Source organism: Acidovorax sp. sif0632, assembly GCF_019218805.1.
GTDB classification, from domain to species: domain Bacteria; phylum Pseudomonadota; class Gammaproteobacteria; order Burkholderiales; family Burkholderiaceae_C; genus Acidovorax; species Acidovorax facilis.
In genome coordinates, this window is sequence record NZ_JAHUWW010000002.1 from 618,239 (window position 1) to 674,148 (window position 55,910).

A 55,910-nucleotide genomic window follows, 5' to 3' on the forward strand; every position below is an offset into this window, starting at 1 on the left:
CGGTCTAGCAGGGGTTCCAGCAGGCCGTGGGCCAGTTCACGGCTGATCACGAGCAGCGCCTCGCTGCCTGCGGGCTCGTCGCCGTGCTGCTGGCCGACGAGCACTACGGTGGGCCGCCCGCTGGTGTCCAGGTTGACGGGTTCCGTGCCCGCAGCGCGGGTCACCAGCAGGCCCAGGATGGGTTCACCGCGCTGCGACATGCCCAGGTTGAGCAGCTTGGTGCGCGTGGGCCCACGGGGAGCCGGATCGGCCAGGGAATGCAGCCACTGGCCCAGCTCGGCATTGGTGGTGAAAGCTCTGCGGTCCGGTCCCAGGCCGGGTGTGCTGTAGGCCATGGGTGGATCAGGGAACCGGGCCGCCACGGCCGCACCGTAGGGGGGCGCCATCGGGCCTTCGTTTTGCACGACCAGCGGCGCGGGTGGTGGCAGCGGGCTGGCGATCGCCCCTTGGCGCGGGGCCTGAGCCTGTGGTGCCTGGCCCAAGGGCGCTGGCACCACCGTACCTGGCTGAGCGCGGGGCAAGGGGGCCGGTGCGCTGGTTCGCGTGGCTGGCGCTGATGGCCAGGGTGGCAGCGGGGTGCTGGAGCACGCCGTCAGCAGCACGGCTGCCAGCAACGCCGAGACCTTCCAGGGCATGCGCTGTGGGCGAGCCGGTGGCGGCAGGGCCGAGGAGGCTTCTGGTGGGGTGCGGTGAAGGTCGGGGTACATGTTCATGGTGGTATCTGCCTTTTGGGGCCTGGCCGGGCGGCTTTGTTACGGTGATGTTACCTGCCCGTCACCGCCATGCCGTGTCAGCGTACATCCCGTTGCAAACCCGGGGTTGACGCGCCAAAGCCCTGTGGGATGTCACAGTTTTGGGGCCGATGGGACTGGATTCGAAGCCAGCGAGGTGCCGGCGGATGTGGACGGTGCAGGTGAGGGCTCCGTCTGCTGTGCCATCTTCAGCCGCAGCAGTGCGCGCACAAAACCGTGGTCCGATCGGGTCCTGTCACGTCCTTCGTGCAGGTGGTCGTTGAAGTAGTCCACGCGCCGCACGTCGCCCATGCTGTTCCTGCCGTTGTGCACGAACTCCTCGCTCACCAGAATCTGGTCCAGCACGCTGGGCGAGCCTTGGTGGATGTGTGAGTACGCGACATCCTTCTTCAGCGCCGCATCGCCCTGCAGGTCGTAGGCATTGAACAGCGCGACATCGCGTGCCGAGCGGTCGTAGGCGATCTCATTGGTGGCGCAGATGAGCTGTGTGGTGACGCTGTCCGGGGTGTCATTGAAATCGCCCAAGACCACCAGCGGCACGCTGGTGCGGTGCAGCAGGTCGATGACCAGGCAGCGCAGCGCCATGGCTTCGGCGCCCCGCATGATCAGCGAGCGCAACGATGCCAGCGCCATCACCTTGCGGTCGTCCCGGTCTTCCGTGGGGTTGCCCTGTGCATCCTGCAGGAACTTGGGCCGCTTGGATTTGAGGTGGGCCGTCAGTATGTTCAGGCTCTGTCCGTGTTTCATGCGCAGTGTTGCAACCAGAGGCGGCCGTTCAAAGCGCGTGTGCAGGCCCAGGCCCGGTATTTCTACCTGGAAGCCCGGAGGAAATTCCGCAAACGACTGCAAGGCATCCACCTTGAGCCGTGTCGCAATTCCTACCCGGGGCGTGCCTTGTGCTCCAGTGTGCGTCGCATCGTTCTCCGCCCCGGGCACCGCCACGAAGTCGTAGCGCAGGCCGCTGCGGCCGAGGGCGCCCTTGAATGCTGCGTCGTCCCACACCTCCTGTACTGCCAGCACGTCGGCATTGAGCATGCGAAACCGGTCGCCCAGCCAGGTGAGCTTGCGATCAAACTCCGTCTGGCTGTAGGGGTCTTGGTTCTCGTAGAACAGGCGGCCAGGATTGGCCAGGTTGAGCACATTGCAGGTGGCCACCATCAAAGTGGCCAGGGGCTGGGGGAAGTCGTTGGGGCGCATAGGCCACAGCATCGCACAGGCAACTGCAGTGGACTGGGGAAGAGGTCAGAAGACCTGCAGCGCGTTGCCTGACAGGACGTGCAGCCCCGAAGGCCGCGTTTGCACGGCATGGACAAGCGCTCGCGCCACATCGGCACCGGGGCGGGCGCGGTAGCTGGCGGGGATGAGCGGGTCCAGCAACTTGAAGGCCTTGATGGACAGGGACTCGGCGGGGCGCGCGGCCTGGCCCAGAGCCCGGCGTTCACCCAGCAGCAAGGATGGGCGTGCGATCACGAGCGTGTCAAAGCCCAGGCTTTTGAGCGCCTGCTCGACCTCGCCTTTGATACGGTTGTAGAAGATGCGGGAATTTGCGTCTGCGCCCATGGCGGTCACTACCCCGCAGCGGGTGGCACCGGCCGCCATCGCTGTGCGCGCGGTGGCAACGACAGCGTCGTGGTCCACCGCGCGAAAAGCCTGCTGGCTGCCGGCCGCTGCGATGGTCGTCCCCAACGTGATGTAGACATCATCTACATGCGGCAGGCCCGGGACCGCGGGCTGTGCGCTCAAGGCCGCAAAATCCACAGCGTGCAGGTGCAGCCGTGGATGCGTGATGTCCGGCATGTGCCGACCAAGGGCATACAGCGCATGCACCTCGGGTGGCAGCGCTTCGCCCGGCGCTATGCCGGTATGGGCTGTGTTTTTGCCTACCGACGGATCAGCGGCCAAAAGAGCCGCGAGAACCGCCCGGCCCACGAGACCCGTTGCCCCGGCCACCAGAACCACCCGTGCCTCCGCCATAGCCGCCACCTCCACCGTTGTTGCCACGATAGCCACCACCGCCACGGCGACCGCCGCCGCCCAAGCTGTCCACGCTGGTGCGCATGGGATCTGGCTGGCCGCCAGCGCCGCCGCCTGCATGGCTGGAGTTGCGATGGCCTGGGTTGGCATGGCCCATGTGCGTGCCCAGGTGGGCATTCGCGCGTGGGGGTTGCGAGTCGTCGTAGCGATTGCCGCCTTCGTAGCCGCCGCCTCCGCCACCGGCGCTGCCGCCGGAGCGGCCGCGTGCAGGTGCCTGGCCGCCAGCGCGTGCGCCGCCGCCCTGGGCGCCACCGCCACCACCGGCACGGCCACCGCGCGGACCATTGCCGCCACCGCCCGCTGCAGCAGGGGCACCACCGGCGCGGCCACCACGGGCACCACCGCCGCCGCCACTGCGGGGGCCGCGGTCACCGCCACCGCCGCCGCCAGCACCCTGGCCGGCCTTGTTGGTGCGGATGCGGTCCATCATTTCGCTGCGGGCTGCCTTGGCGGCTGCCTGCATCACGTCACGGCTCGGGGGCTTGCCTGCACCGCCCCAGATGGTCTGGCGGCCCATGGCGATGGGCTCTGCCTTCTCGCCCGCGTCGGGGCCGAAGCCTTCGATGATCTGGACCGGGATCTGCTGCTTGGTGAAGCGCTCGATGTCCATCATGAAGCCTTCTTCGTCCATGCAGACCAGGCTCACGGCTTCGCCGGTTGCGCCAGCGCGGCCCGTGCGGCCAATCCGGTGCACGTAGTCTTCAGAGACGTTCGGGATTTCGTAGTTGACGACGTGCGGCAGGTCGTCGATGTCAATGCCGCGCGCTGCAATGTCGGTGGCCACCAGAGCGCGGATTTCGCCGCTTTTGAAGCCTGCCAGTGCCTGGGTGCGCGCGCTCTGGCTCTTGTTGCCGTGCAGGGCCATGGCCTGCACGCCGTTCTTGGTCAGGAACTCGGCCACATTGTTGGCGCCAAACTTGGTGCGGGTGAACACCAGCACCTGGCTCCAGTTGTGCTGCTGGATGATATGCAGCAGCACCTGCTTCTTCTTGCCACGGCCCACGGGGTGAATCACCTGCGAGATGCGCTGCACGGTGGTGTTGCTGGGGGTGACCTGGATGCTCTGAGGGTTCTTGAGCAGGGTGTTGGCCAGGTCGCGGATTTCATCGCTGAAGGTGGCCGAGAACAGCAGGCTTTGCTTGTCCTTGGGCACCAGGGCCAGCACCTTCTTCACGTCGTGGATGAAACCCATGTCCAGCATGCGGTCGGCCTCGTCGAGCACCAGCACCTGCACGGTCGACAGGTCCAGGAAGCCCTGCTGCTGCAAGTCCAGCAGGCGGCCGGGCGTGGCCACCAGAATGTCCACCCCGCGCTTGACGCGGTCGATCTGCGGGTTCATGCCCACACCGCCGAAGACGACGGTGGAGTTGATATCCAGGTATTTGCCGTATTCGCGCACGGATTCTTCCACCTGGGCGGCGAGTTCGCGGGTGGGCGTCAGCACCAGGGCACGGATGCCCTTGCCACCGAACTTGTTCTTGGGGGCAGCGCTTTGCGAAAGGCGGTGCAGCATGGGCAGGGTAAACGCGGCGGTCTTGCCGGTGCCAGTCTGCGCGCCAGCCAGCAGGTCGTGACCTGCGAGCACGGCGGGAATGGCCTGGGCCTGAATGGGCGTGGGGGTTTCGTAGCCCGTTTCGTGCACGGCCTTCAGGATGGCAGGAGCCAGGTTCAGTTCGTCAAATGTCATGTCTTTGGATGCGCCCGTCCGGGGCGCTGGGTATCGGCCTGTCGTGCAACCGGGAGGTTGTCGAGCCAGTCTCAAGCCGATGAGGTTCAAGAGTGGGAGCCTGGAAGTTGATGCTTCCTTCGTCCCCAGCAGTGTGCTGATGTGGCGGGCAACTGGAGCCCGCTACGGTGGGTATTGTCGCATGGCCCGATAATCTCGGTTTGCACGCAGAATTTCTGCTCATTTTTGCAGGTTTGACACTCAATGGCCCAATACGTTTTTTCCATGAATCGCGTCGGCAAGATCGTGCCGCCCAAGCGGCAGATCTTGAAAGACATCTCCCTGAGCTTCTTCCCGGGCGCCAAGATTGGCGTATTGGGGACTAACGGTTCGGGTAAGTCCACCCTCCTGAAGATCATGGCGGGCCTTGACAAGGAAATCGAAGGCGAGGCCATCCCCATGGCCGGTCTGAACATCGGCTATCTGCCCCAGGAACCCCAGCTGGACCCGACACAAACCGTGCGGGAGAGCGTGGAAGCCGGCATGGGCAAGGTTTTTGCCGCCAAGGCCCGTCTGGAAGAGGTCTACACCGCCTATGGCGCTGAAGATGCCGACTTTGACGCGCTGGCCGCCGAGCAGGCCGAGCTGGAAGCCATTATTGCAACGGCGGGTACCGACTCCGAGCACCAATTGGAAATCGCAGCCGATGCGCTGCGCCTGCCACCTTGGGATGCCAACATTGGTGTGCTCTCCGGCGGTGAAAAGCGCCGCGTGGCCCTGTGCCGCCTGCTGCTGTCCAAGCCCGACATGCTGCTGCTTGACGAGCCTACCAACCACTTGGACGCCGAATCGGTGGACTGGCTGGAGCAGTTCCTGCAGCGCTACTCCGGCACCGTGGTGGCCATCACCCACGATCGCTACTTCCTGGACAACGCCGCCGAATGGATTCTGGAACTGGACCGTGGGTCCGGCATCCCGTACAAGGGCAATTACTCCGACTGGCTGACCCAGAAGGGCGCCCGTCTGGAAGCCGAACAAAAGGGTGAGGAAGCCCGCGCCAAGGCCCTGAAGAAGGAACTTGAATGGTCGCGCCAGAACCCCAAGGCCCGCCAGGCCAAGAGCAAGGCCCGTCTGGCCCGCTTTGAGGAACTGAGCGATTACGAATACCAGAAGCGCAACGAAACGAACGAAATCTTCATCCCCGTGGCGGACCGTCTGGGCAGCCAGGTGATCGAGTTCAAGAACGTCACCAAGTCGTTTGGCGACCGCGTGCTGATCGACAACCTGAGCTTCAACATTCCTGCAGGCGCCATCGTCGGCATCATCGGGCCCAACGGCGCCGGTAAGTCCACGCTGTTCAAGCTGATTGCGGGCAAGGAAAAGCCGGACGCGGGGGAGGTCGTTATCGGCTCCACCGTCAAGATGGCCTTTGTGGACCAGCACCGCGATGACTTGTCGAATGACAAGACCGTCTGGGAAGACGTATCGGGCGGGCTCGACATCCTGAACGTGGGCAAATTCCAGATGGCCAGCCGCGCCTACTGTGGCCGGTTCAACTTCAATGGCGGCGACCAGCAAAAGAAGGTTGGCATGCTCTCAGGGGGGGAGCGCGGTCGTTTGCACCTGGCCAAGACCCTGATTGCGGGCGGCAACGTGCTGATGCTGGACGAGCCGTCCAACGATCTGGACGTGGAAACCTTGCGGGCTCTCGAAGACGCGCTTCTGGAATTTGCCGGCACGATGTTGGTAATCAGCCACGATCGCTGGTTCCTGGACCGGATCGCCACCCACATCCTGGCGGCTGAAGGTGACAGCCAGTGGACGTTCTTTGACGGCAATTACCAGGAGTACGAGGCCGACAAGAAGAAGCGCCTGGGTGAAGAAGGGGCAAAACCCAAACGAATGAGGTTCAAAGCCCTCAAATAAGGCGTCAGGTCAAGTAGCATTGCATCTGGAAACCTGCTGTCCGATCGATTCCTCCCCACCATGTCCCAGACTGCTTCTCGTTCGAGAACTGTTTTCCGCGCCTGTGTCGTCAACGCCGTGCGCGGCGGCGAGGCGTTGATGCAGGAATTGGTCAAGGTCACGCAAGGGGCCCTGACGGGTGAGGAGTCTGTCGTCCGCAATATCCAGCAGCGCAATCTGGTCAGTGACAGCCTGCGCTTGCTGAACCAGCATGAAGCTGCGCTGGTCAAGGGTTATCCCATGGCCCTGCTGGAGATTTTTGCCGAAGGTCCCGCTGCCAAAGGCCGCAGTTCTGCCGAGGACACCGGCATGGACTTCGGTGAACTCTCGCTCATGGATGAGAACGAGATGCAGGCGCAGGTGGAGCTGTCCAAGGCGCAGCAATCGGCATTGCATGCCACTGATGCGGTGCTGGCCGAACTCAACACCCTCGTCAGTTCCGCACAGGGCTTGCGCAGTGTGCAACCCGAACGCAACCCACTGCGCCCCGAAAGCTATATCCGCGCTCTCCAGCAAGTGGTGGGAGACACTGGCGTATCGCCCGAGGTGCGCCAGCTGTGGATGCAGCACATGCGCGACCTGTTGGGTAAGCTGCTGGTGGATGAATACAAAAAAACGGCTGCCAGCCTGCGCGAACATGGTGTTCAGCCCGTGGGCTACGCGGTGCTCGGCACGCCCGGCGGCAACGCGGGTCGTGGCGGTGGTTACGGCGGCCCCGGCATCAATACCGGCATGGGTACCGGATATGGTGGGGGTTACTCCGGCTATGGCAATTCGATGGGCGCGCCCATGGGGGACTATGGCAACACCGGCTATGGCCGTGGCATGGGGCCCTCCACTGGCTGGAGTGGCGATTCCCTGCAGTCGCCGATGGCGCCAGCCGCAGAAGAAGCATTGTTGACGGTGGGCATCCTGCGCCAGATGTTGGCTGGCGGAGATCCTTTTGATCCACGCGCATATGGCGCCATGCCTTCGCAGCCGGTGGCTTTGCAGCCTGCGTGGGGTGTGCCTCCTGTCGGCGGGGTTGTGGCGGGTGCCCAACCCATGCCGCAAGGCGGTGGTTACTACCCTGTGGGTGCAGCGGCCGAGGCCATCGAGGACATGGCCCAGCTCGAACGCTTGGTGGGAAGGCTCGCCAGCGGCAGCCAGGCAGCTTCGCTGTCGGCGCCTTTGACGGGGTGGCGGGGCCCGGGTGTGGCTCCTGTGGTGTACGCGGCCATGCCGATGGAGGCGGCCACCCAATCCCCGGCCATGGCCATTGAGGTGGTTGGCCGCATGATGGAGAACATTGCCCAGGATGCTCGCCTTCTGCCGCCCGTGCAGAAGGCTGTGAAGAGTTTGGAGCCCGCACTCAAACAACTGGTGACACACGATGGGCGTTTTTTCACCGATGGCACCCATCCCGCGCGCCGTTTGCTGGATGAGCTGACGCAACGCAGCCTGGCGTTCACCGCAGAAGCAACGCCGGGGTTCAGCAGTTTCATGCGCTTGGTGCAAGGGGCGGTGGAGCACCTGACTGCCAACGAAATCAAAGATGCAGGGCCTTTTGATACCGTGCTCAAGGCCCTGCAGTCTGCCTGGGAGACTCAGGAGCAGAAGATCAAGGCCCATCAGGAAGCGCAGCAAAAAGCCTTGCTCCAAGCGGAGCAGCGGGAAATGCTGGCCGAAAAGACTGCTGCCGACATCCGCAGGCTGCCTGATCTGGAGAACGTGCCTGCCGACGTGCTCGATTTTGCCGCCGGCCCATGGGCGGACGTGATCGCCTTGGCGCAGGTGCTCAAGGGCGGAGATGGGCAGGATGAGGACCCCGGTGGCTACCTGGCGCTGGTGCCCGTGCTGCTATGGAGCGCCCAACCCGACCTGACCCGCCAGGAACCTGAGCGCCTGAACGAGGCCATACCCGGCCTGCTGGCCAAGCTGCGCAAGGGGCTCAAGACCATCAATTACCCCGCAGTGCAGACCAGCGCCTTCTTGCAGCGTTTGGTGGGGCTGCATCAGTCGGCCTTTGAAAAGCCAGCGCCCGCACCTGTGGCGGCGCCTCAGCCAGAACCCGAGCCGGTGGCCCAAGAAGCAGCCCCTGCTGAAGCGCAAGCCTCCGCTGTGGCCCCCGAGGACAGTGTTCAGGCGCCCGTGGATGCGCCCGATCCCTACGCTGACTTTGTAATTGGCGCATGGGTCGAGCTGGTCACCAACGGCCGGGTCGTCCGCACGCAACTTACCTGGGCCAGCCCACACGGCACTCTGTTCCTTTTCACCGCACCGGATGCAAGCACGCAGTCCATGACCCGGCGGATGCGTGACAAGCTGGCTGCGGACGGATCCCTGCGGGTGGTTCCGGCAGTGTCCTCCACGGTCCGTGTTCTGGACGCTGTCTCAGCGGGCTCGTCCCGGAAGGTGCCCAGTAGCGCCCCTTCCTCCAAAGTTGCCCCGTTGGGCTCCAAGTCTTCCAAGACACGCTAACTCAGTACCACGCGATTCGCCATCGCTTTGAGCCTTGGCCTCGCGTGCTCCATGCAACAAAGGGCGCTCAATTCACAGATGTACCCTGAAGCGCCAGGGACAGCTCAGGCGCGGAGCAACTTTTTGCGCACCAGGTGAATGTGATTGCGCAGCGCGTACAACTCGTCTGCGTAGGACAACGGTACGCTCACTTTTTCAGCCTGTGCCTCCAGCGTATTGAGGGCCTTGAGCAGCTCGGCGGCGTCAATGTTGCCAGCCTCCATGTCGTTTTCAATCTCACGAAGCCGGCCATACCAGCGGAAAACGCGTGAACGCACCCGGAACTGGTACAGCGGCGGCACGACGCGCGACAGCGGGAGCATGATCGCCAGCAAAATGCCCAGTACCAGCCACATGCGCTCAATCAGGTTTGCCATCCAGAACGGCAGGTAGCGTTGCAGCATCGGCACCGGCTCGTTCATGGCCCGGTCGCCTTCCTTGGCAATCGGAAGTTCGCTATTGCGTGAGTTGGGGAACTCGCGGGCCCGGTTGAACCAGCCCGATCCACCGTGCAGTTTCTGCGCGTTCTGCGCAAACAGGGTGAGCAGGGCAGGGTGCGTGGCATCGCGCGCCAGCAGCGAGGTGGTGGATGCCACCAGGCGCACATCCCGCGTGGGCACGTTGGCCGCCAGGTCCACCACGCCGCGCGGCAACGTGACCGGAGTCAGGAACGGAAACCGCCGCGCATAGGCCTCGTGCTGGGCAAAGTCCAGCAACTGCACGCCGGGTGTCTGCAGCAGCATCTGCACCATCAGGGATTCGGGGGCCGAGGCGAACACCAGCGCATCAAGTCTGCCCGCCAGAAATTCCACGGTGGCTGGCGTCTGCTCCAGCCGGGACATCTGCACCGCACCAGGCGCCACCTTGTTGGCGTCGAGCAGGCGCTCCATCAGCTTGGGCACGCCACTACCGTCTGAGCCTACATTGACCCGCCAGCCACGCAACTGCCGCAGGCTGTCGATGCGCGGCGTGTTGTACACACGTTCTGCAGTCTCCGCACGGTAGAACAGCCACACGGGCTCCACAAACAGACTGCCCAGAGACACCAGCTCGTCGGCATCATCGGGTTGCAGTTCGGCCGTGCCACCCTGCACAAACGCCACATCGGCCTTGCCCTCACGCAACAGCTGCAGGTTGTGCGAAGAGCCATCGCTGGGCAGCAACCGGACTTCGATGCCGTCCACCGCCAACGCCTTCTGGTAGCGCTTGCCAAACTCCTCGTAAGCGCTTTGCGCCGGGCCTGTGGCCAGCGTTACGGTTTTGGGTGGGTTGGGGTTGAGCCACCAGTACGCCAGGACCAGCAGTCCCACCGCCAGAAACGCGAGAGGACCGGCCGACACGATCAGATCGCGCAGAGAAAGCAGGGTATTGCGGAAAGCCTGGGACATGGAATAAGTGCTGAACATGGGGTGGAGCAACCACGAGGCCTCTGCGACCATCCGAGGCCCCGTGGTTGTTCATGTGGCTGTGGCGTACGCCCTCCAGGCACATGGGGCCAGGAGCGACAAGGAGTTCCTGAGATCTATGGCTTGCTGCCGCGCCGCTGGCGCTCGTAAGCCACACATTCCGAAAGGGAGAGCTGGTCGTCCTGATCGGTATCCGCCGCGTCGAAATAGGCCATGCGGCTTTCAACGACTTCCTTGAACGACAGCTTGCCGTCGCTGTCCGTGTCAACGGCTGCAAGTCGCTTCAGGCGGCCTTTGCCCATGCGCGGCACCTGGGCCAGGTCGGAGAGCTGGACATGGCCTGTCGCATCGGGCGAGAGGTTGTGCCAGCCTTGCACGATGTCCCGATGAAACTCCTCCAGAGACACCTTGCCGTCGTGGTTCAGGTCAGCAGACGAGCAGATCGCCTGGAGCCGGTTGGCGCGCGATGGTGCTGCTGGCTTCTGGGCCGTGGTAGTCACCTTGGGTGGGGATGTGGGGGAAGACACCGGGGCATCCGCTGCCTGCGCGGCGGATGCACATGCCAGAGCGAAGGTGCCTGCCGCCGCTGCACTGCACAGCAAGCGCATGGTGCGCAGAGCGTGTGGGGATTGGGGTGTGATCATCATTGGGCCCTCCTTACCACCACCAGCGTTGGCTGGGGCTGCGGTTGCAGGGCCAGACCATGGTGTGTGCGCCCTGGCGGACCCGGCCATCCTCCACGTCCAGGCATTTTCCGGTGAGCTGGCTCACGATCTGGCCGCCCCGGGTGGCCCAGCTTTGGCTGCGCGAGCCTGAGCACGACCACAGCACCACCCGTGCGCCATCGCGCGGGTCGCCACGGTCCACGTCCACGCACAGGTCGCGTACCCGGATCTCACCCCCGCGCCCCACAGCAAACCGCTGGGACGCGGTGCCGTTGCATTCATACACCTGCAATGAGGTGCCTGGCTGGAACTTGCCACCCCGCACGTCCAGGCACAGGCGGCCGTCCACGCGGACTTCTCGCCCCCAGTCGCCACCTTGGCCGGGATAGTCCGGGTACTCGGGTCGCCGGTCGTTGTCGTGCCGGTTGTGGTTGGCCAGCAGCGCAAGGCCCGCGATGGCAGCCACCGCGGCCACAGCTGCGCCAGCGTTGGACCCACTGCTGTTGCCAGAGGCGTAGCTGCGGGTAATCTGGAAGCGGCCGCCACACCCCCCGTTGGTCCACAGTTCCCGGTTCGTCAGGTCATAGCCCCAGGTGCGATTGAAACGGCAAGCCCCCTGTGTCTGTGCGCTCAGGTCCACCTGTGTGGTGTCGTCCGGCAGGCGATAGGACGTGTAGCCACCGTTGGATTGCAGGTCCACGAACTGGTCCTGGGCGATGGCGGCTTGGGTATTCAGGAGCAAAGGCAGGCACAACAACCAGCTGTGCCGCAGACGGTTTAGGTCTTTCATGAATTCTCCTTGTCGCGATAGATAGGGTGGCAAGACTGGCGCGTGGGGGCCGCGGTGCGCTCCCGGCGTGTTCTGGCGCTTGAGCCCTGCGCGGTGTGGGCATCATATGGGCTCATGTGCCATGGCCCCATGACCATGGTTTACCCCAACTCACCAGCCCACGGCAAGTACAAACCTTCCGCCGTGGTGATGGACCGCGCCGCGCGTGCCGCGCGTGCCGTGGCAATGGCCGTGGCCTCGGCCGCCATGGCGGCCAGCACCATCATGCCCAGGCTTTTGCCTGCGCGGCCAGTGCCCAGGCTGAAGAGCGTGTCGCCGTCGGACATGGTGTGCACCGGGTTGATGCTGCGCGCCAGGCCGTCGTGGGCGGCCACGGCCAGGCGGTGGGCCTGCACCTTGGTGATGACGGCGTCGGTGGCCACCACGCCGATGGTGGTGTTGGTGCCCGCCAGCAGGGGCTGGGGCGGGTCGCCGCGCAGCAGGGCTCGGCGTGTGTCGCGCAGGCGCAGGCCGTCGTCGGTGCGGGCGCCTGCAATCACTTGTGCGGTGTCGGGGTCGATCACGTCGCCCAGGGCATTGCAGGCGATGAGTGCGCCCACCGTCACGCCATCCACCGTGACAGAGGCGGTGCCAATGCCGCCCTTCATCGCGCGCTGGATGCCGAAGATCTTGCCCAGTGCCGCACCCGTGCCCGCACCTACATTGCCCTCGGCCGGGTCGGCGGTGGATGCCGCATCGCACGCCGCGTAGCCCGCCGCAGCGTCGGGGCGAATGTGCATGTCGCCCACCAGCAGGTCAAACAACACGGCAGCAGGCACGATGGGCAGGCGGCCCACGGCCACATCGAAGCCGATATTGCGCTCTTCGAGCCAGCGCACGGCGCCAGTGGCGGCATCCAGCCCCCAGGCGCTGCCCCCGGCCAGCATGATGGCGTGCACCTTGTCCACCAGGTTGGAGGGGTGGAGCAGATCGGTCTCACGGGTGCCGGGTGCTGCGCCCCGTACATCCACACCGGCCACGGCGCCTTCGCGGGTGATGATGACGGTGCAGCCCGTGGGGCGGCGGGTTTCGGTGAAGTGACCGACCTCGATGCCCGCCACGCGGGTGATGCTGCCAGCGCTGCCGGCCAGAACGTGTTGAGAACTCATGGCCGTCGATTATGGTGCCCGGGCGCACGAGCTGGTTTGTGCGACGTCAGTCAGCCGGCAGGGGGATCACGGGGCCTTTTCGATCTGCTTGACGTGGTAAGCGCCATTGACCTGCTCTGCCCGAAAGCGCACCTTGTCACCCGGTTTCATGTCACCCACCACGCTGGCGTCCGCCACGCGGAAGACCATGGTCATGGGCGGCATTTCCAGATTCTTGATCTCGCCATGCTTCAAGGTGAGGCGCAGTGTGCGCGGGTCCCAGCGGGTGATTTCGCCTTCGCTCAGTTCCGCTTGGGTCGCCGACGGGGCCGGATGGTGGCTGTTGTGGCTATCGGAGGCTGCAGCGGTGGGTGCTTGCGCCAGAGCGGGCCCTGCGCCTAGGAGAAGCAGGCTGGCGACTAGTGGGATGTAAAGGATTTTCATGTCGATGCCTTCTTGTTGTAGCTTTTGAAAACACGGGTGCTGCCGTCGCGCGCCACCAGCAGCACGTCGTACGGGTCACGCCGGTCGCCATACGCAGGGCCGTCCATGCCGGGCGAGCCCACAGGCATGCCAGGCACCGCCAGGCCCAGGGCCTTGGGCTTTTGCTGCAGCAGCGCGCGCACGTCGCTGGCAGGCACATGGCCTTCCACCACATAGCCGCCGACGAGGGCGGTGTGGCACGAGCCCAGCTTTTGCGGCAGGCCCAGCCGTGCGCGCACGGCGTTGTTGCCGGTGGCGTGCACCTTCACGGCAAAACCGTTGGCTTGCATGTGGTCCACCCAGTCCTGGCAGCAGCCGCAGTTCGGGTCTTTCCACACCTCCAGCGGTGTTGGGGTGTTGGTGGCTGCTCGGGACAGGCCGGGCAGCAGGGCGACGGCCACACCCGCACCCAGCAAAGGCAGTGCGGTGGTGAGCCATTGGCGTCGTGCAGGGTGGGCTGCGGTGGATGAGGAGCGTGGATTGCGTGAGTTGGTCATGGCGTGTCTCTCCTGGCGTTATGGGTTGCGCGGCAGCACAGTGATGGTGCCGGTCATGCCGGCCTGGTAGTGGCCGGGGATCAGGCAGGCAAAGTCAAAACTCCCGGCGCGGTTGAAGTGCCACACGATGTCACCGGTCTTGGCCGCCGCCACGTGGGCCATGTAGGGCTCGTCATGTTCCATGCCGGGGTGCTTTTTCATCATCTCGGCGTGCTGGTTCAGCTCGGCCTTGGTGCCGATCACGATCTCGTGCAACACCTTGCCTTTGTTCTCGGCACGTAGCCGCACGGTGTCGCCCTCACGCACTTCGATGTGATTCGGCGCAAAGCGCATGTCGTCGGTCATGCGGACGGTGATGGTGCGGCGCACGGCCTTGGCGTCGCCTGCGATGCCCCAGTCCTTTTGCTCCTTGACCACCGGGCTGTTCGATGCGGTGTGATGGGCGTTTTCATGGCCAAAAGAGATGCTAGCGCTTATCCATAAAGCGCAAGCAGCTATCAATTTAATAGTGTTCATGGTGTGTGCTGATGGTGAGGTTCAGTGCTGGTGGCCGCTGGCAGCGGGCTTGCGTGCGCTCGCTGCGCCGGGCGCGGTGCCTGGGGTGTCTGCGCGGGCGGGGCGTGGTGTGCTGGCGGGGGCACCCTGCCATTCGTAGGCCACCGTGCCCGCAGGTTGCTTGAAGTCTCCAGGGTCGCGGTAATCGCCCGCAGGCTGGTCGGCGCGCACCTTGAGGGTGGTGAACATACCGCCCATCTCCAACGGGCCAAAGGGGCCGGTGCCGGTCATCATCGGAAAGGTGTTGTCGGGCAGTGGCATCTCCATGGCACCCATGTCGGCCATGCCGCGCTCGCCCATCACCATGTAGTCGGGCACGATCTTCTGGATCTTGCCGACCAGCCCCCGGTGGTCCACCCCGATCATGGTGGGCACGTCGTGCCCCATGGCGCCCATGGTGTGGTGGCTCTTGTGGCAGTGCAGGGCCCAGTCGCCTGGCTCGTCGGCGATGAACTCGACCTGCCGCATCTGGCCCACGGCTACGTCGGTGGTCACCTCGGGCCAGCGCGCACTTTTGGGTACGGGGCCGCCGTCGGTGCCGGTCACTTCGAATTCGTGGCCGTGGATGTGAATCGGGTGGTTCGTCATGGTGAGGTTGCCGATGCGCATGCGCACGCGCTCACCCTGCCGCGCCACCAGCGGGCTGATGGCGGGGAACACGCGGCTGTTCCAGCACCAGATGTTGTGGTCCAGCATGGTGTTGACCTTGGGGGTCATGCTGCCGGGCTCCACGTCAAAAGCGTTGAGCAAAAACGCGTAGTCGCGCTGCACCTTGGCGATGTGCGGGTGCGCAGCCTTCGGGTGGGTGATCCACAGGCCCATCATGCCCATGGCCATCTGCACCATCTCGTCGGCATGCGGGTGGTACATGAAGGTGCCGGGGCGGCGCGCCACAAACTCGTACACAAAGGTTTTGCCCGGCTGGATGGCGGGCTGGGTGAGGCCGCCGACGCCGTCCATGCCGTTGGGCAGGCGCTGGCCGTGCCAGTGGATGGTGGTGTGCTCGGGCAGGCGGTTGGTGACAAAGATGCGCACGCGGTCGCCTTCAACCACCTCGATGGTGGGGCCGGGGCTCTGGCCGTTGTAGCCCCACATGTTGACCATGAAGCCGGGCGCCACCTCGCGCACCACGGGCTCGGCCACCAGGTGGAACTCCTTGACGCCTGCGTTCATGCGCCAGGGGGCGGTCCAGCCGTTCAAAGTGACCACCGGGTTGTAGGGGCGGCCCGTGGGCGGGTGCAGCGGCGGCGCGGTGTCGGCGCTGGTCTGCATGGCGGGCTCGGGCAGCGCGGCCAGGGCCACGCGGCTGACGGAGGCTGCGGCCACTGCCGTGGCGGCGCCGGAGAAGAAATTGCGGCGGTTCATGTCAGTGGCCTTGTGGGGTGGTGGAGGCTGCGGCGCCCGATGCGAGGCCCTGCAGGGCGCCTGGCGATGTGCCGGTGAGTGCGAGCTGCAGATCGGTCTCGGCCAGCCAGAAGTCGCGCTGTGCTTCGATGGCGTTGGCCACGGCCTGGGTGCTGTTGCGCGCTTCGGCCAGCATGTCCCACACGCTGGCCAGCATGCCGTTGTAGCGCAGGGTGGTCTCGTCGCTGATGAGCTGGCGCAGGGGTACCACCTCAGCCTGCTGCTGGCGTGCCAGGTCGAGCGCGGTGCGGTAGGTGAGCCAGGCGGCGCGCACCTCGCTGCGGGCGCGCACGGCGGTGTCCTGCAGCTGGGCGGCACTTTGCTCCACCTCGGCCTGGGCGCGGGTACGGGCTGCGCCGCCCCAGTCGAACAGGGGCAGGGGCAACTCCAGCTCCCAACCCCGCGTGATCTCGCGGTGACCGCCATCCCGCTCGGTGGTGGTGTTGCGGCTATAGGCCAGGCCGATATCGCCAAACACGGCGCCTGCGCGGCTCCAGCCCTGCCGGGTGGCTTGGGTGTCGAGCTGGCGGCGGGCCGCTTGCACATCGAGCCGTTCGCGCAGCGCGGTGGCTTCGATGCCTTCCGCGGGCAAGGCGCTGGCGGGCAAGGGCGGCAGCTGGTTGGCCAGCTGGTACTGCGTCTGCAGCCCCCACACGCCCATGCGGCGATTGAGCTGCTCGCGCTCGGTGGCTGCGGCAAGGCGGGCGCGGGCGCGCTGGCGGGTGGCCTCTTGCAGCACGGCCTGCTCGCGGGCCTGCTGCAGACGGCTCCAGTTGCCCACCTGCACCATGCGGCGGGCCAGCTCGGCCCCGGCCTCGGCCGCCTCGACCATGCGGTCGTGGGTGGCGGCTATTTGCTCCGCGGCCACGGCACGCAGCCAGGCGCGGCGGGTGTCGGCGGCAAGCGTCACCACGTCCTGCGCGGCTTGCAGCGTCGCGATCTGCAGGCGCTCGGCCTGGCGCGCGGTGCGCCAGGGCAGGGTGATGAGGTCAATCAGGCTGAAGGCCAGGGTGCGCTCGATTTCGCGCTCGTGGCTGTTGGTGAATCTCCCCAGTGCAAGGTGCGGGTTGGGCAGGGTGATGGCCTGCACGCGCTCAGCGTCGGCCACGCCCAGTGCGGCCAGGCGGGCTTGCAGGCCAGGGTTGTGGAGCAGGGCAATGCGCACGGCAGCGTCTTGTGTCAAGGGCTGTGCCAGCCAGCCTTCGACGGATTTTTCTGCAGAGGCGCGGGCGGCAGGGTCCGCTGCAGGCAGGCTCGCTTGCACGCCCCCGGTGCGGCCCGCAGCGAGATTGGCGACGTCACCGCGCAGGCCATCGGGCGAGACACTGGCGCAACCGGCCAGTACGGCTGCAGCGGCCAACAGGCAAAGGCGTGGGGAAAGGTGTGGAGAAATGTGCGGCATTTGGGCTGGGAGGTTCATGGCTTGCCTCCCGGTGCGTGGTGGCGTTGATGCATCGGCGTGGGTGAAGCGGACTGGCCGTTGCTGCTGCTGCCGTGGTGCCCGTGGTGATGACGGTGGGGGCTTTTTTGCCCTTCGACGGTGGACGGGGGTGTGGCGGGCTGGGCGCTCTGCCGAGCCTCCCAGGCGACGATGTCGACATGCCCCCTGGGAAAGGCAGCCACCGCCTCGTGCGCCTCGCGCCATGGCTGGGGCGATGGGGTCGCGCCGGGCAATGGGGGTTGTGGGACGAGGGCGGGGTGGGCCAGTGGAGCCGTCGGGGCCGCAACATGGGCAGCGTCGGCAGCCGGTGCCAGAGGATGGCTGGGGGTGGGAGCAATGCCCTGGGCCAGCGAAAGCAGCGGTGCCAGCAGCACAAGGCAGACGGTTCGCGGGGGCGATGAAGCGGGATACGGAAATGAAGCAGGCGCGCGCATGGCGATCTCCAGACAACGGACGAAAAAGGTATTGCGCTACCGCCCGGGCCACCCTGTTTCAGGGGCGCTCAGGCTGTGGCGGACGCACTTCGGGCGTTGGAGATCAGGCGATGGGTGGTTTGATGGTCAGTGCGGGAGGCGCACTGTCAAACCGTGCAGACGCCGTGGACAGCGCGGTGCCCAGGCGGCGGAGAGCGCAGGACGCTGCCGGGGCGGCGTCGAGCATTGCCGAATGGCAGATTTCGCAGGCGGAGCATGCGGCAGAGTGGTGATCGTGTGCAGCACACCCCACCAGTTCACCATCACACGCGGATGCCGCAGCAGCATGCACGGCATGGTCATCGTGATGGGCGATGGCGTGATCGCCTTCCTGCATTTCTGCAGCCATGGCCTGTGCGGCCTGGTCAGTCGTGTGCTCTTGTGAAGTCGCGTATGCCGCTTCGGCTGCCACCAGGTGGCTGTGCTCCTGCGCATGCGGCGCGCTAGCAGGAAGCAGGGGCGGCAAGACCCCGGCGGCCATGGCGGTGCCGGTAAGTCCCCGCAGGACCAGCACCACCATCAACACGAAATAGAGGCCGCGACGCATGTCCCAATGATACGGCGGCACGCCTCAAGGTTCCCAAAAGGTTACATCTCCGGCACCCGGCCCTTGGGGCGGCAACCAGGCACTGCGGGCAAATGGGGGTGCAGATGTAGGGCGGTTCGGCTTACGATGTAACAATGCGTTCGGTGCATCTCCTGGCCCTGCGGTGCCTGGAATGACTGTGCAAGACGAAAGGTCGGTATGCCTTCCTGGCTGGTGGGAACCTGGAGTACGTTGTCTGCGCGAATCCGCTGGCTGGTTCTGGTGGCGACCCTGCCCGCCGTGCTGCTGGCGGTTTACCAGGCACGGTCGCACCGCATGGACGCCATCGCCGCCGCAGAGAACCAGGCTTTGGGCACGCTGCGGGCCGTGGCAGCCAGCCAGCAGCGCCTGATTCAGAACACCCGCGATTTTCTGCAGAAGCTTGCTGCCATGCCCTCGGTGCACCGGCCGGCGGAACCCGAGTGTGGAAGGTACCTGGCCGAGGTGCTGTCGCTCAACGCCACTTACGTCAACATTGGTGTGCCACAGGCCAGTGGCGATCTGCTGTGCAATGCCCGCCCGTTGAAGGCGCCCGTGAACGTGGCGAACCGGCCCTATTTCCAGCACGCCATCACCGCCCGGGAGTTCTCGGTGGGGGCTTTTCAGATCGACCGGGCTGCCCAGGTTGCGAGCGTCAACTTTGCGGTGCCTGTGGTCCCGCCGGGCAGCCAGGAGGTGGTGGGCGCTGCAGTGGCAGTGGTGTCGCTGGAATGGTGGAGCCTACGGCTTGCCGATTTGGGCCTGCCACCCGGGGCTGTGGCGCGTGTGACCGACGCCGATGGGCGCGTGGTGGCGCGTTTCCCGCCCGATGGGGCCGAACTCGGAACCCAGTTGGCCGACGCAGATTTCAGCGCGGCGCTGCAGCGCTCTGCCGAAGGGGTATTGCAGCGCAGCAATGCGGCCGGATCACACCAGTTGATGGTGTTTCAGCCGCTCATAGAGTCGGGTGGAAAAACGGTTGCCACCATGAGTCTGGCTGTGCCACTGGACCAGCTCTACGCCACTGCCAACCGCAACATGTGGACCGAGGTGGCCTTCTTGCTGGCTGGCCTTGCGCTGTCTTTCCTGCTGGCCCAGCAGGGCGTGCGGCGGGGCGTGATGAAACCATTGCGGCGCCTGTTGGACGCCACCGACGAACTGGCCCAGGGCCGTTATGCCCCCCAGCCCCTCGCCACCGACCTGGCAGAGTTGACCGAGTTGGGTCAGCGTTTTGACCGCATGGCGCTTACGCGCCAGAGCGCCGAGGCCCAGTTGCGCCAGAGTGAGGAAAACCTGTCCATCACGCTGCATTCCATTGGTGATGGGGTGGTGGCCACGGATGCGCAGGGCCATATCACACGCATGAATGCAGTGGCCGAACGCCTGACAGGCTGGCCGTTGCCCGAGGCACTGGGCAAGCCGCTGACGGACGTGTTTCGCATCGTCAATGCCAGCACGCGGGAGCCGGTGGTCGATCCGGTTCGGATGGTGGTGGCCAAGGGCGAGGTGGTGGGGCTGAGCAACCACACGACCTTGCTCGCGCGGGACGGTGCCGAATATCAGATTGCGGACAGCGCGGCGCCCATTCGCAATGCGCAGGGGCAGATTGTCGGTGTCGTGCTGGTGTTCAGCGACGTGACCGAGGCCTACCGCGTGCGCAAGCAACTGGAAGACAACGAAGCGCGCTTTCGCACCCTGACCATCTTGTCGTCTGACTGGTACTGGGAGCAGGATGCCCAGTTCCGCCTGACCCATGTGGACGGAAGCGACAAAGACCGTCTGCTGCAGGAGGCGGCTGCGTACATGGGCAAGACGCGCTGGGAGTTGGCAGGCCCTGGGGTGAGCGAAGCCCGCTGGCAGGAGCACCGCGAGCTGCTGGAACGCCATCAGGAGTTCCGCGATTTCGAGTTCCAGCGCAAAGACCTTTCGGGCCAGCTGCACTGGCTTTCGGTGAGCGGCACCCCCATTTTTGACGTGAACGGAACATTTTGCGGCTACCGGGGCGTGGGCAAGGACATCACGGCGCGCAAGCGCGATGAAAACGAACTGCGCATTGCGGCCATTGCGTTTGAGTCGCAGGAGGGCATGATCGTCACCGACCGAGAGACCGTCATCCTGCGCACGAACAGGGCCTTCACCAAAATTACGGGCTACAGCTCGGAAGATGCGGTGGGCAAGCGTTCCAGCCTTCTCGCGTCGGGCCACCATGACAAGGCCTTTTTCGACGCCATGTGGGGCAGCCTCTCGGACACCGGTGAATGGAAAGGCGAAATCTGGAACCGCTGCAAAAGCGGGGCGGTCAACCTCCACTTCATGGGCATCACCGCCGTCACGGACGGTGGGGGCGAAGTCACCCACTATGTCGGCACGCTCAGCGACATCACCCAGCGTGCCCAGGCCGCGCGCGAGATCGAGCATCTGGCCTTTTATGACCCGCTGACACACCTGCCCAATCGCCGCCTCATGCTGGACCGTCTGCAGCAGGCGTTTGCCACCAGCGCGCGCACCGGCCTGCATGGGGCGGTGTTGTGCCTCGATCTGGACCACTTCAAGACCCTGAACGACACACTGGGCCATGACATGGGCGATGTCTTGCTGCAGCAGGTTGCGCAGCGCCTGTCGGGATGCGTGCGTGAAGGTGACACCGTGGCCCGCCTGGGCGGCGATGAGTTTCTGGTGCTGCTGGAAGACCTGGATGCGCTTGCCACCGACGCGGCTGAGCAGGCACAGAATGTGTCCGAGAAAATACTTGCCGCCCTGAACCAGCCTTACCAGCTTGCCTTGCACCATGTGCACAGCACGACCAGTGTGGGAACCGTGCTGTTCAGCGGCCAAAGCCAAACGGTGGAAGACGTCGTCAAACACGCCGACCTGGCCATGTACGCCGCAAAAACAGCGGGGCGCAACGCGATCCGGTTCTTTGATCCGATGATGCAGGCGGCGGTCTCTGCCCGCGCTGCACTGGAAAACGACCTGCGCACTGCGTTGGCTGCCGGGCAGTTTTTGCTGCACTACCAGATCCAGGTGGGCTGTGGTGTACGCCCTGTCGGGGCCGAGGCGCTGATCCGCTGGCAACACCCGGAGCGCGGCATGGTCCCCCCTTATGAGTTCATTCCTTTGGCCGAAGAAACGGGGCTCATACTGCCCATAGGCCTGTGGGTGTTGCAGACCGCGTGTGCTCAGTTGCGCCGCTGGCAGGGCAACCCCGCCATGGAACAGCTGCAGTTGTCCGTGAACGTGAGCGCGCGGCAGTTCCGGCAGCCCGATTTCATGGAGCAGATTCGCACCGTGTTGCTGCAAACCGGTGCGCGGCCCGACCGTTTGAAGCTGGAACTGACGGAAAGCCTGGCGCTGGACAACGTGGACGACACCATCGCGAAGATGAACGCATTGCGCGCCCTGGGTCTGCGGTTTTCTCTGGACGACTTTGGCACGGGGCAGTCATCGCTGTCCTACCTCACGCGCCTGCCGCTGGACCAGCTCAAGATCGACCAGAGCTTTGTGCGCAACATTGGCATTCAGCACACCGATGCGCTGATCGTGCAGACCATCATCGGCATGGCGCAGAGCCTGGGAATCGACGTGATCGCCGAAGGCGTGGAGACGGACGCGCAGCGGGCGTTTCTGGAAAAGCACGGCTGCACCCTCTTTCAGGGTTACCTGTTCAGCCGCCCGGTGCCGATCGGGGTGCTGGAGCAGTACCTGCAGGCACGGGCAGCCTCTGTTTGAGTTCTGGTCCGTGTGTTCTGGACCGACTTACACCGCCATGTAACGCCCTGGCCGATGGTTCATCGCCAGGACCAGGTTGAGCGCCACGGCCCCTGCAATGGACCAGGCAACGCGCAGGGGTTCCACCGTCCACAGCGCCAGCAGCACGATGCAGCAGTCCACTACCATCTGGACCTTGCCGGCGCGCCATCCGTACCGGTCTTGCAGGTACAGCGCGGCAATGCCCACGCCCCCCAGGCTGCAACGGTGGCGAAAGAGCACCAGAAACCCCGTGCCCGTGATCAACCCGCCTGCCACGGCCGCATACAGCGGCTGCAACTGCGCAAATTCCAGAAATTGAGTCTGCAGTTCGGTCAGCAGCGACAACAACAGCACGGCAATAAACGTCTTGACCGTGAATGCGCGCCCCAGCTTGCGCAGGGCGAGCCAGTAAAAGGGCAGGTTCAGCACAAAGAAAATCTTGCCAAAGCCGATACCCGTGGCGTAGTGCAACAGGAACGCAAGGCCTGCGGTTCCCCCGGTCAGCAGGCCTGCGCTGGTGAAAAAAGCAACCCCTACGGAAATGAGCAGCACGCCGGTGAAGATGGCCACAGCATCTTCCGTGAGCGTGTGTGGCACCACCACAGGAGCGGCCACTTGCGCAGGGTTCGGCAGGGAAGGGGCGTGGGGTGCAGGCGGGTTGGACATGGTGAGCGCAGGCGGGCAGGGCGGCGGGTGCCGGTCAGGGGAAAGAGTCTCAGATTGGAGCATGCAAGCCCTGTGCCGGACTTGTCCGCCGTCAAGAAGCGGCGTGTCTGTGGGGGCTTCGGTCCTGGAAAAACTGGCCGCTCCTTGGCGGTTTTTTGGCCGATTCTTGCATTCTGCTTTAGATGTAACACCTGCAACGCACAGCCATGTGGGGCTGGGGCGGCAGCGTTCCTGCGAAAATAGCGGGCTTTGCCCATTGCAGGGACTTGCTCCCTGACGCCCGCCACCCTTCGGGGGGCCGGTGCCATGGACGCCTCAGATTGATGTACCAGCCCCACCGACTCAACAGCTCCAGACTTGTGCTTTTGCTCCAGCAATGGACGCAGCCACAAGGTGGATCGGCGCGCCAGGATGTGGCGGAGCAACTCAGCCAGTGGCTCAGTACCGTGGATGCGGTCAAGCTCAGTCGGGCGCTGCATGCTCTGGAGTCCAGCCAAACCCCGGCTGTCACTACGCTGGGGCGGGGGACGGTGGATGTGCGCGCATTGCAGGCCAGCCTTCAGTCCACCCGGGCCGAGTTGACGGACTTGGTCACGGCCAAGGCCGCGCCTGCCAAACCCGTGCGCGAGCGTGCCGACAACACCCCTGTCGACGGCCCGGACCCCGAGGCCGGGGCAGATTTTGCAGTCCACGCGGCGCGTTATCTGGCGCTACAAAAGCAGATGGATGCCAGACTGGCTGCCTTGCGCGCGCTGATTCGGCAGAGCTTGTCGATGGGCCCCGAGGGCCTGCGTCGGCTGGCCCTGCTGGATGCGGTGATGGACCAGATGCTGGATGCGCGTGAGCAAAGGCTGTGGGCGTCGCTACCCGGCCATCTGGAGCGGCGGATGGCGCATTTGCGCGCAGCCCACCAGCAGCAGCTGGAGGCTGCAGGGCGAGATGATGAGCCGCAGCGCTGGGCGCTGCCGGGCGGCTGGCTGTTTGCCTTTGAGCAGGACTTGCGGGCGCTGCTGCTGGCCGAGTTGCAGGTGCGGCTGGAGCCCCTTGCTGGTTTGCTGGAAGCGGCGCAGAGCCATGACTCCCATCGCCGCACCACCCACCGTCCCCCCACAACCACGAAGACCCCGGAACCGGTAACAGGAATGATCGAATGAACAAGAGTGTGATGGCCGCCATCTTTGCGGTGGGCCTGGCGGTGGTGGGCTGGGTGGGATGGGGATTTGTCGGGTCGAGCCCTCTGGCGCTGGCCATGACGGTGGTGATTGCTGCCGTCTACGTGGTGGGAGCCTATGAGCTGATGCAGTTCCGGGCCGCGACTTCGTCGCTGTCCATTGCGCTGGCCGGGCTGGGGCAGCAGCCCCTGGTGGACCTGGGTGGTTGGCTGGAGCGCATGCATTCGTCCTTGCGCAACCCGGTTCGCCAGCGGATCGACGGGGAGCGTGTGCCCCTGCCGGGGCCTGCGCTGGCGCCGTACCTGGTGGGGCTCCTGGTCATGCTGGGCATGCTGGGCACCTTTCTGGGCATGGTGGTCACCTTCAATGGCGCGGTTTTCGCACTGGAGGCCTCGTCCAGCCTGGAGTCGATCCGGGCGGCGCTGGCCGCGCCCATCAAGGGGCTGGGTCTGTCGTTTGGTACCTCGGTGGCCGGGGTGGCAGCGTCGGCCATGCTGGGGCTGATGTCCGCCCTGTGCCGCCGCGAACGGCTGGCAGCGTTGCGCATGCTGGATGCCCGCATCGCTAGTGATCTGCGCCCCTTCTCGGCAGCCCACCGGCGCCAGGAAATGTTCGAGGCCCTGCAGGCCCAGGCGCAGGCCATGCCGCTGATTGCAGAGCGCCTGCAAGGCCTGATGGAAGGGCTGGAGCGCCGCCACGAGCAGTTGAACGGCCAATTGCAAGACCAACAGCAGGTGTTTCACCGCGAGGCGGCTGCGGCCTACACCCAGCTGGCCACCACCGTGGGGGCATCCCTGCACGACAGCCTGGGCGCCAGCGCCCGCATGGCGGGTGAGACGATCCGCCCGGTGGTGGAGCAGGCCATGGCAACGCTGGCGCAAGAGGCTGAGCGCTCGCACCAGCGGCTGCGCGAGGCCACTGGCGTGCAGATGCACGCCCTCACGGCCCAATGGGAGGGCACGGCCCGCCAGGTGGCGGACACTTGGACGGAGGCCTTGGACCGTCACACGCAGACGCAGGACCAGCAGGCGGTGCAGTTGGGCAGCGCGCTGCAGTCCATCACGCAGACGCTAGAGCAGCGCACCACGAAGCTGCTAGCCACGTTGCAAGAGACTGTGGCCCAATCACAGGCGGCCCAACTGGCGGCCGACCAGCAGCGCCTTGCGGGCTGGAGCCTGTCCATGGAGGGCATGGCCAGCCGACTGGCGGAGCAATGGCAGCTTGCGGGTGAACAAACGGCGCAGCAGCAGCGCGGCGTCTGCCAGGCGCTCGAAGGCGCTGCCACCCAGCTCGACCAGTCACTGCAGACGGCATCACAGGCCTTTGAGCAGCGCACCACGGCGCTGCTGGCCTCATTGCAAGAGACTGTGGCCCAATCACAGGCGGCCCAGTTGGCGGCCGACCAGCAGCGCCTCGCAGGCTGGAGCCGGTCCATGGAGGGCATGGCCAGCGCACTGGCGGAGCGATGGCAACAGGTGGGCGAGCAAACCGCACAGCACCAGCAGGGCGTGTGCCTGGCGCTGGAAGGCGCTGCCACCCAGCTCGACCAGTCACTGCAGACGGCATCGCAGGCCTTCGAGCTGCGCACCACGGCGCTGCTGGCCTCGCTGGAACAGACGGTGGAGAAAACGCAGGCCGACCAGGCAGTGGCGGATCAGCAGCGCCTTGCGGGCTGGAGCCAGTCCATGGAGGGCATGGCCAGCCGATTGGCGGAGCAATGGCAGCAGGTGGGCGAGCGAACGGCGCAGCAGCAGCGCGGCGTGTGCCAGGCGCTGGAGGGCGCTGCGGCGCAGCTCACCGAGCGCATGACCGAGCAGGTCCACCAGGCCCTGGGCGGTGCCGCCCGGTTGATGGACCAGTCGGACGCGTTGTTGCACACCCGCATTGAGGCCGAAGCCCGATGGGCCGACACCCAGGCCCAGCGCATGGATGCGCTGGCGGGCGTGTGGCGCACGGAATTGGTGGCGCTGCGGGATGCCGAGGCGGCACGTGGCCAGGCCGCAGTGGAGCGGCTCGATGCGCTGCAGGCCGCCGTGGCCGGGCACCTGGCCACGCTGGGTTCTGCGCTGGAAGCCCCGCTCACGCGATTGCTGCAGACGGCGTCGGATGTACCGCAGGCCGCGGCTGAGGTGATCACCCAGTTGCGCCAGGAGATGTCCCACCTGAGCGAACGCGACAACGCGGCCCTGGCAGAGCGCTCGGCCATGATGGAGCAACTGGGTGTGTTGCTCCAATCGGTGAACGAAGCCGCCGGGCAGCAGCGCGCGGCCATTGAATCGCTGGTGGGGTCTGCGGCCTCGGTGCTGGAGCAGGCGGGGCAGGAGTTTTCCCAGGCGCTCGGCGCGCAGGCGGGCAAGGTCGATGAAGTGTCGGCACACGTGGCCGCCAGCGCGGTGGAGCTGTCGAGCCTGGGTGAGTCCTTTGGCCATGGCGTGGAGCTGTTCACGGCCAGTAACGAAAAGCTGATGGGCAGCCTGCAGCGCATCGAAGGCGCCATTGGCCAGTCCATGAGCCGCAGCGATGAGCAGCTTGCCTACTACGTGGCACAGGCCCGCGAGGTGATCGACCTGAGCATTTCTTCGCAGCAGGGCATCGTGGAAGACCTGCGCCGCCTCAACGGGCAGATGGCCGCAGCGGTGCAGGGAGTCGCCGCGTGACCGGCCTGGACGACACGCTGGACGATGCCACCGAACAGACGGCCCCGGTGTGGGCCGTGTTTGGCGACCTCATGGCGGGCTTGCTGGGTGCGTTTGTGCTGATTCTGGTGGGCGTGCTGGTGGTGCAGATCGACCTGGTCGCCAGCCTCAAGCAGGAAGTGGAAAAGCGGCAGATGGAAGAAAAGCGCCGCATGGCGCTGGAAAAAGCACTGGCGATTCCGCTGGCCAGCGGCCGCGTCACGGTCAATGAAGGCCGTATCGGCATCAGCGGCAGCGTGCTGTTTGCGGCAGGCTCTGCCGAGTTGCGCCCTGAAGGCCGGCAACTGCTCCAGAGCCTGGTGCAGCCGCTGCAGGTGTACCTGCGCGAACGTGACGAGATGCTGATGGTGAGTGGCTTTACCGACAACACCACGCTGCTGCAAGGGCGCCACCAGCGTTTTGCCGATAACCTGGAGCTGTCGGCCCAGCGCGCGTTGACCGTGACCCGCGCCCTGATCGAAGAGGACATGCCCTCGTCCCAGGTGTTTGCTGCGGCCTTTGGCGCCGAGCAGCCGGTGGCCGACAACGCCGACGAAAAGGGGCGGGCACAGAACCGCCGCGTGGAGATGGCCCCCGTACCCCGCGCTGCCCAGGCCAAGCCCGCCCGCAATGAGTGAGCCGACCCTGGAGTCCCTGCGGGCAGAAGGCGCGCAGCACCACGACCCGGTGCGCTTTCGGTACCTGGAGGTGCTGGCCACACGCCTGCCTGCGCAGCCCCCCGCCGTACAGCAGGTGCTGGCCCGCAGGCTGCAGGCCGCCTTGGTGGACTACGCCAGGCGCACCCGGACAACTCCCCGCCAGCCACTGGCGGCCACAGCGCCAGCCGATGCACCATCTGCACTGGCGCAACTGAACAGCGATCTCAGTACCCGCGCCCAGGCCGACGCAGACAGCGTGCTGGTGGGCGGTGGCGCCAGTGTGTCGGACATGAAGAGCGTGCGCCGCTTCAGCGAAGTCTGGTCCAAGATTGCTGCGGAACAGCAGGTGGCCCAGGCCTTCACGCGTGGGCCGGAAAACGCGGGGCCGTTGAATGCGCACCGCCTCATGCTGCGCTCCCTGGCCTTGATGCGGTCCCTGTCGCCGGACTACCTGCGGCATTTTTTATCGCAGATGGACAGCCTGCTGTGGCTGGAGCAGGCCGCTGCGAAGCCAGCCAGGGCACCCCTCAAGCCAGGTCGCGTGGCTCGCTCCTCCAAGCACTGAGTGCGCAGGCTGCGACTCGGGAAGCCGGGTGCGCAGTTTTCAGACGCCGTGGTCGCCCGGCTGCACGGGGCGGATCGCCGTTTCTTCCAGCGCCTGGTCCATCAGCACAGTGACTTCTGCCGCTGGCACCATGGGCCGGAAAGCACTCACGTGGGAGCGCCCGATGTTGCCCAACGGCAGCAGTGCCAGCAGGTGCCCCAGGGGCACCAGGGCCAGCCGCAGCAGCTGGCCGGTGGCCTCGCGCGCATCTCCCAGTGCGAGGGCGTAGCGCAGCATGGCGGTGTGTGACCGCCAGTGCAGGGGCAATGAGGTCTGTCCCAGCACGTGGGCGGCCTCCAGCCAACGCCAGCGCTGGGCGGGGGGCGCGTCAGGCTGGCGGGCAAAGCTGGCCAGCAGGTGGTTGAACGCGGCGCACCTGTGTAGCGCGGTGGGGGCGGCGCCCCCGGCGGCATGCTGCGCGGCCAGTTGGCGCCAGCGCCTTTGGCGGTGCCGGTAGAACACCTGGGCAAACAGGGCGCTCAGCGGTGTCATCAGCCAGGGCAGGTGGCGCGCAATCACCTCGATGTCATCGGTGTACAGCGTGCGGCCATCGGACAGGGGCTGCAGGGTGATGCGGTGGTCCCAGCGGCGCATGAGCACGCCTTCTCCGTTGTCGCGCAGCGTGGGCCAGCCGCCCCTTTGTGCAGCCGGCTCGATGGAGATGCGCACGGTTTGCGGGCCCATGGGCAAAACGCCCAGCAACCGCATGTGCAGCGCCAGCTCGCCGGGAGCCCAGTGCGTGGGCCATTCCGTGCCCCGTGCGGGGTGAAACTGGATGAGCGGCGCGGTGATGTGGCGGAACACAGCGGTGCTTTGCAGCTGCGCAGCCACCCATTCAGGCGGGGCGCTCAACGGAGTCGATAGGTGCACGCGCATGGATCAGTGCCCTTGCGGTTGTGGCTGTGCGGTGGTGCTGGCCAGCTCTTGCCGCGCGTGGCGTATCACGCTCCAGCCGCCGCTGATGGCCAAGCCTGCCATGATGGCCGCCACCCCCAGATCGGGCCAGGCGGTGCCGGTGCCCAACACACCCAGGGCAGCGCCCATCACCGCCAGGTTGCCCAGCGCATCGTTGCGGGTGCACAGCCACACGCCGCGCATGTTGGCGTCGCCCTCCCGGTAGGCATAGAGCAGGGCGGCCACGCCCAGGTTGGCCGCCAGCGCCAGCAGGCCCACGCTGCCCATGGTGAAGGGCTCGGGCGGTGTGCCTTGCCACGCACCCCAGGCCACGCGCCCAATCACGAACATGCCAAACGCCAGCATGCTGGCCCCCTTGACCAGGGCGGCGCGGGCGCGCCAAGTGAGGGCCATGGCCAGCACCCACAGCGACAGGCCGTAGTTGGCAGCATCCCCCAGAAAGTCGATGGCATCGGCCAGCAGCGATGCCGAGCCCGACTGGGTACCCGCCCCCAGCTCCACCACAAACATGGTGGCGTTGACGACAAGCGCTATCCACAAGATGCGGCGGTAGCGCGGGTCGGCGGCGGCAGGGCCAGTGGCGCAATGGTCGTCGTGGCAGTGGGCAGACATGGGGGGTTCTCCGTGCAGTTTTGAAAGCGATGGCATGATTGGAAACCTTGAAGTCACTTGAAGGTCAAGCCATGGATCAGAACGCTGTGCAGTTTCGCATTGGCGAGGCCGCCCTGCAGTCCGGGGTGTCTGCCGCCAACATCCGCTACTACGAGAAGGAGGGGCTGTTGCCCCCCGGCGTGCGGGGCGACAACAGCTACCGCCTGTACAGCGGTGCCGACGTGCACCAGCTGCGCTTCATCCGCCTGTGCCGCGCCATGGACATGTCGCTGCATGAAGTGCGCACTCTGCTCGCGCTGGACTGGAGCCGCAAAGAAGACTGCGACGCCGCACGCGACACGCTGGATGACCATCTGCAGCATGTGCGTGCCCGCCTGGCAGAGCTGCAGACGCTGGAGGCCGACCTGCTCGCGCTGCGCAACCGCTGCGATGGGACGGATGCCCACTGTCACATCATCGAAGCCCTGCACGCGCGTGCGGATGCGCAGCCCGCTGTGCCGTTCGCCACCGCTGCGGCAAAGCGGCATGTGTAGCCCGGTCTGCCGTGGGCGCTTGCAAGCACCAGCTTCCGCAAGGATGTGAGTAGCTGTTTCTTCTGCGTTTGAAAATGCTATAAAAATAATAGCTGTTTGCGCTTGTCTATCAAGCGCTAGATGCCAAAAACATCGAAAAATTTCTATGGCAGTCCACCGTCAACGCTCTCTGTGAGTGCCCCGCTATGATCCGACCATGATTTCGCGCTTGCCCGGCCTCTCCCTGCCCGAACGTGTGTGGAACACCGCGCGGCGCTGGGCGGTCGCCTGGTGGCGCATCTTGTATCTGGGGGCGGTGGTGCTGGTGCTGGTGTTGTCGCCGTCCAGCTATGGCAAGGGCACGCGCAGGGCGCTGGCACGCCACCTGTATCTCGACACCGCCCCGGTGCTGCTCGGCTTTACGGTGCTGGCTGCCCTGATCAGCCTGGTGCTCACGCGCATCGTGGTGGTCACGGCGCTCAGCTATGGCCTGTCGCGCTATGCGCTGGAGATGGTGATCCGCGTGCTGGTGCTGGAGCTGATCCCGCTCACGGCGGCGCTGTTCGTCGCCATGCGCTGCACCATCCCCAATGGCTCGCAGATCACGCGGCTGCGGCAAACCGGACGGTTTGACGCGCTGCGCGCCCATGGCTCGGACCCGGTGCGCATCGAGCTTCTGCCGCGCGTGATCGCTGGAGTGTTCGCCTGCATCACGCTCGCCGCGCTCAGCTGTGTGGTGGCCCTGGTGCTGGCGTACCTGGGGGTGTATGGTTTCAATTTGGCGGGGTTGCCCAGCTACACCCGCATGTTTGGCCAGGTGTTCACGCCCAGCGTGACGATGGTGTTCGCGCTCAAGACCGTGTTCTTCAGCCTGGCCGTAGCGCTGATCCCCATGGCGGCAGGCCTGTACGACACGGGCGATCGCACCCAGCCCGATTCAGAGCTGGGCGGCCTGGCCCGCATGTTTGCCGTGCTGCTGATGATCGAGGTGGCCTCGCTCATGGGCAACTACTACTGACCGATGTCTGCTGACACCCGACTACCCCATTCCTTTACGGCGACCCACCTTCCGGCACCATGAACGACGAGAACCACAACGCCCGCCAAACGCCGCCCCCGGGGCCCGCTCCGGCTTCTCCCGCCACCGACGTGCCGCCCGTGGAAACCCTGCGCCCGGTGGCCTACCTGGAGATCAAGGCGGCGGCGTTGCTGCTGTTCACGTTGGCCCTCATCGTCGGGTCGGGCCTGTACCTGCTGTATGCGCGTGGTGCGTTCGAACCCACGCAGACCCTGGTGCTGACGGCCGACGACTCTGAAGGCGTGGTGGTGGGCATGGACATGACGTTCTCGGGTTTCCCCATTGGCCGCGTGCGCCGCATCGAACTGGCCGAAACCGGCAACGCCCGCATCATCGTGGACGTGCCCCGCAAGGACGCGCACTGGCTGCGTGAATCCAGCGTGTTCACACTGGTGCGGGGCATTGTGGGTGGCACCAACATCCGCGCCTACACCGGCATGCTGAACGACAAGCTCCTGCCCGATGGTGCCGTGCGCCCCGTGCTGCGTGGCGACGCCACCGCCGAAATCCCGCAGCTCATGGCCTCGGCGCGCGAACTGCTGTCTAACCTCAATGCGCTCACGGCGCAGGACGCTGCCCTGGGCAGCAGCCTGACCAATGTGCAGGCGCTCACCGAACGCCTCAATGGCCCCGGCGGCATGCTGGGAGTGCTGATGGGCAATGAGGCCGATGGGAAGAAAATTGTTGCCACGCTCGACCGCACCAATGCCCTGCTGGCGCGCCTGGATGGCATGGCGGCGCGGGCTGACAAACAGGTATTTGGCGCCGAAGGCAGCAAGGAAGCGCTGGTACCTGAGGTGCGCGCCACCGTGGCCCAGCTCAATGGCTTGTTGGCCGACACCCGCACCAGCCTGAAAAAGGTGGATGCGGTGCTGGTGGAAGCCCAGGCCATTGGCGCCAATGCCCGCGAAGCCACCACTGACCTGGGGGCCTTGCGCGCCGAGGTGGAAAGCAATCTGCGCAAGGTAGAAAGCCTGGTCAACGAAATCAACCGCAAATGGCCTTTTGCGCGGGATACGGAACTCAAGCTGCCATGAAGCCCTTTTCAGTTTCTGCATTCCCTTCGAAGCCCATGCACCTGGCAAGGCCACTCCGGGTGTCATTGCTGGGAGCTGTGGTGGTTGCGGCGGCCTTGTTGTCCGCATGCTCCAGCAAACCTCCCGTGCCCGACTGGCAGATGAACGCTCAAGGCTCAGCCCAGAAGGCCCTCGAAGCCTATCTGTCGGGCAACCCCCGCGTCGAGCAGCTCGAATGGGACCGCGCCCGGGCTGAAGTGGCCCGCACGGGGCGCCCAGACCTGCTGGCCCGTCTGGAACTGATGCGCTGCGCTGCGCAGGTCGCCAGCTTGGTACCTGGCCCCTGCGAGCGCTTTGAACCGCTGCGCGCCGACGCCGCCGCGCCCGAGCGCGCTTATGCCGACTATCTGGGGGGGCGAGTACAGCCCCAGGACGTGGGCTTGCTGCCCGAAGCGCAGCGCAAGGTGGCTGCATCGGGCGATGCATCTGCGTTGCCCGCTTTGGAAGACCCGCTGTCGCGCCTCGTGGCAGCTGGGGTGCTGTTTCAGTCGGGGCGCGCCAGCCCGGCGGTGATCGTTATCGCTGCTGACACAGCCTCTGCCCAGGGCTGGCGCAGACCGTTGATGGCCTGGCTCAGTGTGCAGGCGCAACGCACTGAAGCTGCGGGCGACCAGCAAGCCACTGCAGCGCTGCGTCGGCGCATTGCCATCGTGGAGCAGGGTGCGCCGCAGCGCTGAGGCGCGAACGGCTAGCGCAGGCGTGCCTGCAATTGCGTTTCGATGTGTTCCCGCTCCATCGCAAACTGCTGGGCGGTGATCTCATTGGCTTCGTATTTGCGGGCGGTGGATAACAACAGCACCGTGTTTTCCAGGCGCGTGTCTTGTTGCAACGAGGGCGGCAGGGCGGTCAGGCGGTCAAAACTCTGCTTGTAGAGTTCGCTCCAGCTCAGCGCCCCGGCCTGGGCCTGGGCGCGCGCACCGTCATGCCAGCGCGCGAATTCTTCAAGGGAGCCATCCCTCGGGCTGGTGCATCCTCCCATCGCCACCAGCAGCGCTGTCGCCGCCACAGGCCGCGCGAAGAAGCGAGCAGAAAAAAGACTTGCAGAGATTCGAAAACGTGTGGTCACGATCGTCCTCCATTCTAGATTGCCACCGAAAATCCCGGTGCGCAGCGCCAGATGGTACTCCGATGCTATGCTTTTTGCTACCCATGGCGAGTAGGCATGCTAAACACTCCACCTCATGCACAAGTTCACTCAAACAGACTGGAGGGAAAGATCTGGTCCAGCCCACTGGGCAAAAGCGGCATCGAATCCACCGACTGCACGGTCACATCGGGCATCAACAACGATGCCGCCGCCAGTACCGCAAGCACAACCGTGCCGGCAAACGCAGCGAGGGCGCGGGTTCCGGGTGTCAAGGGGTGGCGCTTCATGGCGGATCCTTTGTCAAAAAGGTGGGAGTCCCAATGAGCTCCCGGGTCAGCCTCAATGGCTGATGGAGAGGATTTCAGCAAAACGCGCGGTCAGCGTCTGTCAGACAAGTGCGATATCCGCAGATGACCCCGGTTTGTTGCCTTTGGTTGCAAGTCATTCAGAAGCTTGGTTGTGCTCAGATGTTCCGTAGAGCGAGCATGCGCATGACACTAGGAGTCCAGCGTGGTCCTTGTCCCACCGCGCTGCACCTGGCAGGAGTCCAAAGACGGAAGCCAATCGGCCGAAGCCGGCGCTGGCGCAGAGCGCATGGGCGCGAACTTGAATGGGTGACGGGGGTAGGTTGTTGCCAGCGCTGCCCGCCCCTGCGGCGAAATGGCAAGAACCTCTGCTTTTTGCTCCTTGGCACGCACATCGGGAAGCTGCACCTCTACGAGCTGAGCAGCCGCCAGCACCCGAAGCTTGTCAACGTCGCAGGGCTTCTCGATCATCATGGGCAGCTTGCTCTGTGCAAGGACGAACAGTAGCTCCATGGGCATAGGTGCACTCCTTTTGGGTGGAGTCATTTATTGTGAGGAGTGCGCCGCGGCGTGACAACCAATCACACGTTTTGCAACAAATCGGCGGGCTTGGTCCAACCGCTCCCGGCATTTCGCGAGGCGGGAAGGAGGCGCTGAAAGCGCTCCGTGTCACTTGAGAGGCCGAAACGAAAAAAGCGCCCCGAAGGACGCTTTTTTGATTTTTGGCGGAGAGGGCGGGATTCGAACCCGCGGTGGGGATTAGCCCACACACGCTTTCCAGGCGTGCGACTTAAACCGCTCATCCACCTCTCCGAAGCCCTCGATTATAGCCATAGGAAAAGGGATATCTGGGCTGACGGTAGCCGTTGCCTCGAAAAAAGCTTTGCTTGCGCTCAGGCCGCTTTCTGTGAAGCTTGCACCATCTTCATCGCCGACCCGATCAGCGCAGACACCTCCGTCATGTTGCTCGGCACGATAAGTGTGGTGCTGGAGTCTGCTGCCACCTGGCTGTAGGCCTCCACGGCCTTCTCTGCCACCTTGAGCTGTACAGCCTGTTCGCCACCGGGTTGGCGGATGGCCGAGGCCACACGCTCGATGGCCTGGGCGTTGGCTTCGGCCACGGCCTTGATCGATTCTGCCTCGCCTTGGGCCTTGTTGATGACGGCCTGCTTTTCGCCCTCGGATCGGGCGATGAAGGCTTCGCGTTCGCCGGTGGCGATGTTGATCTGTTCCTGGCGGCGGCCTTCAGAGGCGGCGATCAGCGCGCGTTTTTCGCGTTCTGCAGTGATCTGGGCCTGCATGGCGTGCAGGATTTCCTTGGGTGGTGTCAGGTCCTTGATTTCATAGCGCAGCACTTTCACGCCCCAGTTGAGGGCAGCTTCGTCGATGGCCTGCACGACCTGGGCGTTGATGATGTCGCGCTCTTCAAAGGTTTTGTCCAGCTCCAGCTTGCCGATGACCGAGCGCAGCGAGGTCTGCGCCAGCTGCGTCACGGCCATGATGTAGTTGCTGGAGCCGTAGCTGGCGCGCATGGGGTCGGTCACCTGAAAGTACAGGATGCCGTCCACTTGCAGCTGGGTGTTGTCGCGCGTGATGCAAACCTGGCTGGGCACGTCGAGCGGGATTTCCTTGAGGCTGTGTTTGTAGGCGACCTTGTCGACAAAAGGTACCAGGAAGTTCAGTCCCGGTGTGAGCGTGCCCGCGTACTTGCCCAGGCGCTCCTTGACCCAGGCATTTTGCTGGGGCACGACCTTGACGGACCGCGCGATGAAAATGACGGCAATGATGAGAATGACGATGGCAATTTCCATGAGGAGCCTCTTTTTCGTTGTTGATCTGTGAAGGTGAGCGACAGCGGGATTTTTAGAGAGGGTCTACCAGCAGGCGATTGCCCACCAGTTCAGCAACCCGGTGCATGCCCGTGGAGGGGGTGACTCCGGGACGGTGGATGGCTGTCCAGGTGGCACCCCGGTACTTCACGGTGGTGGTGCCATCAGCGTTCCAGCCCTCGATGAGAATGGTTTCGCCCACGTCCATGTTCACACTGCGATCCGCACGGGCCGAGGGGTCTCCTGGCCGCTTTTTCTTGAGGTAGTACCAGCCCACCACTGCGCCACCGCCCACAACAGCCGCTGCCACGATCTGAGCGGTAGTTGGCAACCCCAGATGGGCCGCCAGGGCCGCTGCCACCAGTCCAATGGCCACCATGAGCAGATAGAACGTACCGGTGAGCAGCTCTGCAACGACCACAGCCCCCGCTGCGAGCCACCAGATGGTGGATTCCTCCATAGCCAACTCCTTGTTGTGGTTGTGTTTAGTGCACCACATTCTGGGACAAAAGGGTTGCAGTTCAAAGGCGCGTCAAGGTTATTCCTTACACTTCGCGCCTATTTCGTTTTTTGGCCGGGCAGGGCACGGTTGCACGGAGGCTGCGCATGAAGTTTCGCTTTCCCATCATCATCATCGATGAAGACTATCGTTCCGAGAACACCTCGGGCCTCGGTATCCGCGCGCTGGCGCAGGCTATCGAGTCTGAGGGTTTCGAGGTGGTTGGCGTCACCAGCTATGGTGACCTGTCGCAGTTTGCCCAGCAGCAAAGCCGCGCCAGCGCATTCATCTTGTCCATCGACGATGAGGAGTTTACGGTGGGTGAGGGGCTGGACCCCATCGTGCTGAGCCTGCGCAACTTCATCGGTGAAGTGCGGCGCAAGAACACCGAAGTGCCCATCTATGTGCACGGCGAGACCAAGACCAGCCGCCACCTGCCCAACGACATCCTGCGCGAGCTGCATGGCTTCATCCACATGTTCGAGGACACCCCCGAATTTGTGGCGCGCCACATCATCCGCGAGGCCAAGAGCTACCTGGAGAGCGTGCAGCCTCCATTCTTCAAAGCACTGCTCGACTACGCTGAAGACGGCTCGTACAGCTGGCACTGCCCCGGCCACTCCGGCGGCGTGGCGTTTCTGAAAAGCCCTGTGGGCCAGATGTACCACCAGTTCTACGGCGAGAACATGCTGCGCGCCGACGTGTGCAATGCGGTGGAAGAGCTGGGCCAGCTGCTGGACCACAACGGTGCCATTGGTGAATCGGAGCGCAACGCCGCGCGTATCTTCAACGCCGACCATTGCTTCTTCGTGACCAACGGCACGTCCACATCGAACAAGATGGTGTGGCACCACACGGTGGCGCCGGGCGACGTGGTGGTGGTGGACCGCAACTGCCACAAGTCCATTCTGCACAGCATCATCATGACCGGGGCGATCCCCGTGTTCATGAAGCCCACGCGCAACCATTTCGGCATCATCGGCCCTATCCCGCAAAGCGAGTTCGAGCCTGCCGCCATCCAGGCCAAGATCAAGGCCAACCCGCTGCTCAAGGGCGTGGATGCGAAAAAGGTCAAGCCGCGCGTGCTCACGCTCACACAGTCCACCTACGACGGCGTGCTCTACAACACCGAGACCATCAAGGGCATGCTCGACGGCTACGTGGACAACCTGCACTTTGACGAGGCCTGGCTGCCGCACGCGGCCTTCCACCCGTTTTATGGCAGCTACCACGCCATGGGCAAGAAGCGCACGCGCCCCAAGCATTCCGTGACGTACGCGACGCAGTCCATCCACAAGCTGCTGGCCGGCATCAGCCAGGCCAGCCATGTGCTGGTGCAGGATTCGCAGACCACCAAGCTGGATCGCCACCTCTTCAACGAGGCCTACCTGATGCACACCAGCACCAGCCCGCAGTACAGCATCATCGCCAGCTGCGACGTGGCCGCCGCCATGATGGAGCCTCCCGGCGGTACGGCCCTGGTGGAAGAAAGCCTGCTCGAAGCGCTGGACTTTCGCCGTGCCATGCGCCAGGTGGAGCACGACTTTGGCAAGAACGACTGGTGGTTCAAGGTTTGGGGCCCTGAAAAGCTCGTGGACGAAGGCCTGGGCCGCGCCGAGGACTGGATCATCCGCAGCGATGGCAAGGGCAAGAAGAACGCCAGCAAGTGGCACGGCTTCGGCCAGCTGGCCGACGGCTTCAACATGCTGGACCCGATCAAGTCCACCATCGTGACACCGGGCCTGAACCTGGACGGCAAGTTTGACAAGACCGGCATTCCCGCGTCCATCGTCACCAAGTACCTGGCCGAGCACGGCGTGGTGGTCGAGAAGACCGGCCTGTACAGCTTCTTCATCATGTTCACCATCGGCATCACCAAGGGCCGCTGGAACACGCTGCTGACGGCGCTGCAACAGTTCAAGGACGACTACGAGAAGAACCAGCCCATGTGGCGCATCCTTCCCGAGTTCTGCCAGCAGCACAAACGTTACGAGCGCATGGGCCTGAAGGACCTGTGCCAGCACGTGCATGAGATGTACGCCAAGTACGACATCGCGCGCCTGACGACCGAGATGTACCTGTCGGACCTGACGCCCGCCATGAAGCCCTCGGACGCCTACGCGCACATCGCCCACCGCCAGACCGAGCGCGTGGAGATCGACCACCTGGAAGGCCGCATCACCGTGGGCCTGGTCACGCCGTACCCACCTGGCATTCCGCTGCTGATTCCGGGCGAAGTGTTCAACAAGAAGATCGTGGATTACCTCAAGTTTGCGCGCGAATTCGCCAAGCTGTGCCCCGGTTTCGAGACCGACATCCACGGTCTGGTGGAAGTGGAAGACGAGAACGGCCAGGTGCGCTACTACGCCGACTGCGTGGCAGAGCAAGGCAAGACCGGCAAGAACCCCAAGCCGCTGGCCACCGCCCAGAACCTGGTGCAGGTGGGCGACGACGGCCCGTACGGACGCAACGTTTAAGCACGTCTTCGCGCTGGCGTGTGGGTGCACCAGCGTCTCGAAAATCGCTCCCCCGGCATGGCTGGCGGAGCGATTTTTTTGTGCATTTGAATCCGCTGTTGTGGTGCTGCCGTATTGACTGTCAGCCGCGTGGTTTTCATGCGGTGACGACTGTCTTCACACACCTCTCAGGAGATTCTCATGACCCTTCGATTCAACGCCCGCCTCGCCACCATCGCCTTCACCGCAGCCATGGCCGCTGCCGCAATGCCTGCTATGGCGCAGGTCATGGTGGGCGGTGCGCCCATGCTGGCCAGCAAGGACATCATCGACAACGCCGTGAACTCCAAGGACCACACCACGTTGGTGGCCGCTGTGAAGGCTGCGGGCCTGGTCGAGACGCTCAAGGGCCCCGGTCCCTTCACCGTGTTTGCGCCCACCAATGCGGCATTTGCCGCATTGCCCGCCGGCACGGTGGACACGCTGCTCAAGCCCGAGAGCAAGCCCACCCTGACCAAGGTGCTCACCTACCACGTGGTCGCGGGCAAGTACGACGCTGCTGCGTTGTCCAAGATGATTGCAGACGGCAAAGGCATGGCCAGCCTCAAGACGGTGGCGGGCGGTATGCTCACCGCCAAGGCCAGCGGCAATGCTGTCATGGTGACGGACGAAAAGGGCGGTACGGCAACGGTGACGATTGCCGACGTGTACCAGTCCAACGGCGTGATCCACGTGGTGGACAAGGTCCTGTTGCCTAACTGATTGAGCAACGGATGGGAGGGGCTGCCCGTCCGCTGTGCATGGCCGCCGTGTCGCAGGGCCGGGATCGGCCAGGGGTTGCTGTGGCCCCGTCAGCGGACCGGTGGCATATCGTCCCGCACACGCACAAAACTCGCGAAGCGCGGCAGGCCCCCGTCATGGGTGCCGCGAAACCGGTACGTCACCCAGCTGCCCACAGGTGGTGGGGCAGCCCGCTGCGCATCGCTGAAACCCGCTCCCAGCCGGAAACGCTGGCCAGAAGGCATTTCCACCAGCAGGGCTCCCATGCGACCGGCGTGGCGGCCCTTGCCAGTCAGGTGGGCGACCACGCGCGCTTCCGTGTCTTCGTGGGTCTTGACCTTGACCAGGTCGTCGCTGCGGCCAGACTGGTAGAGCGAGCTGCCCCGGTGCAGCATCAGGCCTTCGCCTCCCGCCCGCACCGTGCGTTGCAACAGGGCCTGCAGGGCAGCATCGTTTTCGATGCGCTTTTGGGGCACCGCCTGGACCCAAGGCTGGTTGATCTGCATCACCAAGGCACTGAGCGACCGCAGCCGTTCGTCAAACATGCCGCCGTGCCGGGGCAGGTCAAACACCATGAAGCGCATCTGGCGCCAGGCCGCCTCATGAGGCTGCTGTTGGCGCGTGGTGGATTGGGCGTGCGCAAAGCGCCCGCGTCCGGCCCACAGCTCTCCGTCCATGGGAGTGGTGGGCCACCCGGCGGTGAACCAGGCGGGGGCCATCACCGTTTCGCCGCCCCGCGTGCGCAGCGTGTGGCCGTCCCAGTAGCCTCGCACACCGTCGTATTTTTCGCTGACCCAATAGTCGGCCAGCGGCATGCCAGGCCGGTACGCATTGGCCAGCAACAGGGCAGGGGCATCTGCTGCGTGCGTGGGCAGCGCAGTGAAACTCAGCCACGCCAGCCAGTGCCTGCGGAGCATTTGCTATTAAATATATAGCTACCGGCGCTTGTTCAATAAGCGCTAGGGCCTGTTTTGATCTGAATTTTTGGCGACAATCAGACCTGGTCTGCGCTCAGGCCCGCCGTCTGGCTGAAGCCGCCGTCCACGTAGGTGATCTCGGCCGTCATGCCCGATGCCAGGTCCGACAGCAGGAAGGCTGCCACATTGCCCACGTCTTCGATCGTCACGTTGCGGCGCAGGGGCGATGCATCGGCCACGCGGCTCAGCAGTTTGCCAAAGTCCTTGATGCCGCTGGCGGCCAAGGTCTTGATGGGGCCGGCGCTGATGCCGTTGGCGCGGATGCTGCGGCCGTCTTCGGTGCGGCCCACGGCCTCGGCCAGGTAGCGCACGCTGGCTTCCAGGCTGGCCTTGGCCAGGCCCATGGTGTTGTAGTTGGGGATGGAGCGCAGCGCGCCCAGGTAGCTCAGCGTCAGCAGCGACGACTTGTCGTTCAGGTAGGGAAGGGCGGCCTTGGCCATGGCGGGAAAGCTGTAGGCGCTGATGTCGTGGGCGATGCGGAAACCCTCGCGCGAAAGGCCTTCGAGGAAATTACCGGCAATCGCCTCGCGGGGGGCGAAGCCGATGCTGTGCACAAACCCGTCGAATTGGGGCCAGGTCTGCGACAGCTCGGCAAACATGCGCTCGATCTGCTCGTCGCTGCCCACGTCACAGTCAAAGATCAGCTTGGAGTTGAACTCGGCCGCAAAGTCGGTGATGCGGTCCTTGAAGCGCTCGCCCACGTAGCTGAACGCCAGTTCGGCGCCCTGTGCGTGGCAGGCCTTGGCAATGCCGTAGGCGATGGAGCGGTTGGACAAAACACCCGTGATGAGCAGCTTCTTGCCGGTCAGAAAACCCATGTTCAATCTCCTTTTGGAATGGCGAAATGTCGGCGGGCGGCCTGGCGCATGTGGGTATGCGCGATCTGCAGCGGGGCCCGGCGAACGTAGTGCAGAATTGTCGCATGCGGTTTTGGCTGACTTTTTTGCTGATGGGGTGTGCGGTTCCTGCATGGGCTGCACATGGGTATGCTCTGTGGGGCGAGCCGCGTTATCCCGCCGGGTTTGCGCATTTTGCGTATGTGAACCCAGATGCGCCGAAAGGCGGCGAGCTGCGGCTGGTCAGCAACCTGCGGGTTTCCACCTTCGACAAATACAACCCGTTCACCATCAAGGGCAACGCGCCAGCATATTTGTCGTCGCTGATGTTCGATTCGCTGCTCGCCGGTTCGATGGACGAAACCGCCACCGGTTATGGTCTGCTGGCCGAAGATGTGGAAGTTGCCCCCGATGGTTTGTCCGCCACCTTCCGCCTGCGGCCGGAGGCGCGTTTTCACAACGGCAAGCCCGTGCTGGCGCAGGATGTGAAGCACAGCTACGACACGCTGGTGGGCCCCTTCACATCCCCTGCCTACAAGACGCTGCTGATCGAGGTGGCGGGCGTGGATGTGATCAACGACCGCACCGTGCGTTACCGCTTCAAGCAGCCCAATCGCGAGCTGCCCCTCACCGTGGGTGGCCTGCCGGTGTTCAGCCGCGACTGGGGCGTCGAGAACGGCAAGGCCAAGCCGTTTGACCAGGTGGTGATGGATATTCCCATTGGCAGTGGCCCCTACAAAATCGGCCCGGTGCGTTTTGGCAAGGACATCACCTATGTGCGCGACCCGCAGTACTGGGCGCGCGACCTGAACGTGCGCAAGGGCACGGCCAATTTCGACAACATCCTTGTCAAGATCTACAAGGACAACACTGCGCGGCTGGAGGCCCTCAAGGCGGGCGAGTTTGACCTCATGCGGTTTTTCAGCGCGGGCGACTGGGCCCGACGTGTTACGGGCAAGAAGTTCGATACGGGTGAACTCGTCAAGGGCGAGTTTGTGCACAAGCTCCCCTCGGGTTTTCAGAGCTATGTGCTCAACACCCGCCGGCCTTTGCTGCAGGATGCGCGCGTGCGCCAGGCCCTGGGCCTGGCCATGGACTACGAGTGGATGAACCGCCAGATGTTCTATGGCGCTTACCAGCGGGTGAACGGCCTGTTTGGCAACACGGCGTGCGAAACCAAGGGCAGTCCCTCGCCCGAGGAGCTTGCGCTGATGGAGCCCTACCGCAAGGACATTCCGGCTGCCGCGTTTGGCCCGATGACGGTGCCCCCGCGCACGGATGGCGATTCCTCACTGCGGGCCAACCTGCGGCGGGCGCAGGCTTTGCTCAAGGAAGCCGGCTGGGAGGTGCGCGACGGTGCCCTGCGCAACGCCAAGGGCGAGGCCATGGTGCTCGAATACATGGACAGCAATGAAGGCGGCGTGCGCACCATCACCCCCTGGATGCGCAATCTCGAAAAGATTGGTGTCACCTTGCGGTTTCGGTCAGTAGACTTCGCGCTGTACCAGCAGCGTCTGCAGAAGTTCGACTTCGACATTACCTCGATTGCCTACCAGGGCACCAACAATCCGGGCCAGGAGTTTGCCGACATGTTTGGCAGCCAGGCGGCCGACGTGGAGGATTCCGGCAACTTTGCGGGCGTCAAGAACCCGGCGGTGGACGCGATGATCAAGGCCATGACCTCTGCCAAGACCGAGGCGCAACTGCTTCCCGCCTGCCACGCCCTGGAGCGCATCATTGCGCACAGCCACTACCTCATTCCGCAGTGGACGGCGGGCACACACCGCATGGCCTACAACGCCTGGCGGCTGGCACGGCCGGCCACGGTGCCGCCTTACGCCAGCGGCGAAGGGTGGGTCATCGACACGTGGTGGGCGCGTATTCCTCCCCAGACCGCGCCAGACAAGAAATAGCCATAAGACCGCCCACCCATGTTTGCCTATATTCTCAAACGTGTCTTGCTCATGCTGCCCACGCTGCTGGGCGTGCTCTTGCTGACCTTTGTGGTGATCCAGTTCGTGCCGGGCGGCCCGGTGGAGCAGTACATGGCCGAGGCCAAGGCCGGTGTGGGCGGTGGCGGCGCCGAGGGGGGCGGCCTGAGCTACCGGGGCGCGCAGGGCGTTGACCCCAAACGGCTAGAGCAGATCAAGGCGCTGTACGGCTTTGACAAACCTGCCCATGAGCGCTTCCTGCAGATGCTGGGACAGTTCGCGCGGTTTGACCTGGGCAAGAGCTTTTTCCAGAACAAGGATGTGTGGCAACTGGTGAAGGAGAAACTGCCGGTTTCCATCAGCCTGGGCCTCTGGACTTTTTTCATCAGCTACCTCGTCGCCGTGCCATTGGGCGTGGCCAAGGCGGTGCGCGCCGGGTCACGCTTTGATCTGGTGACCACGCTGCTCATTCTGGTGGGCTATGCCATTCCCGGCTTTGTGCTGGGCGTGGCGCTGCTGGTCATTTTTGGTGGGCAGTTGCAGTGGTTCCCACTGCGAGGGCTCACGTCGGCCAACTGGGATGAAATGACCTGGGGCGCGCGCATCGTGGACTATCTGTGGCACATCACGCTGCCCGTCACGGCCATGGTGCTGGGCAGTTTTGCGGTGACGGCCCTGCTGACCAAGAACGCGTTCCTCGAAGAAATCCGCAAGCAGTATGTGCTCACCGCCCGCGCCAAGGGCTTGAGCGAGCGGCAGGTGCTGTGGAAGCATGTGTTCCGCAATGCCCTTATTCCCATCGTCACTGGCTTCCCGGCTGCGTTCATCGGTGCTTTTTTTGCGGGCTCGCTGCTCATCGAAACCCTGTTCTCGCTGGATGGGCTGGGCTTGCTCAGCTATGAGAGTGTGATCCGTCGCGACTACCCGGTGGTGCTGGGCACCTTGTATCTGTTCACACTGATCGGGCTGGTCACCAAGCTCGTCAGCGACCTTTGTTATGTGTGGGTGGACCCGCGCGTGAAGTTTGACTAGCCCGAACGAATCCATGGCCCTGATGAGTTCTGCTTCCGCATCGCCTTCGCTCTCGCCCTCCCGCCGTGCCTGGCTGCGCTTCAAGCGCAACCGCTTGGGTTACTGGAGCCTGCTGATCTTCTGCGCCCTGGTGCTGGTGAGCCTGTGTGCCGAGCTGGTCAGCAACGACAAGCCGCTCATCGTGCGCTATGAGGGGCAGACCTACTTTCCCATGCTCAAGGACTACTCCGAAAAGACCTTCGGGGGAGACTTCGAAACCCCCACCGATTACCTCGATCCCTTCATCAAGGAGCGCATCACCGCAGGCAGCAACTGGGCGCTGTACACCTTGAACCCCTACGGCCCCAACACGCTGAACTACTTTGCCAAGGCGCCCAACCCGTCAGCCCCCACGGCCGACAACTGGCTGGGCACGGATGACCGGGGGCGCGACCTGCTGGCGCAGCTGCTGTACGGATTTCGTGTGAGTGTGCTGTTTGGTCTGGCACTCACCATCACTGGCGTACTGCTGGGCATGCTCACCGGGGCCATCCAGGGGTTCTTTGGCGGCAAGACCGACTTGGCGTTTCAGCGCTTCATCGAGATCTGGGGCTCCATGCCCGAGCTGTATCTGCTCATCATCTTCAGCGCCGTGTTCGCGCCCAGCATTGCGCTGCTGCTCATCCTGCTGTCACTGTTTGGCTGGATGGGTTTGTCCGACTATGTGCGTGCCGAGTTCCTGCGCAACCGCCAGCTCGACTATGTGAAGGCTGCCCGGGCCTTGGGGGTGAGCAACAGCCAGATCATCTGGCGCCACATCCTGCCCAACAGCCTGACGCCCGTGGTCACCTTTTTGCCCTTCCGCATGAGTGGCGCCATCCTGGCGCTGACCTCGCTCGACTTCCTGGGCCTGGGGGTGCCGCCGGGCACGCCGTCGCTCGGTGAACTGCTGAACCAGGGCAAGAACAGCATTGACGCGTGGTGGATTTCGCTGTCTACCTTTGCGGTGCTGGTCACCACCCTGTTGCTGCTGACCTTCATGGGCGATGCGCTGCGCGATGCCCTGGACCCCCGAAAGGCCGACCAGTGACCCCTACGGCCATGACCCCTTTGTTGCAGGTTCAGGACCTGCACGTTCGCTTTGGCCCCAAAGAAGTGGTGCGGGGCGTCAACTTCAGCATTGCCGCAGGCGAAAAGCTTGCGTTGGTGGGCGAGTCTGGTTCGGGCAAAACCATCACCGCTTTGAGCCTGCTGCGCCTGGCGGGCAATGCCGCCATCACCGGGCAGGCAACGCTGCAAGGGCGGGGCGACCTGCTGGCGCTGACAGAGCGCGAGATGCGCGGCGTGCGTGGTGGCGACATCGCCATGGTGTTCCAGGAGCCCATGACCGCGCTCAACCCGCTGATGACCATTGGCCTGCAGATTGCCGAAATCCTGCAGCTCAAAAAAGGCCTGACCGGCGCCCAGTGCGCGCAGGCTGCCATCGAGCTGCTGGCCCAGACCGGCATCCCCGAGCCTGCACGCCGGGCCAACAGCTTCCCACACCAACTCTCAGGCGGCCAGCGCCAGCGCGCGATGATTGCCATGGCCCTGGCCAGCAGCCCGAAGCTGCTGCTGGCCGACGAGCCCACTACCGCGCTGGATGTGACCTTGCGTGGCCAGATCCTGGACTTGCTGAGTGATCTGCAGCGCCAGACGGGCATGGCCGTGCTGCTCATCACGCACGACCTGAACCTGGTGCGCCGCTTTGCCGACCGCGTGGCCGTGATGGAGCAGGGCGTGCTGGTAGAGCAGGGCCCCGTCGCCGAGGTGTTTGGTGCACCCCAGCACGCCTACACGCGCCGCCTGATTGCCAGCCAACCCCGCCGCGATGTGGTCGAGTCCGATCCGCCCGCAGGCACTGCCCCGGTGGTGAAGACGCAGGATCTGCGCGTGGTCTACCCCACGCCGCTGCCCGGCATCAAGGGCTGGTTCAAAAAGGGCGAGTTTGTGGCTGTGCAGGGCGCCACGCTGCAATTGCTGCCCGGCCAGACGCTAGGGGTGGTGGGCGAGTCCGGCTCGGGCAAGTCCACGCTGGCGCAGGCCATCCTGGGGCTTTTGCCTTACGCCGGCCAGTTGCAGGTCGGGGGGCAGGCGTGGCAGCAACCAGCCATGCGCAATACCCCCGCCAACCAGCAGCTGCGCCGCCGCGTGCAGGTGGTATTTCAAGACCCGTTTTCGTCGCTGTCCCCGCGCCTCACGGTCGAAGAGATCGTGGGCGAGGGCCTGAAGGTGCACGAGCCCACACTGACCGTGGCCCAGCGCCGCATGCGCGTCGAGGCCGCGCTGGAAGAGGTGGGGCTGGCCGAAGCACAGTACCCCCGTCTGCTGGAGCGTTATCCGCATGAATTTTCAGGCGGCCAGCGCCAGCGCCTGGCCATCGCCCGGGCCCTCATCGTGCAGCCGCAGGTGCTGGTGCTGGACGAGCCCACCAGCGCCTTGGACGTGACCATCCAGCAGCAGGTGTTGGGCTTGTTGCAGCGGCTGCAAAAAGAAAAGGGCCTGAGCTACCTGCTCATCACCCATGACGTGGATGTGATCCGCGCCATGGCGCACGACGTGGTGGTGATGAAGGACGGCGCGGTGTTGGAAGGTGGCAGCGTGAACGACGTGCTGGATGCACCACAACACCCTTACACCCAGCGCCTGGTGGCGGCGGCCACCGAGCCGGGTATCGGCTGATATTTGAATAGAAATGGCATCAAGGGACCCTCTGCACGAATCACCGCGCCGCGTGCATCTGCGGGCTCGTGCGGTCTGCCGCGTTGCAAATACTCGCAATAGCTGCGGCTATTGCTGCGGTTTGCGCCTTGCAGCCCATCCCAATCCGCAGCGCACACTTGCCGCTCGATTCGTGCAGAGGATCCCTGGCGCTTATTAGGTAAGCGTGAATAGCTATCAAAAATATAGCGATTCGCGCTTGCTGGCGTTGAAGCTTTTCAGGTCATCACGGCCCGCTTGGCGTGTTGCTCGCTGGCGGCGGGCATCCACAGAATCTTGCGCACATCCACACCCATCGTCTGTGCCCGCTCCATGAGGTGCTCGCGCACATGCCAGGGCAGGGTGGGCGTGCGTGACAAGATCCACAGGTAATCGGTGCTGGAGCCCACCACCATGGCCCACTGGTAGTTTTCATCGAGCGCCACCACGTTGTAGCCGCCGTAAAACGGTCCAAAAAACGACACCTTGAGCGCAGCGCGCGTGGGCTCATCCACAAAGCGCGCCGTGCCCTCGGCCTGCTTCCACGCCTTGCGCACGGGGTCGTAGCCTCGGTTGACCACCTTGATCGTGTCGTCGGCGTTGCGGCTGTAGGTGGCGCTGGTCTGGGTCAGGCCGCGCTCAAAGGCGTGGTCGATGCGTGCCACCTCGTGCCAGTGGCCTGCGTAGCGGTCTACGTCAAACCCCGTAACGGGCTGAATGCCCTCGGGCGCGCGGGGCGTGGAGCAGGCCGTGAGCGCCAGCAACGCCATCATTGCGGCAGCGCCGATGACCAGCGGCCAGGGCGAATGGGCACGGGGTGGGGTGTGAATGCGCATGGGGCTTGCTCCTGCTGGGGTTGCTGCCGGGGCTGCCGTTGCACCTGACGTCACCTTATGGCACCTGACGGAATGTGCACTGCGCAGCGGCTGTTCGTGCGATCCACTGTAGGCACTGCGAGGGGGTCGGTGTGTAGGCGCGCGCTGGCAGCGGCTGTCGGCAGGATGTGCATCGGTGTGGTGGCGCTGCCGTCGTTCCGTACCTATCCAGGCCACCATTCTGAAGCGCTGTCGGAGATGGAGTTGGTGGCTTTGCCGCCGCGCACTTCTCGCAATGCGTCCCCCTGAGTGGCCGCATTCAGACAAGAGTGTTGATGGCTTCCACCAGGCCAGGGGTACGACGGCCTTCCGGTACCGGCGCTGCTTTCGTGTTTGCATCCCTGCTTGCCAGGGTCTGCTGGTGCAGGGCGGCCTGTTTTTCCTGGCTCTGTCGTGTTATGGCGTCAATCTGTTGCTGCACCATCTGAGCCCGCAAACCAGAGTCCGGCCTGCGCAGGGCGGCGATAGACGCTTTTGACACCGGGACTTATTTGGCGGCAGCCTTGGCAGCCTGCGCCTTCTGCGTCTTGGTGTAGACCTCCATCACCGTCGCGAAGTCGCGCTCGAAATTGATGGGTAAAAAGGTGTCATTACCTGGCAGCAACTGGCGCAGCTTGGGCGAAAAGCTGTAGCTGTACGAGCACTTCTTCACGCGGGCCTGCAGCTCGGGCGATACGTCCTTGCCCAGCGTCCAGGTCTCGGTCATGAAGGGCGGGCTCTCCCACAGCGTGCGGATGCTGGAGCCCTTCACATCGCCCTTGACCACCATGCGTTGGTACAAATCGCTGGCCACGGCTGCGGCGGGGTAGAAGCCGTGCATCACCCCTGTGACCGAGCGCTCGTGGCCGTTGGAGAACACCACCTCGTAGTTCTGGTCCGGCACCAGCCCGATCGCCGGGAACAGCGCGCGCGGCGCCAGGTTGCCGGAGTTGGAGGTGGGTGTGGAGTGGGCAATCTTCTTGCCCACCAGGTCCTGCGGCTTGGTGAAAGGGCTGTCCACGCGCGAGATCAGGATCAGTGTGTAGGAATTGCGTTTGCCGCTGGCCTTGTTGCCGGGCACACCAAACGGGGCAGGCTGGCCAGCGCCCACCAACTGGGGCACCAGGCCGGGGTTGACCTGCGCCAGCTGTGCCTTGCCGCTGAGGAGGCTGTCGATCAGTTCCTTTTCGCCCAGCACATCGATGTTGGTGCTCTTCTCCAGCGATTCGCCTTGCAGATTCTGCAGATCAATGTTGCCGCAGCGCGCAAGGTGGTTGAAGTAGTCCCCCCACAGCAGCATGGTTTCGCTTTTGGCATAGGTCTTGGGCATGGCCACCACCAGTTTCTCGCGTGGGCTGCCTGCAAAGCTCGTGGCGGCCGGGGTGGCTGCGGCGGCGCGGGCAGGCGCGGCCCGGTCGGTCTGCGCAGCTACCGGGCCCAGCATCAGCGCGGTGCCAGACAGCAGTGCAAAAAAGCGGGTATCGAATCGCATCGTTGTTTTCCCTCCAATTGTGGTGAAAGCGCGCTCCGCGCGCGGGTCGGCCAGTATGCATGAACGTTTTGTGACAATCAGCGCCTTGGCGACCCGTGCCGGTGGACGTTTTGTCAACTTCGCGCCGCCCCGGCATGGACAAGCCCGCAGGGGACATGCGCGGGCCTGGTCCACACAATTCCAATCCATCGCAATGCCTACCGCTGTGAACAGCGTTTCCCATGTCGCAAAACACCCTGACCTTGCAACTGTTTTTCGAAGACCCGATCAAGCTGAAGCTCGCACAGCTCACGTACCAATACCTGTGCTCAGACAACACGGAACAGGCCCAACGCTGGGCGGACAAACTAGGGGCCTCCAGTCTGGAGTCCCTGTGGGATGCACAATGGTTCAATGCGTCGGCATCTGCCGCTTCCACGCACCTTCTGCTCCAGTTCGACACGGGTACGAGCGACCCACCACCGCTGCGCCAGCTCGAAGCCCTGTTTGACCAGGGCCTGCGGGCTGCAGTGCTGGAGATCTTCTACGACCAGGTGGGGGAGACCGAGCGCATGCACTTCGACCGGGGCCAGTGGGTGTCGCGCAAGGCATTCATGGACGCCAACCCGCAGTGGCGCGCAGTGGTAGAGCCTGCGCAGCATGGTGGCGAAGGCCAGGGCAACGGCGGCGAGGAGGGTGGTGAGGCCGATGACCCCTATGCCTGCTCCAAAGACCCGGCCAAGCCCCTTGCCGTGGCCAAGCTGCGCCAGCAGGAGGAAAAGCGCATGCGCGAGGCCCGGAAGGCGGCCGAGGCCTTCGTGGAAATGGCGCAGGCCATGGGCAAAAGCGGCAAATCGCCCATGCAGGGCCTCATTGCCGTGCTGCTGCGCGCCGGGCTCAAGGGGCTGGTGCATGCGGTGGCATTCACGGTCGTCACCGTGTTGCTGTTCAAAGGCTTCTGGCTGTGGATGGGCCTGGGGCTGGTTCTGGCCGTGGCGCTGCCGCTGTACTACATGGCAACCGAACACAAGGAGCTGCGCGGGGACGACGGAGACGATGACGCCGACCAGCCTGGCGACGATGGCCCCGCCACGGTGATGGCACCCCAGTAAAAGAATTTCCGGAGAACAACAACATGCTGACGCAAATCGAATGGTGGGGTGGGGTGATCTTTGTGCTGGGGGCGCTGACCTACCGCATGGTCATGGGGGCGCTAGAAAGGCCTGTGGGCGGCATTCCCTGGTACCGGCTCATGATGCACGTGTTCTTTCTGGCCCCGGCCGCGCTGCTGGCGGGCTACTTCTATCCGCTCACGCAGCCCGCGCTGCAATACGGCTACCTGGCGCTGCTGGCCATCTCGCTGCTGGTGGTGGCCGTGATGCTGGTGCAGGAGATGACAGGCGATTCGGGCGAGGGCCAAGAAGAGGGGCGCAGCAAGGAGCCCTTGAAGGAGGGCGCGACAGCCAAGGCCGACGATACCGACGAGTACGAAGAGCCCGGCTGGCTGATGTCGGTGGTCGGCGCCATGGTGCTGTACAGCCCGGTACTCACGGCCTGTGGCCTCGCCAGCTACAAGGCCTGGCCCATGGTGCAGCGCCTGGCGTAGTGCATCCGCAGTGCGCAGTGGGATGGCGGTGGTCTGGCAAGGCTGACAATGCCTGCCCACCATCCCCATGTTTTTCGCTGCCCTTGGTTTTGGCTCGGTGTACCAGCCTTCGTTAGTCCACAACTCCATGTCCCCTGATTCCTTTGCCGATCTTCTGTCGGTCTACATGCGCCGCATCCGCGCCAGCGCCTCCGGCGTGGCCACCGAGATCGGCCTGAGCCGTGAGGCGGTGAACAACTGGCGCAACGGCATCTCGGTGCCCAACCCTCGCTCGCGCGACAAGCTGGTGGCCTGCACCCGCTACCTGCGCCTCACTGAAAGCGAGGCCAACCGCCTGCTCAGCGCAGCAGGGTTTGCGCCAGAATTTCCCCTGCAGGCCGAATCCACCGGTGCGCAGCCGTTTGCCGCGTTCCAGGACAAGGTGTTTGCGCAACTGGCCCAGGCGGTGCCATACCCCATCTCGCTGCTGCTGTCGCCCGCGCACTGGGGCCAGCCGCCGTTCCGGCACGAGCTGCTGCAGCGAGCCCGCGCGCAGTACGGCGAAGGCTCGGTGCTGCACATCCAGCCGCCCTACAGCGTGAGCACCGTGCCCGCCGAATACTTCGCCGCCATCGGCCGCCAATGTGGCCTGGGCGATGTGGCGTCGGACTACGAGTTTGAATCCGCGCTTGAGCGCCGCCTGATGGCGGGTGAGCGCATCTTCTGCCTGGTCAGCCGCTTTGAGCAGGGAACGCCCGCACTGCGCGAAACCCTGGCGGGCATCTTGCGCAGCCTGAGCGAGATGCACAGCGGCCGCCTGCACCTGCTGCTGTGCGGCGGGCAGGCGCTGGCCGACCTCAAATACCGCAGTGGCGATCTCTCGCTGCTCAACATTGCGCAGGTCCACCACTGGCCCGACCCGTCGCTGGACGACCTCACGCAACTGGCCCGCCACCGCTGGCCCGAGCACACCTGGACCGAGCCCGTGGTGGCCGACTTGCAGGCGCTCAGCGGCGGCCATCCCGCGTTGTTTGAAGAAGGGTTGCAGTGGCTGGTAGACCAAGGGGTGGGTGATGGTCATGCATCGTCTGCTGCGTTGCGCACCCACCTGACCAGCAGCCCGCGCCTGTGGCAAACCTTTTTGCCGCTGGCCCAGGCGCCCGCCACGCGCACGCGCTTGCAGCAGCTGCTGCAGGCCGACGATCTGGGCCGCGCGCGGCCCTATCTGCAGGACGACGAACTGCGCAGCCTGTTCTGGGGCAACCTCATCCACGTGCGCGGCACGGGCGATGCGGCGCGGCTGCACTGGCGCTGCGCCACCATCCGCGATGCAGGCTTGATGGTGCTGGACGCATGCTCGAACGCTTGAGCCCCTTTTTCTCCAGGGCCGTGGTGCGTGCCGTGGTCATTGCGGTGGTCACGCTGTTCGTGGCCAGCGCGCTGTTCACGCCGCAGCTCAACCCGGTCACGCGGGGCTCGTTCCTGGCGTCGGTCAATGTAGGCCCGGTGTGGGGCGAGCTGGTGCAGTGGCGCGTCGCCATGATCGAGGCGCGCAACGAGCGGGATGGCTGGCCCAAGGACATCCACCAATACGCACCGCGCATTGCCAACCCGCAGCTGCGCGTAACGTCTCCGCGCCCCAACGTGCTGCAGGCCGACATCGCCCACAACCCCGAGCTGGGCAAGCTGGCGGGCACCCAGGTGGTGGTGGAGCTCAAACCCGGCACCCACACCTGGACGTGCCGCCCCGGCAACCCACCCATTCCACCGGGCTACCTGCCCATCAACTGCCTGGAAGGCAGCTCCGACGACTTCGAGCCCGTCAAACCCGCACCCGACGCAGACCCGTTCGGCTGGCTGCGCTCGCTCATCCTGTGGTGCGGCGTGATCTTTGCCGCAGGCGCCGTGGTATGGGTGGTGCGCCACCCCATGATCGGCGCCGGGCAGCTGCGGCCCGCGCGCCTGCGCCGCACCCCGCTGGCGCGGCTGCCTCAGATCGACCGGCTGCTGCGCTGGCTGCGGCGGCTGGAACCCACGCTGCTGGCTGCCGACATTCGCATGGTGGACTGGCGCCGCGCCGTGGCCTGCGCCCAGGCCACGGGCGGCGAGCGCGCCCCGGCATTGGCCCGCGCGCTGGCCGAGCGCGTGTCGGCCCGCTGCCAGCCCAGCACGGATTGGGCGCTGCCCGGCCAGGTGTTCGAGTGGCAGTTTCCGCCCGACCTGCCCGTGTCGCTGGACCGTTGTTTGGTGTTTGTGCCCACCCCCGGCATCGACGAAGCCACCGTGCTGCGCCAGCTGCGCGCCGTGCAGACCGGCAGCGACGTGCTGCTGATCCTGTGCGAGCACAGCGTGGACACGCCCTGGCCGCTGCTGCAGGCCCACACCCAAGACCGCGCCAACCTGCATGTGATGGTGGACAGCGCCAGCCAGACCGAATGGCTGATCGGTGGCGACGCCCTGCAAGTGCTGCTGCGCCAACTGGCCGCGCAGCTGCGCATCACCCGCATCTCGCCGTACCAGACGCGCGGCGGCGTCACGCGCGAAGGCGCCTTCTTCGGCCGCGCCCAGCTGCTGGCGCGTGTCATCAACCGCGAGCCCGCCAACTACCTGGTGGTGGGTGGGCGCCAGCTCGGCAAAAGTAGCTTGCTCAAGGCCGTGCAGCGCCGCATGGCGGGCCATCCGCACACTGTGTGCCATTACGTCTCGCTGCGCGATCACCGCCTGGCGCCGCGCATGGCGCTGCAGTTTGGCCTGCCGGCCGACACGCCGCTTGAAGCCATCGTGGACCATCTGCAGGCGCAGTACCAGGGCAAGCACCTGGTGCTGCTGATCGACGAGGCCGACCTGTTCTTCCGCGATGAATCGGCCAATGGCTACGTGCAGCTGTCCACCCTGCGCGCGCTCAGCGAAGAGGGGCGCTGCTGGTTCATGCTGGCGGGCTTTTGGGACCTGTATGCCACGGCCGTGCTCGACTACCAAAGCCCACTGCGCAACTTTGGCGAGGTGCTGGCCATTGGCGGCCTGGAGCGCGCCGCTTGCCGCGAACTGGCCACCGAGCCACTGCGCAAGCTGCGCCTGGGCTTTGACAACGAAAAACTGGTGGATCGCCTCATCGATGCCAGCGGCCAGCGTGCCAACCTGGTGGCCATCCTGTGCCAGGAATGCCTGGAGGCGCTGTTGCCCGGCGAACGTGTCATCGAAGCCCGCCACCTCACCCAGGCCCTGGCCTCGCAAGCCGTGCAAGACGCCTTGGCCGGCTGGGGCCGCCTGAGCCACGACGAAGCCGCCTGCCGCCTCGACCGCATCGTGGTCTACCACACAGCCCAGGCCGGGCAGACCAGCCTGGTCACCCTGGCCCAACTGCTGCAAAGCCACGGCATCGCGGGCGACGCGCAAGCGCTGCGCCAGTCATTGGCGCGCCTGCAGCTGGCCTACGTGCTGCGCAAACATGAGGCAGGCGAATACCGCTTTGCCATCCCGCTGCTGCAGGACCAGTTCGAGCCGACTGAGGTGGAGTTGCTGCTGCACCAGGAGCTGGCGGTGCTGGGTCGCGGGTGAGCATGAAGCCTAGGAAGCGTCTGCACGAATCACCGCGCCGTGTGCATCTGCGGATCGGGCGGTCTGCGTCGCAAGCAAATATTCGCAATAGCTACGGCTATTGCTGCGCTTTGCGCCTGGCAGCCCATCCCTATGCGCAGCGCACCAGTGCCGCTCGATTCCTGCAGAGGCTCCTGGGGTAGTTTCCGCTGGCGGGTTGAACCCCAGCGGCAGCCCCTACACTGCGGCCATCTGATCCCCCCAGGCCGCGAGGGCTTGGACTTCTACAGGAGGTTTGGACAATGCCCATCCAGCTCGATCACCTGATGGTGCCCGCCCGCGACAAACTGGCCGCCGCCCGGCTGCTGGCCGAACTGCTCGGCGTGCCCTGGTCCAAAACCGGCGTGGGGCCGTTTTCCCCTGTGTTCGTGAACGATGGTTTCACCATCGACTTCGACGAATGGCCCGAGCCCATTCCGCGCATCCACTACTGCTTTCGCGTGAGCGATGCGGAGTTCAACGCCATCCTCGCGCGCATCCAGGCGGCGGGCATCCCGTACCGCAGCGCGGTGCACGGCCCCGTGGACAGCCAGGTGGACACAGCCCACGGTGGCCGCATCGTGTACTGGAACGAGCCCGATGGGCACCAGTGGGAGATGCTGACCGTGAGCTATGCGCGCGCAGCCGCCACCTAGGCGGCCGGCTTTCAAGCAAATTTGGCCGCCAGCGCTTGTTGCATAAGCGCTGATAGCTATCAAATTTGTACGTTTTGCCGCCTGTGAATCATGGCCGCTGCGCCATCACCAGCGCATACAGCGCCTGCGCCGCAACCGACAAGCTCTCGTCCCGCCGCCGCACCAGGTAGATCTGCCGCGTGAGCCCCGGCAGCGACAGCGGCCGCGTGACCAGCCCCGGCTGGTCAAAGTGGAACAGCGTGAGCGCGGGCACCACGCTGATGCCCAGCCCCGCGCGCACCATGCCCATCACGGTGGCCAGCTGCTCCACCTCCATCAGCGTGTGCATGGCCTGCGGCTGCAGGGCGGCCTCCAGGTACTGGCGCACGCTGCTGGTGCGCGCCAGGTGGATGAAGGGCCAGGCGGCCAGGTCCTGCGCGGTGATCGCCTTGCGGCGGCGCGCCAGCAGGTGGTCGGCAGGGCACACCAGGTAAAAGTTGTCGCTGCAAAACGGCTCGGCCTGCAGCGCGGGCGTGTCGGCGCGGATGGCGGCCAGCGCAAAGTCCGCATGGCCGCTGGCCACGCGGTCGATGCAGGGCTCGGACAGCACATCGGCAATGTCGATCTCGATGCCTGGGTGCGCCGCGCGGTACTGCGCCAGCACTCCTGGTAGCCAGCCCGCCGCCAGTGACGGCAGCAGCGCCACGGCCACACGCCCGCGCTGCAGCGTGGCGGCATCGCGCACGGCGGCCAGGGCGCTGGTGATTTCGGCGCGGATGCGGCGGGCGGATTCCAGAAAGTTCTTCCCCTCAGGCGTCAGGTCCACATGCCGCGTGCTGCGGTCGAACAGCCGCAGGCCCAGGTCGTCCTCCAGCGCGCGGATTAGCGCGCTGAACGCGGGCTGCGACAAATGGCACAACGTGGCGGCGCGCGTAAAGCTGCGCTGCTCGGCCAGCGCGAGGAAGGCATCGAGCTGGCGGCTGGAGAGGTGGGGGGCGCTCATGCGGGGTGGGTGTGATTCATCTGATTTTCAGATGGATTCATCGTAACAATCGATTTCACAGAATACCGCCATGTTCCTACAGTCACGCTCAGGAGCCAACGGATTCATGAAGAACGACCAAAAAACCAACCTGCTGGTGGGCTGCGCCGCCGGCTTCTCGGGCGACCGCACCGACGCGGCCCTGCCCGTGGTGCAGGCGCTCATCGCCAGCGGCCAGCCTGCGGTGCTCATCTTCGAGACCCTGGCCGAGCGCACGCTGGCGCTGGCCCAGCTGGCGCGCCGCACAGACCCCGAT

At 64.9% G+C, this 55,910-nt stretch carries 50 protein-coding genes and 1 tRNA gene (2 of these 51 running past the window's edge); 23 read left to right on the top strand and 28 right to left on the bottom strand.

The annotated features are described in order from the left end of the window. The 4 genes from KW832_RS08030 to KW832_RS08045 all read right to left on the bottom strand — a co-directional run. A protein-coding gene (locus tag KW832_RS08030; RefSeq protein WP_218299478.1) for a M14 family metallopeptidase crosses the window boundary here: on the bottom strand, window positions 1-713 show its beginning. It extends 1,162 nt beyond the left edge of the window; 713 of the gene's 1,875 nt are visible here — the first part of the coding sequence; it begins with the start codon at window positions 711-713; the stop codon falls past the left edge of the window. Window positions 714-845: 132 nt separating this feature from the next. After that, on the bottom strand, window positions 846-1,961 hold the full coding sequence (locus tag KW832_RS08035; protein ID WP_218299479.1) for an endonuclease/exonuclease/phosphatase family protein: 1,116 nt from the start codon (window positions 1,959-1,961) through the stop codon (window positions 846-848). Between the two features lie 33 nt (window positions 1,962-1,994). Beyond that, entirely contained in the window at window positions 1,995-2,549 is a 555-nt protein-coding gene (locus tag KW832_RS08040; protein WP_255577574.1) for a nucleoside-diphosphate sugar epimerase, read from the bottom strand. Between the two features lie 94 nt (window positions 2,550-2,643). Then, window positions 2,644-4,473: a DEAD/DEAH box helicase gene (locus KW832_RS08045; RefSeq protein ID WP_121419699.1), complete on the bottom strand. Its 1,830-nt coding sequence runs from the start codon at window positions 4,471-4,473 to the stop codon at window positions 2,644-2,646. A 243-nt stretch (window positions 4,474-4,716) separates the two neighbouring features. On the opposite strand from KW832_RS08045, the gene ettA reads away from it, so the two are divergent. Together ettA and KW832_RS08055 are read left to right on the top strand one after the other, a co-directional pair. Further along, a complete protein-coding gene (gene ettA / locus KW832_RS08050) occupies window positions 4,717-6,378 on the top strand; it encodes an energy-dependent translational throttle protein EttA (protein WP_055400762.1) in 1,662 nt (553 codons plus the stop codon). A gap of 60 nt (window positions 6,379-6,438) precedes the next feature. Next, entirely contained in the window at window positions 6,439-8,877 is a 2,439-nt protein-coding gene (locus tag KW832_RS08055) for a DUF1631 family protein (protein WP_218299481.1), read from the top strand. Window positions 8,878-8,981: 104 nt separating this feature from the next. Here KW832_RS08055 and KW832_RS08060 read toward each other — a convergent pair whose 3' ends face one another. From KW832_RS08060 to KW832_RS08105, 10 genes are all read right to left on the bottom strand, one after another. Continuing rightward, window positions 8,982-10,304 carry a TAXI family TRAP transporter solute-binding subunit gene (locus tag KW832_RS08060; protein WP_121508737.1) on the bottom strand — a complete coding sequence of 441 codons (1,323 nt, stop codon included), beginning with the start codon at window positions 10,302-10,304 and terminating at the stop codon, window positions 8,982-8,984. Between the two features lie 134 nt (window positions 10,305-10,438). Then, window positions 10,439-10,966: an EF-hand domain-containing protein gene (locus KW832_RS08065; protein ID WP_255577575.1), complete on the bottom strand. Its 528-nt coding sequence runs from the start codon at window positions 10,964-10,966 to the stop codon at window positions 10,439-10,441. A 13-nt stretch (window positions 10,967-10,979) separates the two neighbouring features. Then, entirely contained in the window at window positions 10,980-11,777 is a 798-nt protein-coding gene (locus tag KW832_RS08070; RefSeq protein WP_218299483.1) for a lectin, read from the bottom strand. 140 nt (window positions 11,778-11,917) lie between these two features. Further along, on the bottom strand, window positions 11,918-12,925 hold the full coding sequence (locus KW832_RS08075; RefSeq protein ID WP_218299484.1) for a P1 family peptidase: 1,008 nt from the start codon (window positions 12,923-12,925) through the stop codon (window positions 11,918-11,920). 66 nt (window positions 12,926-12,991) lie between these two features. Beyond that, window positions 12,992-13,348: a copper-binding protein gene (locus tag KW832_RS08080; RefSeq protein ID WP_055400753.1), complete on the bottom strand. Its 357-nt coding sequence runs from the start codon at window positions 13,346-13,348 to the stop codon at window positions 12,992-12,994. Continuing rightward, window positions 13,345-13,884: a DUF411 domain-containing protein gene (locus tag KW832_RS08085; RefSeq protein WP_218299485.1), complete on the bottom strand. Its 540-nt coding sequence runs from the start codon at window positions 13,882-13,884 to the stop codon at window positions 13,345-13,347. The genes KW832_RS08080 and KW832_RS08085 overlap by 4 nt, the downstream gene beginning before the upstream one ends. A gap of 18 nt (window positions 13,885-13,902) precedes the next feature. Then, window positions 13,903-14,400 (bottom strand): plastocyanin/azurin family copper-binding protein, encoded by a 498-nt coding sequence (locus KW832_RS08090; protein ID WP_218299486.1) that lies wholly within the window; start codon window positions 14,398-14,400, stop codon window positions 13,903-13,905. 21 nt (window positions 14,401-14,421) lie between these two features. Then, entirely contained in the window at window positions 14,422-15,804 is a 1,383-nt protein-coding gene (locus KW832_RS08095) for a multicopper oxidase family protein (protein WP_218299487.1), read from the bottom strand. A 1-nt stretch (window position 15,805) separates the two neighbouring features. Further along, the gene (locus KW832_RS08100; protein ID WP_255577576.1) at window positions 15,806-17,263 is read right to left on the bottom strand and encodes a TolC family protein; all 1,458 of its coding nucleotides are present in this window, start codon (window positions 17,261-17,263) and stop codon (window positions 15,806-15,808) included. A gap of 558 nt (window positions 17,264-17,821) precedes the next feature. Further along, window positions 17,822-18,304 (bottom strand): hypothetical protein, encoded by a 483-nt coding sequence (locus KW832_RS08105; protein WP_218299488.1) that lies wholly within the window; start codon window positions 18,302-18,304, stop codon window positions 17,822-17,824. 198 nt (window positions 18,305-18,502) lie between these two features. On the opposite strand from KW832_RS08105, the gene KW832_RS08110 reads away from it, so the two are divergent. After that, window positions 18,503-22,051 (top strand): EAL domain-containing protein, encoded by a 3,549-nt coding sequence (locus KW832_RS08110; RefSeq protein WP_218299489.1) that lies wholly within the window; start codon window positions 18,503-18,505, stop codon window positions 22,049-22,051. 27 nt (window positions 22,052-22,078) lie between these two features. On the opposite strand, the gene KW832_RS08115 is transcribed toward KW832_RS08110, so the two are convergent. Next, complete coding sequence (locus tag KW832_RS08115; protein WP_218299490.1) at window positions 22,079-22,738, bottom strand: YitT family protein; 660 nt, start codon at window positions 22,736-22,738, stop codon at window positions 22,079-22,081. A gap of 323 nt (window positions 22,739-23,061) precedes the next feature. Here KW832_RS08115 and KW832_RS08120 point away from each other — a divergent pair, with 323 nt between their 5' ends. From KW832_RS08120 to KW832_RS08135, 4 genes are read left to right on the top strand one after another with little or no spacing between them, the layout of a single operon-like run. After that, window positions 23,062-23,892 carry a DUF3348 family protein gene (locus KW832_RS08120; protein WP_218299491.1) on the top strand — a complete coding sequence of 277 codons (831 nt, stop codon included), beginning with the start codon at window positions 23,062-23,064 and terminating at the stop codon, window positions 23,890-23,892. Next, window positions 23,889-26,567 carry a DUF802 domain-containing protein gene (locus KW832_RS08125; RefSeq protein ID WP_218299492.1) on the top strand — a complete coding sequence of 893 codons (2,679 nt, stop codon included), beginning with the start codon at window positions 23,889-23,891 and terminating at the stop codon, window positions 26,565-26,567. The genes KW832_RS08120 and KW832_RS08125 overlap by 4 nt, the downstream gene beginning before the upstream one ends. Further along, complete coding sequence (locus KW832_RS08130) at window positions 26,564-27,223, top strand: OmpA family protein (RefSeq protein WP_055393450.1); 660 nt, start codon at window positions 26,564-26,566, stop codon at window positions 27,221-27,223. Before KW832_RS08125 ends, KW832_RS08130 begins: the two co-directional genes overlap by 4 nt. After that, window positions 27,216-27,809, top strand: a complete 594-nt coding sequence (locus KW832_RS08135; protein ID WP_218299493.1) for a DUF2894 domain-containing protein — start codon at window positions 27,216-27,218, stop codon at window positions 27,807-27,809. The genes KW832_RS08130 and KW832_RS08135 overlap by 8 nt, the downstream gene beginning before the upstream one ends. Before the next feature lie 39 nt (window positions 27,810-27,848). On the opposite strand, the gene KW832_RS25885 is transcribed toward KW832_RS08135, so the two are convergent. Further along, a complete protein-coding gene (locus KW832_RS25885) occupies window positions 27,849-28,724 on the bottom strand; it encodes a DUF3703 domain-containing protein (RefSeq protein ID WP_370628649.1) in 876 nt (291 codons plus the stop codon). A gap of 3 nt (window positions 28,725-28,727) precedes the next feature. Continuing rightward, window positions 28,728-29,375 (bottom strand): cation transporter, encoded by a 648-nt coding sequence (locus KW832_RS08145; RefSeq protein WP_218299494.1) that lies wholly within the window; start codon window positions 29,373-29,375, stop codon window positions 28,728-28,730. 71 nt (window positions 29,376-29,446) lie between these two features. Here KW832_RS08145 and KW832_RS08150 point away from each other — a divergent pair, with 71 nt between their 5' ends. The 4 genes from KW832_RS08150 to KW832_RS08165 all read left to right on the top strand — a co-directional run bounded on the left by KW832_RS08150 (window position 29,447) and on the right by KW832_RS08165 (window position 32,718). Further along, on the top strand, window positions 29,447-29,908 hold the full coding sequence (locus KW832_RS08150) for a Cd(II)/Pb(II)-responsive transcriptional regulator (RefSeq protein ID WP_055393445.1): 462 nt from the start codon (window positions 29,447-29,449) through the stop codon (window positions 29,906-29,908). Between the two features lie 196 nt (window positions 29,909-30,104). Continuing rightward, on the top strand, window positions 30,105-30,905 hold the full coding sequence (locus KW832_RS08155; RefSeq protein ID WP_055393443.1) for an ABC transporter permease: 801 nt from the start codon (window positions 30,105-30,107) through the stop codon (window positions 30,903-30,905). Between the two features lie 59 nt (window positions 30,906-30,964). Then, on the top strand, window positions 30,965-32,002 hold the full coding sequence (locus KW832_RS08160; RefSeq protein ID WP_218299495.1) for an MlaD family protein: 1,038 nt from the start codon (window positions 30,965-30,967) through the stop codon (window positions 32,000-32,002). 35 nt (window positions 32,003-32,037) lie between these two features. Beyond that, window positions 32,038-32,718 (top strand): hypothetical protein, encoded by a 681-nt coding sequence (locus KW832_RS08165; protein WP_218299764.1) that lies wholly within the window; start codon window positions 32,038-32,040, stop codon window positions 32,716-32,718. 11 nt (window positions 32,719-32,729) lie between these two features. Here KW832_RS08165 and KW832_RS08170 read toward each other — a convergent pair whose 3' ends face one another. The 6 genes from KW832_RS08170 to KW832_RS08195 all read right to left on the bottom strand — a co-directional run bounded on the left by KW832_RS08170 (window position 32,730) and on the right by KW832_RS08195 (window position 35,722). Beyond that, window positions 32,730-33,107, bottom strand: a complete 378-nt coding sequence (locus tag KW832_RS08170) for a hypothetical protein (RefSeq protein WP_370628650.1) — start codon at window positions 33,105-33,107, stop codon at window positions 32,730-32,732. A gap of 125 nt (window positions 33,108-33,232) precedes the next feature. Continuing rightward, window positions 33,233-33,415 (bottom strand): hypothetical protein, encoded by a 183-nt coding sequence (locus KW832_RS08175; protein WP_055393434.1) that lies wholly within the window; start codon window positions 33,413-33,415, stop codon window positions 33,233-33,235. 210 nt (window positions 33,416-33,625) lie between these two features. Further along, complete coding sequence (locus KW832_RS08180; protein ID WP_255577577.1) at window positions 33,626-33,946, bottom strand: hypothetical protein; 321 nt, start codon at window positions 33,944-33,946, stop codon at window positions 33,626-33,628. 210 nt (window positions 33,947-34,156) lie between these two features. Further along, a tRNA-Ser gene (locus KW832_RS08185) sits at window positions 34,157-34,246 on the bottom strand. Between the two features lie 80 nt (window positions 34,247-34,326). Next, entirely contained in the window at window positions 34,327-35,244 is a 918-nt protein-coding gene (locus tag KW832_RS08190) for an SPFH domain-containing protein (RefSeq protein WP_121506757.1), read from the bottom strand. A 52-nt stretch (window positions 35,245-35,296) separates the two neighbouring features. Continuing rightward, on the bottom strand, window positions 35,297-35,722 hold the full coding sequence (locus tag KW832_RS08195; protein WP_199731180.1) for an NfeD family protein: 426 nt from the start codon (window positions 35,720-35,722) through the stop codon (window positions 35,297-35,299). Window positions 35,723-35,868: 146 nt separating this feature from the next. On the opposite strand from KW832_RS08195, the gene KW832_RS08200 reads away from it, so the two are divergent. Together KW832_RS08200 and KW832_RS08205 are read left to right on the top strand one after the other, a co-directional pair. Further along, window positions 35,869-38,238 carry an arginine/lysine/ornithine decarboxylase gene (locus KW832_RS08200; RefSeq protein ID WP_176885630.1) on the top strand — a complete coding sequence of 790 codons (2,370 nt, stop codon included), beginning with the start codon at window positions 35,869-35,871 and terminating at the stop codon, window positions 38,236-38,238. Between the two features lie 180 nt (window positions 38,239-38,418). After that, window positions 38,419-38,979: a fasciclin domain-containing protein gene (locus tag KW832_RS08205; protein ID WP_218299497.1), complete on the top strand. Its 561-nt coding sequence runs from the start codon at window positions 38,419-38,421 to the stop codon at window positions 38,977-38,979. An 89-nt stretch (window positions 38,980-39,068) separates the two neighbouring features. Here KW832_RS08205 and KW832_RS08210 read toward each other — a convergent pair whose 3' ends face one another. After that, window positions 39,069-39,914, bottom strand: a complete 846-nt coding sequence (locus tag KW832_RS08210; RefSeq protein ID WP_218299498.1) for a DNA ligase — start codon at window positions 39,912-39,914, stop codon at window positions 39,069-39,071. A 77-nt stretch (window positions 39,915-39,991) separates the two neighbouring features. Further along, entirely contained in the window at window positions 39,992-40,792 is an 801-nt protein-coding gene (gene fabI, locus KW832_RS08215) for an enoyl-ACP reductase FabI (RefSeq protein ID WP_218299499.1), read from the bottom strand. Window positions 40,793-40,896: 104 nt separating this feature from the next. Between fabI and KW832_RS08220 the strand changes: the two genes are divergently transcribed. From KW832_RS08220 to KW832_RS08235, 4 genes are read left to right on the top strand one after another with little or no spacing between them, the layout of a single operon-like run. Then, on the top strand, window positions 40,897-42,723 hold the full coding sequence (locus KW832_RS08220) for an extracellular solute-binding protein (RefSeq protein WP_218299500.1): 1,827 nt from the start codon (window positions 40,897-40,899) through the stop codon (window positions 42,721-42,723). Window positions 42,724-42,741: 18 nt separating this feature from the next. After that, a complete protein-coding gene (locus KW832_RS08225; protein ID WP_218299501.1) occupies window positions 42,742-43,773 on the top strand; it encodes a microcin C ABC transporter permease YejB in 1,032 nt (343 codons plus the stop codon). Window positions 43,774-43,795: 22 nt separating this feature from the next. After that, window positions 43,796-44,842, top strand: coding sequence for an ABC transporter permease (locus tag KW832_RS08230; RefSeq protein WP_218299502.1), 1,047 nt, complete (start codon window positions 43,796-43,798; stop codon window positions 44,840-44,842). Between the two features lie 11 nt (window positions 44,843-44,853). Next, window positions 44,854-46,473 (top strand): ABC transporter ATP-binding protein, encoded by a 1,620-nt coding sequence (locus tag KW832_RS08235; RefSeq protein ID WP_218299503.1) that lies wholly within the window; start codon window positions 44,854-44,856, stop codon window positions 46,471-46,473. A 257-nt stretch (window positions 46,474-46,730) separates the two neighbouring features. On the opposite strand, the gene KW832_RS08240 is transcribed toward KW832_RS08235, so the two are convergent. Both KW832_RS08240 and KW832_RS08245 read right to left on the bottom strand, forming a co-directional pair. Then, window positions 46,731-47,327: a lipocalin family protein gene (locus KW832_RS08240; protein WP_218299504.1), complete on the bottom strand. Its 597-nt coding sequence runs from the start codon at window positions 47,325-47,327 to the stop codon at window positions 46,731-46,733. Window positions 47,328-47,853: 526 nt separating this feature from the next. Next, window positions 47,854-48,837: a PhnD/SsuA/transferrin family substrate-binding protein gene (locus KW832_RS08245; protein ID WP_255577578.1), complete on the bottom strand. Its 984-nt coding sequence runs from the start codon at window positions 48,835-48,837 to the stop codon at window positions 47,854-47,856. 221 nt (window positions 48,838-49,058) lie between these two features. On the opposite strand from KW832_RS08245, the gene KW832_RS08250 reads away from it, so the two are divergent. From KW832_RS08250 to KW832_RS08270, 5 genes are all read left to right on the top strand, one after another. Beyond that, window positions 49,059-49,928: a hypothetical protein gene (locus KW832_RS08250; RefSeq protein WP_218299505.1), complete on the top strand. Its 870-nt coding sequence runs from the start codon at window positions 49,059-49,061 to the stop codon at window positions 49,926-49,928. Window positions 49,929-49,951: 23 nt separating this feature from the next. Next, window positions 49,952-50,422 (top strand): hypothetical protein, encoded by a 471-nt coding sequence (locus KW832_RS08255; protein WP_121419728.1) that lies wholly within the window; start codon window positions 49,952-49,954, stop codon window positions 50,420-50,422. A gap of 127 nt (window positions 50,423-50,549) precedes the next feature. Beyond that, complete coding sequence (locus tag KW832_RS08260) at window positions 50,550-51,770, top strand: hypothetical protein (RefSeq protein ID WP_218299506.1); 1,221 nt, start codon at window positions 50,550-50,552, stop codon at window positions 51,768-51,770. Beyond that, window positions 51,755-53,959 (top strand): ATP-binding protein, encoded by a 2,205-nt coding sequence (locus KW832_RS08265; protein WP_218299507.1) that lies wholly within the window; start codon window positions 51,755-51,757, stop codon window positions 53,957-53,959. The genes KW832_RS08260 and KW832_RS08265 overlap by 16 nt, the downstream gene beginning before the upstream one ends. Before the next feature lie 281 nt (window positions 53,960-54,240). Continuing rightward, the gene (locus KW832_RS08270; RefSeq protein ID WP_218299508.1) at window positions 54,241-54,633 is read left to right on the top strand and encodes a VOC family protein; all 393 of its coding nucleotides are present in this window, start codon (window positions 54,241-54,243) and stop codon (window positions 54,631-54,633) included. An 88-nt stretch (window positions 54,634-54,721) separates the two neighbouring features. On the opposite strand, the gene KW832_RS08275 is transcribed toward KW832_RS08270, so the two are convergent. Then, on the bottom strand, window positions 54,722-55,615 hold the full coding sequence (locus KW832_RS08275; RefSeq protein WP_218299509.1) for a LysR family transcriptional regulator: 894 nt from the start codon (window positions 55,613-55,615) through the stop codon (window positions 54,722-54,724). A 106-nt stretch (window positions 55,616-55,721) separates the two neighbouring features. Here KW832_RS08275 and KW832_RS08280 point away from each other — a divergent pair, with 106 nt between their 5' ends. After that, window positions 55,722-55,910, top strand: partial view of an acyclic terpene utilization AtuA family protein gene (locus tag KW832_RS08280; protein WP_218299510.1) — the 5' end (the start) only. It continues 1,188 nt past the right edge of the window; the window shows 189 of its 1,377 coding nt (coding positions 1-189); its start codon is at window positions 55,722-55,724; its stop codon lies beyond the right edge, outside the window.

What these genes read in the sequence shown, in the direction of transcription:
- KW832_RS08035 (WP_218299479.1), bottom strand. Translation starts at nt 1,961, where the DNA reads ATGCTGTGGCCTATGCGCCCCAACGACTTCCCCCAGCCCCTGGCCACT.
- KW832_RS08040 (WP_255577574.1), bottom strand. Translation starts at nt 2,549, where the DNA reads ATGCCGGACATCACGCATCCACGGCTGCACCTGCACGCTGTGGATTTT.
- KW832_RS08045 (WP_121419699.1), bottom strand. Translation starts at nt 4,473, where the DNA reads ATGACATTTGACGAACTGAACCTGGCTCCTGCCATCCTGAAGGCCGTG.
- ettA (WP_055400762.1), top strand. Translation starts at nt 4,717, where the DNA reads ATGGCCCAATACGTTTTTTCCATGAATCGCGTCGGCAAGATCGTGCCG.
- KW832_RS08055 (WP_218299481.1), top strand. Translation starts at nt 6,439, where the DNA reads ATGTCCCAGACTGCTTCTCGTTCGAGAACTGTTTTCCGCGCCTGTGTC.
- KW832_RS08060 (WP_121508737.1), bottom strand. Translation starts at nt 10,304, where the DNA reads ATGTCCCAGGCTTTCCGCAATACCCTGCTTTCTCTGCGCGATCTGATC.
- KW832_RS08065 (WP_255577575.1), bottom strand. Translation starts at nt 10,966, where the DNA reads ATGATCACACCCCAATCCCCACACGCTCTGCGCACCATGCGCTTGCTG.
- KW832_RS08070 (WP_218299483.1), bottom strand. Translation starts at nt 11,777, where the DNA reads ATGAAAGACCTAAACCGTCTGCGGCACAGCTGGTTGTTGTGCCTGCCT.
- KW832_RS08075 (WP_218299484.1), bottom strand. Translation starts at nt 12,925, where the DNA reads ATGAGTTCTCAACACGTTCTGGCCGGCAGCGCTGGCAGCATCACCCGC.
- KW832_RS08080 (WP_055400753.1), bottom strand. Translation starts at nt 13,348, where the DNA reads ATGAAAATCCTTTACATCCCACTAGTCGCCAGCCTGCTTCTCCTAGGC.
- KW832_RS08085 (WP_218299485.1), bottom strand. Translation starts at nt 13,884, where the DNA reads ATGACCAACTCACGCAATCCACGCTCCTCATCCACCGCAGCCCACCCT.
- KW832_RS08090 (WP_218299486.1), bottom strand. Translation starts at nt 14,400, where the DNA reads ATGAACACTATTAAATTGATAGCTGCTTGCGCTTTATGGATAAGCGCT.
- KW832_RS08095 (WP_218299487.1), bottom strand. Translation starts at nt 15,804, where the DNA reads ATGAACCGCCGCAATTTCTTCTCCGGCGCCGCCACGGCAGTGGCCGCA.
- KW832_RS08100 (WP_255577576.1), bottom strand. Translation starts at nt 17,263, where the DNA reads ATGAACCTCCCAGCCCAAATGCCGCACATTTCTCCACACCTTTCCCCA.
- KW832_RS08105 (WP_218299488.1), bottom strand. Translation starts at nt 18,304, where the DNA reads ATGCGTCGCGGCCTCTATTTCGTGTTGATGGTGGTGCTGGTCCTGCGG.
- KW832_RS08110 (WP_218299489.1), top strand. Translation starts at nt 18,503, where the DNA reads ATGCCTTCCTGGCTGGTGGGAACCTGGAGTACGTTGTCTGCGCGAATC.
- KW832_RS08115 (WP_218299490.1), bottom strand. Translation starts at nt 22,738, where the DNA reads ATGTCCAACCCGCCTGCACCCCACGCCCCTTCCCTGCCGAACCCTGCG.
- KW832_RS08120 (WP_218299491.1), top strand. Translation starts at nt 23,062, where the DNA reads ATGTACCAGCCCCACCGACTCAACAGCTCCAGACTTGTGCTTTTGCTC.
- KW832_RS08125 (WP_218299492.1), top strand. Translation starts at nt 23,889, where the DNA reads ATGAACAAGAGTGTGATGGCCGCCATCTTTGCGGTGGGCCTGGCGGTG.
- KW832_RS08135 (WP_218299493.1), top strand. Translation starts at nt 27,216, where the DNA reads ATGAGTGAGCCGACCCTGGAGTCCCTGCGGGCAGAAGGCGCGCAGCAC.
- KW832_RS25885 (WP_370628649.1), bottom strand. Translation starts at nt 28,724, where the DNA reads ATGCGCGTGCACCTATCGACTCCGTTGAGCGCCCCGCCTGAATGGGTG.
- KW832_RS08145 (WP_218299494.1), bottom strand. Translation starts at nt 29,375, where the DNA reads ATGTCTGCCCACTGCCACGACGACCATTGCGCCACTGGCCCTGCCGCC.
- KW832_RS08150 (WP_055393445.1), top strand. Translation starts at nt 29,447, where the DNA reads ATGGATCAGAACGCTGTGCAGTTTCGCATTGGCGAGGCCGCCCTGCAG.
- KW832_RS08155 (WP_055393443.1), top strand. Translation starts at nt 30,105, where the DNA reads ATGATTTCGCGCTTGCCCGGCCTCTCCCTGCCCGAACGTGTGTGGAAC.
- KW832_RS08160 (WP_218299495.1), top strand. Translation starts at nt 30,965, where the DNA reads ATGAACGACGAGAACCACAACGCCCGCCAAACGCCGCCCCCGGGGCCC.
- KW832_RS08165 (WP_218299764.1), top strand. Translation starts at nt 32,038, where the DNA reads ATGCACCTGGCAAGGCCACTCCGGGTGTCATTGCTGGGAGCTGTGGTG.
- KW832_RS08175 (WP_055393434.1), bottom strand. Translation starts at nt 33,415, where the DNA reads ATGAAGCGCCACCCCTTGACACCCGGAACCCGCGCCCTCGCTGCGTTT.
- KW832_RS08180 (WP_255577577.1), bottom strand. Translation starts at nt 33,946, where the DNA reads ATGGAGCTACTGTTCGTCCTTGCACAGAGCAAGCTGCCCATGATGATC.
- KW832_RS08190 (WP_121506757.1), bottom strand. Translation starts at nt 35,244, where the DNA reads ATGGAAATTGCCATCGTCATTCTCATCATTGCCGTCATTTTCATCGCG.
- KW832_RS08195 (WP_199731180.1), bottom strand. Translation starts at nt 35,722, where the DNA reads ATGGAGGAATCCACCATCTGGTGGCTCGCAGCGGGGGCTGTGGTCGTT.
- KW832_RS08200 (WP_176885630.1), top strand. Translation starts at nt 35,869, where the DNA reads ATGAAGTTTCGCTTTCCCATCATCATCATCGATGAAGACTATCGTTCC.
- KW832_RS08205 (WP_218299497.1), top strand. Translation starts at nt 38,419, where the DNA reads ATGACCCTTCGATTCAACGCCCGCCTCGCCACCATCGCCTTCACCGCA.
- KW832_RS08210 (WP_218299498.1), bottom strand. Translation starts at nt 39,914, where the DNA reads ATGCTCCGCAGGCACTGGCTGGCGTGGCTGAGTTTCACTGCGCTGCCC.
- fabI (WP_218299499.1), bottom strand. Translation starts at nt 40,792, where the DNA reads ATGGGTTTTCTGACCGGCAAGAAGCTGCTCATCACGGGTGTTTTGTCC.
- KW832_RS08220 (WP_218299500.1), top strand. Translation starts at nt 40,897, where the DNA reads ATGCGGTTTTGGCTGACTTTTTTGCTGATGGGGTGTGCGGTTCCTGCA.
- KW832_RS08225 (WP_218299501.1), top strand. Translation starts at nt 42,742, where the DNA reads ATGTTTGCCTATATTCTCAAACGTGTCTTGCTCATGCTGCCCACGCTG.
- KW832_RS08230 (WP_218299502.1), top strand. Translation starts at nt 43,796, where the DNA reads ATGAGTTCTGCTTCCGCATCGCCTTCGCTCTCGCCCTCCCGCCGTGCC.
- KW832_RS08235 (WP_218299503.1), top strand. Translation starts at nt 44,854, where the DNA reads ATGACCCCTTTGTTGCAGGTTCAGGACCTGCACGTTCGCTTTGGCCCC.
- KW832_RS08240 (WP_218299504.1), bottom strand. Translation starts at nt 47,327, where the DNA reads ATGCGCATTCACACCCCACCCCGTGCCCATTCGCCCTGGCCGCTGGTC.
- KW832_RS08245 (WP_255577578.1), bottom strand. Translation starts at nt 48,837, where the DNA reads ATGCGATTCGATACCCGCTTTTTTGCACTGCTGTCTGGCACCGCGCTG.
- KW832_RS08250 (WP_218299505.1), top strand. Translation starts at nt 49,059, where the DNA reads ATGTCGCAAAACACCCTGACCTTGCAACTGTTTTTCGAAGACCCGATC.
- KW832_RS08255 (WP_121419728.1), top strand. Translation starts at nt 49,952, where the DNA reads ATGCTGACGCAAATCGAATGGTGGGGTGGGGTGATCTTTGTGCTGGGG.
- KW832_RS08260 (WP_218299506.1), top strand. Translation starts at nt 50,550, where the DNA reads ATGTCCCCTGATTCCTTTGCCGATCTTCTGTCGGTCTACATGCGCCGC.
- KW832_RS08265 (WP_218299507.1), top strand. Translation starts at nt 51,755, where the DNA reads ATGCTCGAACGCTTGAGCCCCTTTTTCTCCAGGGCCGTGGTGCGTGCC.
- KW832_RS08270 (WP_218299508.1), top strand. Translation starts at nt 54,241, where the DNA reads ATGCCCATCCAGCTCGATCACCTGATGGTGCCCGCCCGCGACAAACTG.
- KW832_RS08275 (WP_218299509.1), bottom strand. Translation starts at nt 55,615, where the DNA reads ATGAGCGCCCCCCACCTCTCCAGCCGCCAGCTCGATGCCTTCCTCGCG.